Genomic DNA, 56,387 nt, shown 5'->3' with positions numbered 1-56,387 from the left:
AAATGTACCAGAAGCCTACACCATAGTTGTACCCAACTTGGTGTAGGTAGTTCACTGAAAGGGGATATGTGCCTACGATTGCCCGAAGGACAGTGTGCTCCAGGCGATCGCACCATAAAACTTTCTTTGACAATACACCAGCTCGTCATGATATTGACAAACTTCTAACCCTTGTGGAATGAAACAGCCCTGCCGCCCCGAAGGGGCTTCGGTGAAGGAAAAGCGAAAAAGTTTGTACCAGACAATATTTTTAGGAGAAACTACAATGACTCAACGAGTAAAAGAAATTCTCAGTTGGTATGGCAGCGATAATCCAGGAACGCTGACTAACTTGACCCGTTTGCTCAATCACGGCAAGTTAGCAGGCACTGGTAAGCTAGTCATCCTGCCAGTTGATCAGGGCTTTGAGCATGGTCCGGCTCGCAGTTTTGCACCCAATCCACCTGCTTATGATCCTCGCTATCATTTTGAGTTAGCGATCGAAGGCGGATACAATGCTTATGCAGCTCCACTAGGTTTTCTAGAAGCGGGGGCACGAGAATTTGCAGGCGAGATTCCCCTGATTCTTAAAGCCAATAATCACGATGTGTTGCTAGATGAGGCAGACCCTACGCAAGCACTCACAGGTAGTGTTAAGGATGCACTGAGGTTAGGCTGCGTTGGCATCGGCTTCACCATCTATCCAGGTTCAGCCCAGCGGTTTGATATGTACCAGCAGATTCGAGCGTGTGCCGAAGAAGCCAAGCGTCATGGATTGGTCGTGATGATTTGGTCTTATGCGCGTGGGGCGGGTCTAAGCAAAGCGGGTGAGACGGCAATCGACGTAATTGGCTACGCTGCTCAGATTGCGGCTCAATTAGGTGCTCACATCATTAAAGTCAAGCTGCCGACCGAGCAGATTGGGCTGGAAGTAGCCCGCAAGGTGTATGAGCAACAGGAAATCCCGATTGCGACATTAACTGAGCGAGTTCGTCACGTGGTGCAATGTGCCTTTAACGGACGGCGGATTGTCATCTTTTCGGGTGGGGTGCGCGACACTGATGATGCCGTTCTAGATGAAAATCGTGCCATTCAAGCAGGTGGCGGATTTGGTACGGTTATGGGACGCAATTCCTTTGAGCGTTCCAAGCCGGACGCAGTGCGATTAGTCAACACAATTATGGACATTTACAACACGCAACCGTCTCAAGTTCAAATTCCGGTTCTGAATTAGAGGAATTGATATTCTTCCACCGCTATACCAGGATTACCTGGTATAGCGGTGGATTCTAGAAATCACTTCTTGGACTTTCTGTTTCTACAAGTTGACTTGCTTGAAAGAGTTTCCTCACCCAAGTATTGGTCAGCCTCATCCACAGACATTGACGTTTCTATGGGGCGCACGGTACGGAGTGCAATCTCTACGTATGTTTTTAACACAATATTTACGTTGAGATAATTGATGTCATTTTAGCACAGAGAGCTAATCTGTCCCTTTCGCTGATTTCACTGAAAATGAAATATTGAAAAAGGGGCGTTTCGTTTTTAACCCACACCCGCAACTACCGCCAAATCAAAGATTATGGCGGGAGCCTTCTCTCGGAATTAAATAACTATGCAAGAATTAATCCGATCACAAGTGAAGCCTGAAATTCAAGTTTTTGCCAATCCGGAAGCTCTAACGCAGGCTGCTGCCACCAAATTTGTGCAACAAGCCCATCAAGCCATTCAAGCACGAGGACGATTTACGATCGCGCTCTCTGGTGGCTCAACTCCCAAAAGTCTTTACGCCTTGTTAGCAACTCAACCCTGGGGCAATCAAATCCCCTGGAATCAAGTCCATCTGTTTTGGGGCGATGAACGCCATGTTCCGCCGAGCGACCCCAGTAGCAACTTTCGGATGACGCAAGAGCGATTGCTGTTTCAAGTTCCAATTCCACATCAAAATGTGCATAGAATTAAAGCTGAAAATCCAGATGCTCAGGCAGTTGCTGCTGAATATGAACGAGACCTGAAACAATTTTTTCAGTTAGGTGAACATCAATTTCCTCGCTTCGATTTAGTGTTGTTGGGCATGGGAGCTAACGGACATACCGCATCTCTTTTTCCTGGCACTGCTGCTGTTGATGAGCAAACTCGTTTAGTCGTTGCACCTTGGGTGGAAGAGTTGAACACTAATAGCATTACCTTAACACCACCTGCCATTAACAATGCGCTAGAAGTCATCTTTTTTGTCACCGGAACAGAGAAAGCGGCAACCTTGAAAGCAGTTTTAGAAGGACAGTACCAGCCCGAGCGCTTGCCTGCACAAATCATTCGCCCGACTCAAGGCAAAGTGGTGTGGATGGTCGATCAAGCAGCAGCAAGTTCCTTATCCACTGCTGTTTCATCAACTCCTAGCTAAATCATGCAACATGTTCAATCCTCTAAATCAACCGTAATTGCAGCGTCTATCTTGTCTGCTGATTTCAGTCGCTTAGGAGAAGAAGTGCAAAGTGTGGATGTGGCGGGAGCGGACTGGATTCACGTCGATGTGATGGACGGTCGTTATGTTCCAAATATCACGATAGGTCCTTTGATTGTAGAAGCGATTCGACCGATGACTACAAAGCCGCTAAACGTTCATCTGATGATTGTTGAACCAGAGCGGTACATTACAGACTTTGCTAGAGCGGGTGCTGATCATATTTTGGTTCAAGCAGGATCTACTATTCATTTACACCGAACGCTAAGTACAGGATTTCACAAGTTCGTACCGTTATAGTTCGTAGTTGCGCTGTCTATGCCTGCGGCACGCAAGAGCGGCTGTACCGTGCAACCTCCGTAGGAGGCACGCGCTTAGCGCAACTACAACCCCAAGAGTGCGATATGAATTTATGAAATGCAGTACTAAGTACAGGATTTCACAAGTTCGTAACGAATTAATTTCAGAAAGGCTCTGCGTTCCTCTGCGTTCCTCTGCGTTCCTCTGCGTTCCTCTGCGTTTCAAAACGCTACGAATTAATGCAAAACTGTACTAAGTAAGTCGGCGCAAATAATCATCACTGGTTTGTAGTAGCGCTTTAGCGCTGTTCGCGCAGCGTGGCGTCAGCCATAGCGCTACTACGAGCCAAATACAGAGATTTTACTTTTCTTTACATAGTTTGGTTTTTTCTTGCCGACTTACTTATCCCAAATTAAAGAACTGGGGAAACAAGCAGGGGTTGTGCTCAATCCTGGTAATCCTTTGGAAGCGATCAAGTGGGTGCTAGATCTGTGCGATGTCGTCTTAATCATGACAGTGAATCCTGGTTTTGGGGGTCAACACTTTATTTCAACCATGCTGCCGAAAATCCGTCGTTTACGCCAGATGTGCTATGAACGTGGGCTTGACCCGTGGATTGAAGTGGATGGTGGAGTAAAGCCAGACAATGCGTGGCAGGTGTTGGAGACAGGAGCAAATGCGATCGTAGGGGGATCGACAATCTTTAATGCTAAGGATTATGCAGCGACAATTGCTGAACTGCGTTACAGCAAACGACCTGAACCAGTCACCGCTGATGCATAAAGCAAAGATATTTCACGCCTAGGGAAGTCTTTCCAGGGGAAACCCTGTGGACGAGGTGCTGCCGACTGTCTCGGATGAAGCAGGAAGTAAACGCTTTAAGCAGCTTTGTTTTGAGTAGATTTTATAGAGCAGGACATAATGAACTTACAAGGAAAAGTTGCGTTAGTCACAGGCAGCAGTCAGGGAATTGGTCAGGCGATCGCCGCTGACCTAGCGCAAGCAGGTGCAGATATTGTCATCGATTACCGCTCCCACCCGGATGGTGCGAGAGAAACGTTGGCAAAGGTAGAAGCAGCGGGACAGAAGGGGCATATTGTCCAGGCAGATTTAAGTGCGATCAGTGACGTTCGCAAACTTGTATCTGAAGGAATTCATCACTTTGGTAAGCTAGATATTTTGGTAAATAATGCTGGGGTTGATGGAAAAAATGCTGATTTTTGGAACATCACCGAAGCTGATTATGATACCGTTCTTAATCTCAACCTCAAAGGCACATTCTTCACAGCACAAGCATTTGTGCAGCACTTGATTGAAACAAAACGAACGGGTAAGATTATCAACATCAGTTCAGTTCATGAGGAAATGGCGTTTCCCCACTTCACCTCCTACTGTGCTAGCAAAGGCGGTGTGAAGATGATGATGCGGAATTTGGCAGTAGAACTGGGACCGTTGGGAATTACGATCAACAATATTGCGCCCGGAGCAATCGAAACCCCGATTAATACGAAACTTCTAAATGACCCTGTGAAGTTACATTCACTCAAACAAAACATTCCCCTTGGACGCTTGGGAAAACCAGAAGATATTGCGCCAATGGTCACATTCCTTGCGTCCTCCGCTGCTGACTATGTGACTGGAGCCACTTTTTATGTCGATGGCGGACTGATTCGGAATTACCACGAGCAATAGAACTTGCAATGACTCAAGAAGAAACAAGATTGGCAGCCGATCGCGATCGCACTGCTTACTGGAAACGCTGGGGACCCTATTTAAGTGAACGACAGTGGGGTACAGTGCGCGAAGATTACAGCCCGAACGGAACTGCTTGGGAGTACTTTCCTCATGACCACGCCCGATCGCGTGCCTATCGTTGGGGAGAAGACGGCATTGCAGGTATCTCTGATACTCATCAGCAGTTATGTTTTGCGATCGCGCTGTGGAATGGAGAAGATTCTATCCTCAAGGAGCGGATGTTTGGGTTAACGGGGAATGAGGGTAATCACGGTGAGGATGTTAAAGAGTACTACTTCTACTTAGACAATACCCCCACCCACTCCTACATGAAGTACCTTTATAAATATCCGCAGCAGGCTTTTCCTTACACTCAGTTAGTGGAGGAAAACCGTCGCAGAAGTCGGCAAGACTTTGAATTTGAACTACTAGACACAGGAATATTCAATGAAGATCGTTATTTTGATGTATTCATTGAGTATGCCAAAGCATCTCCTGAAGATATTTTGATTCAAATAAAAGTAATCAATCGGGGACCTGAACCTAAAACGCTGCACTTGTTACCAACTTTGTGGTTCCGCAACACTTGGTCTTGGAGTATTGAACAGGAGAAAGAAAAACCTTGGCTAAATGTTAGCAAAATAACGGCTAATTTCAGCGTAATTGAGGCATTCCATTCAACGCTGGGAACACGATGGCTTTACTGTGATGGCATCCCTAATTTATTGTTTACTAATAATGAAACGAATTACGAACGATTGTTCGGAGTTAGCAATTCTTCACCCTATGTTAAAGACGGTATCAATGATTATGTGGTTCAGAACCGCAAGGATGCAATTAATCCTAGTCAAACAGGAACAAAATTCTCGGCTCATTATCAGCTAGTAATCGCTCCTGGTGAAATGCAAACGGTGCGGCTACGGTTGAGAGACTCCCAATCTTCTCTCAACAACGGCAAAACAGAAATCTTGTTTGGGCAGGAATTTGAGTCAATCTTTCGCGATTGCCAAGCCCAAGCAGATGAGTTTTACCACCGGATATGTCCTTTTTCATTATCTGAGGACATGCAAAATGTCCAACGGCAAGCATTTGCAGGAATGCTGTGGAGCAAGCAATTCTATCATTACGTGGTTTATGATTGGCTAAACGGCGACCCGGTAGGTCCCACACCGCCAGCAGAGCGTAAACGAGGCAGAAATCATGAGTGGAGCCATCTATTTAACGATGATATTCTCTCAATGCCCGACAAATGGGAATATCCCTGGTTTGCGGCATGGGATTTAGCATTTCATCTCATTCCTCTAACTATGGTGGACCCAGAGTTTGCAAAACGTCAGTTAAGTGTCTTAACGCGAGAGTGGTACATGCACCCCAACGGGCAACTTCCTGCGTATGAATGGGCATTCAGCGATGTCAATCCACCCGTTCATGCCTGGGCAGCACTGCGAATTTATCAAATTGAGCAAAAAATCTATGGTCGAAGCGATCGAGCGTTTCTAGAGCGAGTTTTCCAGAAATTACTGCTCAACTTCACCTGGTGGGTGAATCGCAAGGATATTGAGGGCAAAAATGTTTTTCAGGGAGGATTTTTAGGATTAGACAACGTTGGGGTATTTGATCGCAGTGCACCGCTACCCAATGGTGGATATATCAATCAGGCAGATGGTACCAGTTGGATGGGAATGTACTGCCTGAATATGTTAACCATCGCACTAGAGCTAGCAAAAGATGATTCAACCTATGAAGATATTGCCAGCAAGTTTTTTGAACACTTTCTTTATATTGCTGATGCCATTGATGGAGTCGGTGAAGCTGAATTAGCCCTCTGGGATGAAACAGACGGATTTTATTACGATGCCTTGCATCTGCCCGATGGTCGTCACTTCTTGATGAAGGTTCGCTCAGTGGTGGGACTGGCACCGTTATTTGCCGTTGCAGCTCTAGAACCGAAGACGCTTGAACGATTTCCCAGTTTTAAACGACGTACCGAATGGTTCATTCAAAATCGCCCAGACTTGACGCAAAATGCTGTTTGTTTAGAAATAGCGGGCGTAAAAACCAGAAGACTGCTGGTGATCGCCGGGCAGAATCAGTTACGGCGCATTCTCCACAGGATGTTAGATGAAAATGAATTTCTTGGATCTTACGGCATTCGGGCACTCTCCAAATTCCATGCGAGCAACCCCTACGTTCTAGAGGTTCACGGCAACGAGTATCGAGTCGATTACGAACCTGCGGAATCCACAACAGGTGTTTTTGGTGGCAATTCTAACTGGCGTGGACCTGTGTGGTTTCCCATGAATTATTTGATCATCGAGTCTTTGCAGAAGTACCATCACTACTTAGGTGATGATTTCAAGGTGGAATGTCCAACTGGTTCAGGTCAAATGATGACGCTTTGGCAAGTGGCGAATGAGCTATCACAGCGGTTGATTCGGATATTTTTAAACGATGCAACCGGACGACGACCTATTTATGGGGGTACGGAAACGTTTCAAACCAATCCGTACTGGCATGACCTCATTCTATTCTATGAGTACTTTCATGGTGACGAGGGGGCGGGCATCGGGGCAAGCCATCAAACAGGCTGGACAGGATTAGTAGCAAAACTCATCCAGCAACATGCAGAATATGGTGGAGACAATCCCCAGTGTAAACTTTCTATGGATTCAATAGTTTCAAGAACAAGTTAGCTAGGGCATTTTACGTCGGAGTGCAGATTTTTCGCTCGTTTTTACCCAACCTGGACTAAATTTTGGCAAAAATTCAGCGTTTCCTTAACTTAGCGCTTAACTTGTCTTTCTTCACCCACAACCACTTCAAAAAAAGCGATATTTAAGTTAATCAATTTTACTTAGATAAAAGCCAAATTACCCAAAGATTTCTTCAAGGTAATCTTTCAAAGCTGTTTCCAGTAATTGAATAGATTTCAAGCAATAAGCTTGTTCGGTATAAAAGATTGCATTTTGGAGGCAGTTCGAATTCTCGCCTGTCAAGAGTTGGGAGTGTTCTGTATTGGAGAATTGCAGGCTCCTGACTCCCGAAGCTCTAGCAATGCAATGTTTTATGAACATCCGCTTATGCAAGCAGACAATAGGGAGATTAACCATGACTGCAATTCGCATTGAAACTGATAGCCTTGGCAAAGTTGAGGTTCCCAGTGACAAACTTTGGGGCGCGCAAACGCAGCGATCGCTCGAACACTTTAGCATCGGAGACGACTTAATTCCACGAGAGATGATTGTTGCCTATGCGGTACTGAAGAAAGCCGCCGCGATCGTTAATCATCAAGCAGGACGATTGGGTGACGAACAAAAGCATCTCATTTGCCAGGTTTGTGACGAGATTTTATCGGGTCAGCATCCGAACCAGTTTCCTTTGCACGTTTGGATGACAGGAAGCGGCACTCAATTCAACATGAATGTCAACGAAGTGATTTCCAATCGTTGCTGTCAATTAGCAGGAAATCCACTTGGCAGTAAGATACCTGTGCATCCGAACGATCATGTGAACATGTCGCAGTCGTCCAATGACTCATTTCCATCGGCAATGTACATTGCGGCAGCACAGAGAGTGAATGAGAAATTGATCCCTGCTGTAAAAGAATTGCGCGATTCTCTCAATGCGAAAGTAAAAGCATGGAAAGAAGTTGTTAAGATTGGTCGCACCCACCTACAGGATGCTACCCCGCTAACATTAGGTCAGGAATTTTCTGGCTATGTGGGACTGTTGGATGATAACCTGGAGCGTTTAGCCGATAGTTTGAAAGGGGTCTATCGGCTGGCGTTAGGGGGAACCGCAGTTGGGACAGGAATCAACTCAACGCCTGAATTTGCAGAAGCCGTGGCAGCGGAAATTGCCCAGCTAACCGGGCTACCTTTTATTACCGCTCCCAATAAGTTTACGGTGCAGGGCAGTCATGATGGACTAGTGATGCTTAGCGGTGCGCTCAAAACTTTAGCAACTTCCTTGTATAAAATTGCCAATGACATTCGTCTTCTCAGCTGTGGACCTCGCTGTGGTCTCCACGAACTCGATATTCCTGCTAATGAGCCAGGGTCATCGATTATGCCGGGAAAAGTCAATCCTACCCAGTGTGAAGCCCTAGCGATGATTGCAGTGCAAGTGATGGCAAATGATGTAGCAGTGACGTTTGGCGGAGGGAGTGGCTATCTGGAAATGAATGTTTATAAGCCGCTGATTATTCACAACATCATGCACTCGATTCGGATTATGACCGATGGATGCCACAACTTTAGTCGGTTTTTGGTGGCAGGAATGCAACCCAACCAGAAACAGATTAATGCCTTTGTCGAGCGATCGCTAATGTTGGTAACTGCCCTCAGTCCGATCATTGGTTACGACAAAGCTTCACAAGTAGCGCACTATGCTCTCGACCACGATCTGACACTTAAGGAAGCCGCGCTGAAGCTAGGGTATATTTCCGCCGAGGAGTTTGACCAGGTGGTTGATCCCGCGAAGATGGTTCATCCTTACGTTGCGAAGCAGTGATTGAGTCCCTGTAAGAAACTGCTTTTAGTGTTGTATTAACATTAGACTTCTTGCATTCATTCAAAAAACGCGAATGTCATTAGTCACGAAACGCAGTGTAGCGTAAGCGCAAAGCGCACACCGAAGTGTTCGCTTTGTGTGCCGTAGGCATACGCGCAGCGTGTCCGTAAGGACTCAGGGACTCAGAATCTCCACTCCTATGTTCTCACTCGGGAAACATGAAAATTCAAGCATTTTTGCAAGAGGTGTATTATTATAAATTATTTATTGACAAAAAAAATAAAAAATGCATAAGGAGTAGAAACAGTTATGACTACCAAAACCAATCTGAACGGCAAGCGCGGCATAGAACTTCTCCACGATCCATCGCTCAATAAGTCTACTGCATATACGGAAGCTGAAGGGCAGGTGTTGGGGCTAGTGGGGCTAGTGCCCGACGTGACCGAATCGGAAGATTTGCAATTGCGCCGCGTTATGCAGCAGTTGGGACACAAGAACACCGATCTCGAGCGCTACATCTACCTGATGAATTTGCTCGACCACAACGAGACCCTATTTTATCGGACGATCATGTCAGACCCAGCGCGGTTTCTGCCCATTGTCTATGACCCGACGATTGGGGAAGCTTGCCTCAAGTTTGGATATATCTTCCGGGGAGCTAGAGGCATGTATTTGTCGATTGAGCGCCGGGGACAGGTGAAGGAAATTCTCCGCAATTGGCCTGTAAAGGATGTGAGAGTTATCTGTGTCACCAATGGAGGACGCATTCTCGGATTGGGAGATCTTGGTGCCAACGGCATGGGCATTCCCATTGGCAAACTCCAACTTTATACGGCGACAGCAGGGGTTCCACCCGAAGGACTGTTGCCCATCTACCTCGATGCCGGAACTAATAACGAGCAATATCTGAACGATCCCCTGTATCTGGGTCTACGCAAAACGCGCCCATCAACGGAAGAACTTTACAGCTTTGTGGATGAATTTGTTGAGGCAGTACAGGAAGTTTTTCCCCTTTGCTGCATCCACTTTGAGGACTGGACGGGTGTCGATGCGGTGCATCTGCTGGAACGCTATCGAGATAAGGTGTCTTGCTACAACGACGATGTGCAAGGTACGGCAGGCATCACCCTAGCTGGCATGATCAACGCGACCAAACTCAAGGGAACGCAACTGAAGGACGAGAAGTATCTGTTCCTGGGGGCAGGCTCGGCTGCGATCGGTCTGGCTAATTTGCTGTGTACGGCGCTGGTGGCACAAGGCATGACGCTCAAGGAGGCGCAGTCACGGGTGTACATGTTCGATATCAATGGACTACTCGAACCGACTCGCACAGACTTGGTAGATTTCCAGAAACCTTATGCACACCCGCACCTACCGACCAAAGACTTTGTTGCGGCAATCGAGAGCATTAAGCCGACAACGATCATCGGTGTCAGTACGGTCGGCGGTGCTTTCACTCAAAAGGTTGTCGAAGCCATGTCGCAGCTGAATGAGCGCCCTGTGATCCTGGCGCTGTCGAACCCAACTGAACATGCGGAATGTACACCCGAACAGGCGTACACTTGGTCGAAGGGCAAAGCAATCTATGCTGCCGGGGTTCAGTTCCCGCCGGTTCACTTCAACGGTCAGACCTTCTTACCAGGACAAGCTAACAATTTCTACATTTTTCCGGCGATTGGATTAGCCATCTATGCTACCGAGGCTAAGCGTGTCTCCGACGAGATGTTCATCGAGGCGGCAGCAGCAGTCGCCGACCAGGTGCCAGTGGAGATGCTCAAGCAAGGACTCATTTATCCACCGCAGTCAAACATCCTTGAAACAGAGATTAAGACAGCAGCGCGGGTCGCAAAGCTAGTGTTTGACAGTGGGCTGGCACGGGTTGATCGACCTGCTGATATAGAGGCATTCATTCGTCAGCACGTCTACAAGCCGGAGTATAAAAAGCTCGTCTAAGAGAAGCGATCGCTATTGTCGGTGTTAATAGCGTATTTACGATATCGTCGGCAGCTTCATCACAAAATCTCGATAGCGGCAGCCCGAGAAGGAGCTGCATTTGTCCTAGTGTCAAGCAGTCAGGAGCATGGAGAAGCAAATGCCACATAAAAATGTTCGCAGCAGGAGAGACTTCCTTATATCAGTCAGTCGGCTTGCCGCTACAGGTTTCGTCGCGTCGGCAACCGCGACCGCAGCCGCCGCCATCGCCAAGTCTGTTCGCCAATTGGAATCCTCGGAAAAGCAGACCGAGGCTACCGCAGAAGAGGTCGCGGACGCGCTTCAAGGCGCTTACGGCTTACACCCTGGTCAACGACGAAATCACACGAAAGGTGTGGGTGCCTTAGGCACGTTCGTCGGTAATCCAGAAGTCAGAAAAATCTCGCGATCTGCGCTGTTCTCTGGAGAAAAACTCGACGTCGTCGCACGCTTCTCCATCGCTGGTGGTGATCCAATGGTGCCTGACGTAGAGAAAAGCCCGCGCGGTATGGCGCTCGAATTCAGGCTACCAGGTGGCAGCCTACATCACATGACCATGATCAATACACCAATGTTCTTTGCTGCCGTACCGCAAACGTTTCTGGACAAGTTTATTGCACTGGCGATTGATCCCGCTACAGGAAAACCGGACTTGGCGAAGTTCAAGCAGTTCGAGTCTTCTCATCCGGACAACGTGCTGCAAACAAAATTCTTGGAGGAAAACAATCCACCCACAAGCTACGCCAATTGTGCATTTTACGGCATTCACGCCTTCAAGTTCATCAATGCTGCAGGCAAGACGACGATCGCCAAATTCCGCTTTGTTCCCCAAGATGGCGAGAAGCAGCTCTCAGATGCCCAGTTGTCATCGATGCCGCGCAACTTTCTCGAGCGGGTACTAATGGAGCGCATGCGCATGGGTCCAGTGAACTGGGACATGATCGTGACGATCGGCGAGCCCGGTGACCCTGAAACCAATCCAACGCTTCTCTGGCCGAGGAACCGTCGAGAACTGAAGGCTGGCACCCTAACACTGACATCGGCAATGCCATCCAACCTAGCTGGCAGTTATAAGATCAACTACGATCCTCTTATCATGGCAGACGGGATCGCACCGACTGATGATCCTGTTCTTCTCTTCCGGTCTCCTTCCTACGCCACATCCTACACAAGGCGGATACGTAATCTGTGACGCTCGACAACAATCTGGGGATATAAAGGTCAGTTTCCCGACCCACGATCAAGACCCGTGTCCGACAGCAAACGGCTGTCTGCCAAACCAATCATCTACCAGAACCTGTAGTCGTCCACAATCACGGTATGGCGTCAAAGGCTTAGTATGATGGCAATCCAGTTAGTAGAAGCTAGATAACTGCGACCCGTGGTTGACCTTCGTCAGTTCACATTGGATAGCGCTGTAGATGCCCACAAAGCGGTGGAGAAAGGAACAGGCGTCAGCAAAATCGGGATCTATGTCAATTAAGCATCCAGAACCATCAATTTCAACAGCAATTAAGAACTTCAATTTCTGAGCACTAGTTTATGGACAATCTCGAATTCACCGCGATCATTGCCATATTTTCTATTTTGGCGGGCTTACTGGGTTCTTTGACCGGGCTAGGAGGAGGAGTTGTGGTTGTGCCACTCTTGACTCTAGGGTTTGGCGTCGATCTACGATATGCGATCGGCTCTGCTTTAGTTTCTGTGATTGCCACCTCTTCTGGAGCTGCGATCGCCTACGTCCGAGAAGGGTACAGCAATATTCGCGTAGGCATGTTTCTAGAAGTTGCTACGACGTTTGGAGCCGTGACTGGGGCGCTAATAGCAGCAAAGGCTCCTACCAGAGTGATTGCGATTATCTTTGGGTTGGTAATGTTAGCATCAACGTATTTAACCAATCGACCGCATCAAACGCAAGCTGTCAATCTTCCAGTCGATCCCTTGGCAGCACGCTTAAAGCTAGATGGCAGCTACCCGAGTTCGGAAGGCGAACAGTCCTATCACGTTCAACATGTTCCGGGTGGATTTGCTGTCATGCTGATAGCAGGAATACTCTCTGGCTTGCTCGGTATCGGTTCTGGAGCGCTCAAGGTGCTAGCAATGGATCAGGTCATGCAATTACCGTTTAAGGTTTCTACAACCACGAGCAATTTCATGATTGGGGTGACAGCCGCCGCTAGTGCTGGAATTTATTTCAGCAGGGGTTACATTGATCCTGGTCTATGTATGCCTGTGCTGCTGGGCGTACTGGTTGGAGCATGGTGCGGAGCTAAAGTGCTAGTGCGGGCTAAAGTCAAGGTGCTTCGTATCATTTTTAGCATCGCCATTCTAGCAGTTGGCATTGAGATGATTTATAACGGCATCACGGGAGGAATTTAACACATGGCAAGCACCCGCCGATGGACAGACCAACAGGTTGAAATCACAATCAGTATTCTTTTACGGATTGGAGTGACTCTAGCAGGGGCGATCGTTGTTGTCGGAGGTATCCTCTATCTGATTCATAATGGTCGTGATATTCCTAAAGATCACATCTTTCGAGGAGAACCCGCAGATCTCCGCCAAATTCCTGGAGTTCTCAACGATGTGCTGGCATTGCGAGGGCGAGGCATCATTCAACTCGGCATTCTGCTATTGATTCTAACTCCTGTTGCACGAGTTGCTTTTTCAGTGTTCGCGTTTTGGCAACAGCGCGATCAACTCTACATAATCGTCACATTAATTGTGCTGGTGGTTCTCATCCACGGTCTTCTGGCAACAGGATAATTTGTCAGTATTTCAAACGGATCAGCTAATCTCAGTAAATTGAAAACTTTTTTAGAAGTCCTGCTATGTCAACATTTCAGCAAAATGCCAGGACACTACATTTACAAAAAGACGGCGGGGAAGCTCGCTCCTTTTAGGGGCGGGAGGAACCGCCGCCCACCGTCTTGGGGCAAGGGGCATGGGGAACAATCCAATGCCCTATGCCCGCGAAATCCCACTGCCAAGAGGCGTGGGATGAGCTTGAAACCTATTAATGACCATTGAGCGTCGGTACAGCTAGCTACCTTGTTGGCAAGGGCTGAAACTCTTATCTTTACGTTTGTTTCCGAAAGTTTGTGATTTCCTGAATTTGGTTCAATATTTTTCAACGCAAAAAATTATACCAATTTGAAAAAAGAATACGACAGATACACATTGCCAAACCCTGATTATATTTATATCTAATTAGGACTTATACCAATTCTCTGTAAACTTGCACTACATAATTACCTCTCTCTTCCTTGGCGTACTTGGCGTACTTGGCGGTTCATTTTTTAATATTGAGTACATCTTCATGGAGAATTGGTATTACACACTGTACAGATTGAGCATCATGTGTATGAACGCGCATTCAGTGGGAAAGCGACCACAACTTGTAGGGTGGAGAGAAGTCCTGTAGGCTCAGATCTTGCACCTCTGGGTACAAACCCAGGGAATGTAAAAATATACGCAATAAGGCTACCTGATTTTTGTTAGCTTTTATCGCTAAATTAAGGGTTTTAATTTAATACTGAGTTATTCAATTCCATCAATTTTTCTTGGTGCAACATCTGAGATGCCGTACTCTGGCTTTAACGCATCCTAGAATTTAACATTTACTTTATAATTTATCTCTAAACCTATTACCCTTATACCAAATACACCCTTGTTCTGATTTAGCGCAGCTTCATACAGAAATGGTATAAGCAAGCCGTACTAAGGTTTGAATTTGGATTCCAACTTTAGTTGAAGCCAACGTTCAATTTTAAGATGGATTGATTTATCAATCACTCTATTGTGCCAAAGTTTCAACTCTTAGTGGACGACAACTTAAAGTTAATTACATATATTGAATTCATACAAATATTGAAAGTGAATGACGCATGCGATTGAAGATCACTAGCTTCTTGAACCAATGATGTTCGCCAAAACCTCCCTGCATTTCTTAAGCGCCGTAATGAATCCAATGAAGACTGATAGTTGGTAAGATTGTGTATTACTCAAATTCCTCAATTTTGAGTCCAGTCAAACTTTGAAATACGCGAGGTCTATATGGATAGCTATGTATATACCCCTGATGGCATAGCTTTGGGGCAACAGAAAGCCTTGGCTTCTAAACTAGACTATTTTCGCTTCAGTCTATTACTGATCCTTTTTATCGCGCTGAGCTTATTAGTGTGCTATCCATTACCTGTTTATGCAGATAATCTGTCTGTGAATGATGCGTTGAATCAGGCAATGATTTCAATGAATACTGTCATGTCTAGTACTCCTATGATTACTAATCCAGATATTGATTTTGCTGTCATGATGATTCCTCATCATCAAGGAGCAGTTGAGATGGCGAAGGTCGAGTTACGATATGGAACCGATTCTCGTTTACGCCGATTGGCTCAAGAAATTATTGTGACTCAGCAATCGGAAATTGCATTAATGTAGCTTGTTCTGGAGCATGCATTGTCCGCTTAATCTTCATCATCTACCTAAGCATAAGCCGTTCGTGCAATTATTCTTTACAACTGTAAAAGGTAGTCTTGTGGATGTTTTCTCACCGTCACTTTTTCACCTTTTCTGATAACCATACCGCTTCACTTTGATATTTAATACGGGAGGAATCTTCATGAAGCTTAGTATAATCATTGGTTTTGTCGTTGCAATTCTACTCAGCATTGTTGTCCCTACCCTGGTAAATCAAGCTCCTTTTGCAGTTTGTATACAGAACATTCGAGTGAATTTTCATGACCGCGTTTACACAGCAGACCAAACCTCCAACACTGTCTCTGTTCATAATCCACAAACCAATCAACTTTTGGGAGTCATTCGTTTGGGTGAAATAACACCAGAAAATCTCAGTTTGTAGCAAATAATTCAGCGATTCAACGACGCTATTTAGCAATCGTCCTCATTAAAAATGGCATCGCGGAACACCTATGCAGGTTCAACTTGGGCTAGAGGCAAAGTGATGTCCCCAGCCCTGGAGGGTAGACCGATTGTAGATAAATCAACAATGCATTTCGGTGTTGCCCATATCAACGAGACATTCGCAAGCATGACCGCAGCGGGGATGATGAGCGCGGATGATGTTGCACAAGTCATCTATAATCACGACCGACGGCACGGATCAGCTTCACTATTTAATTAATGATGACAAGCGGGGCTTCATTAAGGCTAAGCAAGAGATGCCCGACCAGCGCTACATCAAATTTATGAGGCTGCAGTTCTTATAAAGCGTCTGACTAAACCAGGCATAGACTTTCACTCCTTCAACAGGGCTCGACGAATGCTTAAAGGCTATGAAACGATAAACATGATTCAAAAAAGACAGATACAAGGTGTCGAATGAAAAAATGTTCAGGTACAGGCAGAATTTGTAGCTCAAATTTTTGGATTGGTTGCTTGAGCGAGTCTTAATGAAGTCAATCGCTTCTCCATAAGCAGTTTTTTCAGCACAACCTGAATTTCCTGAGCTTAAAACTGTTTTGTAGGTAGTTAAGAAAACCAAAACTAAAACGCCATCTTTACTAAATTTCCTTAGAATTTGAGGTTAAATCCATGTATCAACTTCAAACTTCCCGGACTTCCACCCTAACTCCAGTTGCTCTTCACCAACAACCAAACAAACTGCATTCCTCCCAGCATAACACATCAGTTGCTGCTCAACCTGTCAGCCTCATTACTCAAGTAATACCCAAACCACAAAATCTTTCCACAAACAAATCTCGTCGACGTGGGGTAGTCCTTACCGAGCAAGGCTGGCAGAAACTGCTGCAAGCTGAAGTTATCTACAACCACTATGGCGAACGTTACAGTTTTGAAGAACTTAGCGGACGCGCCCTACTCGACCCTCGAACCGTCTGCCGAATTATTGATCGAGAAGTTGGCGTTGACAGGCGCAGCCTAAACATTTTTTTCAACGCTTTCAACCTTAAACTTGAAACTGGCGACTATATCATTCCTGCCAGGAATAAACGGCATAAGCGCCAAAGCATACAAATCCAAGCTGAAGAGCAGTTTCTTTCTGCTTCAAGCCGTCTCAACTCTCAAGAAGAATTGACAACTCTCAAGCAGCAAATAATAGCAAATTGCCAGCTTTTAGCCAGATTACTTGGTTTAGCTGAAACAAGCCAAACAACTTTAACAGTAAACCTTTCCGCTTATGCTCAACCGCAACTAGAGATAAATCTGCGCCAGCACTATAACCTTAATTTCTAAACTGAGATCTTACATGCTTTTGCAACAGTGAGGAGGCGAAGCCTCGAAACCCTCGTTACCAGGTTCAACCTGGTAACGAGATATTAGAGTCTCTGGCTCTTGTACTTACCAAATTAACTCGGAAAAAGCAAATAATTTGACTAGAAAAAATCACTCCACGCAACGCAAGCTGAAAGTCTGAGAGTGCAAACATTACGTGTGAAATATTGGAAACAGATTCGTGATATAAAGCCCGAAGACTTGATTTTTATCGATGAAACGGGAGTTAACCTGGCAATCGTCAGAACATATGCACGGGCTGTTGAAGGACAACGTGCATATCGCGAACGTCTTTATTGGCTAAGGGTTCTAAAATGTGTTTCTTAAGAACATTCCTAGGCTCAGATCTTGCACCTAACCGTATAACCCTGGGTTTAGTCAAAAGTAGCGCAATAAAGCGGAGAGTGTTTTTCTTGTCTTTTATCCGTAAAATAAGGGCTTTAGGATTAGTACTGTGTGCCAAAAATACATCAGTTTTTATTGATATAACATCTGAGTAGATTTATTCACTTCATCCGCTTTTCTCATAAGAAAAAAATGATTAACATAACCTTAACAGGCTTATCTTGCCTGGTTATAACTGACAACTAGGTAGAAAATAAATATAGTTACAGCAGTATAAGTGAGCAAAGCTCAATCAAATAAAAAAAAATATTGAAATTGGTTGGCGTCATTATGCAAGTTACAACAAAGGCTTTAACTGGAGTTTTAAATCCCTCTTCGCAAAAAATAAATACTGACTTACAATCTTTGCCATCTTCAAAAATAGCTTCACAAATAGAAGATTTTTGTCAAGTTCAAATAGAATATTTGCTCTCTAAATTTCCTATTCACTGGTGTCGAATTATTTATTTCGACCCATTTTTAGAGGGTCATCAAACAATTACCCGTTGCGTCCAAGATGGGTTTTTTTCTAAAAAACTTTTAACTCATTTGAATTTAGAAGAATGGTTGGTAGATTTTTATCCTGCTTTTACTGTTAATGAAGTTAACTTATCCCATCTTACAACATCATTTTGTTACATCTGCCCCATAGGGTATAAAAACCAAAAACCTGAATATATTCTGATATTTGCTCACGAACCTCTCTCCCCAAGTTTGCAGCAGGACGTTAGGCAGTCTGCAATCTTACTCAGCAAGCATTTGGACATTTATTCTGAATCTCGGCAGCAAAAAGCTGAAATTCAACTTCTCGAACATATACTTCAGCGTGCTGGTCATCAGTTACGTCATCCTTTAACGATGATTAGTCTTTATGCAGAAAATCTCTACTTGGGATTACCTAGCGGTTCTTCCCAAGAACAAGCAGCAATTATTCGTGAAAGCATACAAGATTTAGATACAAATTTAACTGAGCTTATTTATTGCGGTCAGAAGGAAAGATTAAGAGTTGCTCTTCATGACTTAAGAAGTCTAGTGATTGAAACTATTCAGGGATTAAAACCTTTAATTGAGCAGAAGCAACTGCAAATCTGTTATCCTGACACTTCTACTATTCTGGCAATTGACTCTTTGCAAATGAAGCAAGTTTTTGACAACTTACTTAGCAATGCGGTTCACTTTAGCCCTGTATCAGGAATTATTAGCTGTAATTGGCAAATTTTTCAAGATGAGATACTGATTTGGATTTCTGATCAAGGAGTAGGACTATCTTCAGACGACATTCAAAAAATCTTTACTCCTTTTTATTCTCGTCGTCCAGGAGGTACTGGACTTGGTTTAACTATTGCTAAAAAAATTGTTCTTGACCATCATGGAAACCTTTGGGCGCAAAATTCACCAGTAGGGGGAGCACAGTTTTTTATAAGCTTACCTCGATCTACATCTTTTTAAGAGGGTTTTGATATGATAACTAATGAAAAACTTCCAGTTCTTCTTGTGGATGACGATCAACGCTTTCGTCAGGGGTTGCACACTCTCCTTAATTTTTATAGTAACAGCGGACAATTACCGTTAGAAGTGGTGGCAGAAGCTGCATCTACAGAACAAGCGGTAAGCCTTGCTACTGAAAAACAACCAGCCCTCATCCTTCTCGATTTAGAATTAACTGCGGGTGACGGAATTACAACTCTTCACCGCTTAAAAGAAACATCTTTTGTTGGGAAAGTTGTAGTCTTGTCAGCTCATCAAGAAGATAATTTCATCTTTCAAGCCATGCAAGCAGGGTCTGTAGGTTATGTCTTTAAAAATCGTGTGGCTACTCAATTGTGTGAGGCAATCACTACTGCACTCAAGTCAGAGATTTATTTACCTACAGAGGTTGCTAGTGGTTTTTTCCGCCGATTCCACGCCTATTCAGAGGCTTCTATTAGAACCCGTCAAAAGCTTCACCTTACAGAACGGGAACAAGAAGTTCTGTACTGGTTAGTACAAGGGGATTCTAATGAAGAAATCGCTAAACGTTTGTATGTTACGGTAGCTACGGTTAAAGCTCATTTAACAAGCATTTTTGAAAAGTTGCAGGTGACTAGCCGTACCCAAGCAGTTGTAGCTGCACTAAAACTAGGTGTAATTAGTAATAGGGAGTAGAAAGTAGGGGCGGGAGCGTATATAACGACTAAAGCGTGAAAGTTTCTCAATCCAAAATTTAACATCTAAAATCTAAAATGGTATCAATTGAGCCTCGTTATAAAGAATACTTTTGTTCGCGCAATGCACCTTTAAACTGCGATCAACTCCAGAAGACAATGCAGGAATTCCCAGAGGCTAAGTTTTGTTTGGAATGCGGTTTTCCTGCTCTATTACCACAAAAAACTGAAATTAAAGGTAGTCGAGGCACTTATCAAATAACTGGTCTTTTCGGCTCTCGGGGTATGGGTCGTTTATATTTAGGAAGACAGATGGCTGATAGCCAACCTGTAGTCATTAAAGAATATTTGTTACCTTCGCGTTCTTTTAATGCAGACGAGGCTCGTCAACGTCAAGATACATTTTTACGTGTAGCAGGGGTAAGCCCAGCAGATGGCAGAAACCAAGATTTTCGTCTGTTCAGCCCTTGGGAAGTCATTGCCGACCTGCAGCAAAAACGCTGTTATACAGTTAGTCAGGGTAATTTAGAAACCTCGCAGACTTTGAGTCAATATTTGATAGAAAAAGGCGCAATGAGAGCTTCTCAAGTGCGCGAAGTACTCAATCAAGCTTTACAAACCCTGCAATTCTTGCATACACAAAAACTTCGCTTTCCTTCAGGTCAAGTACAACAGGGCATTGTTCACGGCAATATTAACTTGAATAGTCTCTTAATTGTACAAAATGATCTGCAATATTTTGTTATATACTTTTGCGACTTAGCTATTTGGGAGCGCTTATTTGAACCAGCAACTTTTGCCCAACCTTTAACTCCCAACCCTCAGCAAGATCTAGAGGAATTGGGACGAGTCGCTTTTTATCTATGGGTGGGAAAGTCCGTAGATCCTGCCTCTAATCAACCTCTCGATCCTAGAAACGAACAGCTATGGCCCAAATCCAGCCCTGATTTAAAGCAGTTCATCTATCGCTTAATGGGCATAGAAACTCCTTTTGAGAGTGCTGAAACTGCTCGTCTAGCCTTACTGCAATTTCCTTTGGAGAATCAAATTACCAGTTTTACTAAAGTTGCACCTGAGGAAGAGAAAGAAAAACGTTTTCGGACACCACTCATTCTAGTTATCCTTTTAGGTATTATCACTTTACTATCACTTGGCGGAATCATTTGGTATTTTTTAGGGCGTGGACGAGTACAAGAAGAAGATTTTGCAGAATTTAATCAACTTGTGCCTAGTTTTACTGATGTCAATGGTGTTCCTTCAGGAGTGTTTACTTACACTGGAGAAACAGAAGGGACATGGAGTGTCGTCTTAAAAGTACGCCCAACTAGCGAACTGACTTTCGCACAACTATTAAACACGCCTAAGCCGGATGCAAACGCACAGTTTAACTATCAACCTGTGCCTTCTCCTAATATACAAATGAAGAGTGAACCTATAGAAGAAGTAAAAAAAGGTCAGGCACAGTTTGCGATGACCAGTTTAGTAGAGAATTTATCAAACGATCTAGCTGAAAAACAAATTGCTTATGATGGATTACTTGTATTTGTTGCTTTTAGTAAGAAAGATGCAAACCTTCCCAAGGTTCTTAATGGGCAAATTACTCTCGATCAGCTGCGCCAAATTTATACAGGTCAGATTACCAATTGGCAGCAGCTTGGCGGTCCAAATCTTCCTATGAAACCTTTTGCTCCAACTGAGCCTGAAGCTGTGCGAGAATTTGAAAAAATTGTGCTGCAAGACGACCCACAAAAGATTGCTCAATACAAAGCAATAGCTACAACACAAGCGACTGAACTGACTCAGCAACAGATTATCACTGCGTTTGACACAGGGCAAGCTGGCATTATCAGTTATGGCATTCTTAGTAAAACCTGGAACCAGTGCGCAGGCTATCCCTTAGCTTTAGTTAATGGTGATAAGCCTCCCAGCCAAGCCCTTTTCCGACTTAATGGTCAACCAATCACTCCATCAGATAACATATGTGACAAAGACAATCGCTTAGATATTAAAACTTTTACAACCGGGAGTTATCCGTTAAGCTATCCTCTGGCAGTGGTATACCCTCACAACAATAGTCTTCCACCTGCAGGAGCGAAATTTGCTGAGATATTAACGACCCGTCAAGGTCAATGTCTCATTAATAAAGTAGGACTTGTTCCTTTACAGCCGGTACCTGATAAATATTTAAACTCTTATGACTGCAAATAGATGTCCAAATCCTAGTTGCGAATTTTTTAACCGCATATTGCCCAACAATGCAAAAGTCTGCCCTATGTGTGGCACTCCTTTGGGCAACGTGGTTCCTCCGCCTTCTGCTGAAAATCAGACTCCTTCTGCTGAAAGGCAACTACCTGAAGCAGTCCCATCTGCAAAATCCCCAGCTTCTTCACCACCTTATCAAGCACCACCACCACAGCCTGCCCCTAGCCCACCTGCTTATCAAGCACCACCACCACCACAGCCTGCCCCTAGCCCACCTGCTTATCAAGCACCACCACCACCACAGCCTGCCCCTAGCCCACCTGCTTATCAAGCACCACCACCACCACACCCTGCCTCCAGCCCACCTGCTTATCAAGCACCACCACCACAACAACCTACCTCCAGCCCACCTGCTTATCAAGCACCACCACCACAACAACCTGCCTCCAGCCCACCTGCTTATCAAGCACCACCACCACAACAACCCGCTCCCAGCCCACCTGCTTATCAAGCACCAGCAGCATCACTTGCTCATACTCCACCTCCTCATTTAACTGCTCAACCAACCTTAAAGCTAATTCATTCCTCCGGAAAAGAATTTCGCCTACATGGAGAAGAGGGTTACATTGGTCGGCAAAGCACTGCCAATCCAGCATTACCAGAAATTGACCTCTCTGGTATTCCTAATGAAGGTATAGTTTCCCGTTCCCATGCTCGAGTTTACTGGGATAAATCTCAAAATGCATATATGTTAGTTGACAATAATAGTCGAAATGGAACTTATTTAAATGACAAGTTTCTTTCTCCCAGCATTCACTACCGTCTCAATCACAAGGATTCGTTACAACTTGGTCAAGAGAGGCTGGTATGTTTCACAGTTTCGTTGACCGATAACTAGCAATTACTTACTGGTCACTAGTCACTGGTTACTGTTCACTATTCCAACCGAATTCGACTTTTGGCTACTTCCCAATTTTGATGCAGTGCTTATAGTCTTGTAATCAAGATAGTTTTTTCTTTCTGTTTGTTTTCTTTAAATTATGAGTTTAAAACAAATGCAGCTTTCTTTAACACCAATGACTGCATTGGCTAACGAAGCAGAATACACTGCAATGCTTGCACTAGCAAAAAGTTACCTTGACGATCCGTTGCTCTTAAACCAACTTGCTGATAGGGTGTATGCAATCTTTCTGGAAGATATGCGGTGCCAGCGAGAACGAGTGAGCAACTATGGTAAAGAAAGGTGGTTGTAATGGTTACTAATTCTTCTAACGATATAAACGGCAATAGTAAATCTGAACTTAATTATGTTACAACCAATCGTTTCTATATAGAAATAGGAGGTTCCATAGCTGCATCTTTTACAGAATGTTCTGGGTTAGGCGTTCAAATTGAGAAAGAAGTTTATTTTGAAGGGGGTGTGAACGACCAACAACGCGTTTTTTTAGGTCACTCAACGTTTTCAGACATAACTTTCAAACGAGGTACTACAGACGATTTGAATTTTTGGGAATGGCTCAGTGAATTATTTGAAAACAAACCAATTAGTCGGCGTAATGCGAACATTATCACGTTCAATCAAGCAGGCGATATCATGAAAAGCTGGACGCTCATTGGTGCTATTCCCATAGCTTGGAAGTCGTCAGATTTGCAAGCAGATGGAAGTGGTGTTGTCATTGAGGAATTAACTCTGGCTTTTGAGGGCTTGAAAGCTGGCAAAAAAGGAGGAGGAGGTAATAAAACAAAACGTACCGCAACAGGAGAATTTTCTAGTTCCTGATGTATTTAACGCTTGTCCTCGTTAATCACTATGCAAATTATTTAACCGTTACTTCCAATGACAACTCCATTTATTGGAATAGGAACTTCTTTATCTCCACCCAAATTTTTATTGCAGAGAAAGTTTGCTTTTCCACCTTTACTGCCCAAATCAAGACAGGCTTTGTCTTTTATTCAAAAAGTAAGTTTATCCCGCTCCGAACCATTAAACATCTCTTTGGTAAATTTTCCTACGTCCGTCAACAATTTAGTAATGAGAGAAAGTGCGGAACTTTCATCTACTGAATTTCAAACACATCAGATGAAAGACGAAAGAAAAGATAAGACATATTATCAACAAGTAGATTTTCCCGCTCATATTGATACAAAGACAGGTAACCAATATTTTACCGAATTACCAGTTTCAAAGCCAACGCAATCTAAAGCTAATAAAAAACAAGTTAAGTCTAAAACCAGTAAAAAACAATCTAAATCTAAAAAGGCGGTAAAGGATACTACCGTTACACAAAAAGTTTATCAATCCTTTGGTCAGATAACTAGTACCAGTAATACCAATGATGATAATAGGAGCAAAGAAGCCTCAGTCTCTCTAGATACTACTGCTAATATTGAATCATTCATAGGCGATCGCACTCAAACTGCAGCCCCAAACATTAATTCAAGCAATGCCACAGTTGACTCTACTGAGATTACTAATACAGCTTCCGATACTTCAGTTGTACAAGCTGCACTGATATCACCAACGACACAACCGAAAATTTCCACACCCAGTACACCTGTTGAAAGTGGACAAGAATCGCTTGCGGCAACGACATTACAACAGCAACCAACTCTGAGTGAAATTCACACTTCATCTGCACAAGATACCAGTTCAGATAACCGGGTAATTGAACCTTCTGCGCCTACTCACTCAGCCAATCCCATAGTGGATGTGGCTAGCAATTTGGATACTCCAGTTGTACAGGCAGCGCCGATACAACCAACGACACAACCGAAAATTTCCATACCCAGTACACCTGTTGAAAGTGGACAAGAATTGCTTGCGGCAACGACATCACAACAGCAACCAACTCTGAGTGAAATTCACACTTCATCTGCACAAGATACCAGTTCAGATAACCGGGTAATTGAACCTTCTGCGCCTACTTACTCAGCCAATCCCATAGTGGATGTGGCTAGCAATTTGGATACTCCAGTTGTGCAGGCAGCAGCGATACAACCAACGACACAACCGAAAATTTCCATACCCAGTACACCCGTTGAAAGTGGACAAGAATCGCTTGCGGCAACGACATCACAAGAGCAACCAACGCTGAGTGGAATTCACACTTCATCTGCACAAGATACCAGTTCAGATGACGGGGTAATTGAACCTTCTGCGCCTACTCAGTCAGCTAATCCCATAGTCGATGTGGCAAGAAATTCCGATACTCCAGTTGTACAGGCAGCAGCGATACAACCAACGACACAACCGAAAATTTCCACACCCAGTACAGCCGTTGAGAGTGGACAAGAATCGCTTGCACCTATTATCCCTAACCTTAAGGTGTCAAATGCAAGTGGAGTCAATGCTAAAGATACTCCAAGCGTTGACGTGTCGTCTGATGATATAACTGAAGACGAGAAAAAGTTTCCTTCGACAGGAGCAAATCAAAACCCTGCTTTCGACATGCCACCACTTCAAGGTTACGCTGTTGGTGGACATGTTGCAGCGTCCAGTACCCCAAATAAACAGCAAATTGCAGCTTCAGATACTGTACCTGCAATGCTTACTCCTGGTGAATTTGTGGTTAATGCCAAAGATACACAAAAAAACCTGAGTTTGCTGAAGCACATCAACAGTGGTAATACAATACCAAACCATTTACAAACCTTTCGTTTATCGGCAACGACACGTGCGGAACAAGAAGATGTAGCCTCAGCAGATACCTCTACTAAAGTCGAATCTTCACAGGGGAATTTTATACAACAAAAAAGTTCCAAACTCGGCTTACCTAAAATGTTAGGTTCTCTAGGTTCATCTTCTTTGCAATCGAAGACTGAAAAACAAAGCCTTTCAATGCTCAGTTCTGTTCAGTCAAATTCAATTGAAACCAAAATGCCAGAGGTGAACAAAAGTACAATTCATTATTCTTTAACTCCTCTAATTTTTAAAAAGCAAATTCCTAGTCCTAGTACTGATTCATCTTCCAATGATTTTAATCCGCCTTCCCAATGGTCGAACATTGAAGAATTATTGAATGGAAATAATAGTACTGCCAACTCTATTGGATTTACTTCCTCCAAACCTAATAATGGGGAATCTCATCCCCAGAAATTAGCAAATTCTATAAAGTCAAAATCGTTAAGAGCTTTTACAAATAAACAGGCTCAAATTAAGGGCTTTGCTAAAGGTGGGCAAGTTACAGCTAATGACACGCCAACTATAATACAGCCTTTTACAGAAACCTTAGAAAGGCCTTCCTCGCCAACGAGCAAAATTGATGATAAATCTTCTAAACTTGTTGAAACACTAGCTCATGAAGTCTATTACTGGCTGCGGCAGAGATTAGAGATTGAGCAAGAGCGTTATGGCTTTTACTCTGGTCGTGGTCGTATACCTTGGTAAATTGCAATCACTCTACTATAGGAGAAGTATTCAAATGCCACTTGAAAAAGCAATACTAAAGGTAGTTTCTGGTGACCCATTGTCAGATCCATCTGCCAAAGATATTAAATTTATGTTTAATCCCACAGAAATGAGTTTCACAAGGTCATCTAGTTGGGATTATGACAGCGGTGCTAGGGGACATGGTCTGCTACCTAAAGTAAATTTTTCTGGAATCAATCCTTATAGTTTATCCCTTAACAAGCTTGTGTTTGATACTTATGAAACTAAAGGCCAAGATCCTACTGGGAAAAATTTGAGCGATATTATCGAAAATATTAAAAAAGGTGTAAGTGGCCCAGATGGTGACAACAAACGCCCGCCTATTTATATATTGTCCTGGGGGGGTATAGAGTATTTTTACTGTGTAATGACTAAGTTAACTTACACCTTCACCATGTTTTTACCTAATGGCACACCTGTGCGGGCTTTAGTAGACATAGATTTACAAGAAGTTGATGCAACAAATTTACCAGGTATAAAGGGCAAGGGCACAAGCAGTACCAAATCTCGCCAAGGAGGACTCTCTCCACTGAAGAAACCAAATGCCTCTACAAGTGGAAGCAGATCTAAAAGAGGAAGCACACCTAAAAGTGGAAGTAAAGGTGTAATAAATAAGAATAATGCTGGACTTAAAAAGAAAAAATAATTGAGTTAATGATTGAGTTGGAAAAGAGTAACCTGTCTTCAAGTGAATAGGTTAGTACGGAAAAATATCATCTTATAAATAAATATTAATATGCTGTTTTTTCTAATAAATAGTAACTCTAACCACCAATCACACAAAATTATGTTTCTTTGCTTCAAATAACTTAGTTTTTCATTGTTGTCATTCACAATTGCTAGTTATGTCTAATCAAAGTCTTTATTTGTCTCGTCCATTGCTAAAAATTAATGGTAAACCTGCTCCTCCTGAATTAGTTGAGGACATAATAGAGATATCTGTAGAAGAAAGTTTGCATTTACCATCAATGTTTACGTTAGTAGTACATAATGTTTATGATTCGGCAGATCAGGAGGACAAACAACCTTGGAAAAATGAGAAGTATTTTAAAATTGGTGATTCCTTAGATATTGGTTTTGCTACTAGTACAACCAAGTCTTCGGAATTTAGTAAGGAAGAACAAAATTACTTAATTCAGAAGGGTGAAATTGTAGCGATCGAAGTATCTTTTACAGATAAATCCGATGCTCCCATTATTATTCGCGGTTATGATACTGCTCATCGCTTGCATCACGGTCGTCACAATCGCTCATTTTTAAACCAGACTGCTGGGGAAATTGTTAAAAAAATTGCACAAGAAGTGGGGATAAAAGTTGATCAGGTGGATAACAAGGGTGTGCCGTATGATTATCTGTTTCAAGAAAATCAAACGAATTGGGAGTTTTTACACGAACTGGCTGCCCTTAATGGCATGGAACTCTTTGTTCAAGACAATAAGTTAAACTTTCGCACACCCTCTAGTAAACCTTCTCTAAAGCTAAAATGGTTAATCGATATTACTCATTTTCACCCTCGCGCCACAAGTGCTCAGCAGGTAAAGAGTGTAGAAGTACGCAGCTGGGACTACACGAAAAAGCAACCCATAATCTCAACAGCTAGCTCAGAAAAAGTTGTTACTAAGACTAGTATTGGTCAAGGGAGTAGCACTAGTAGTGATTTTCATCTTAAGCAACCTCCCGAAATGATTGTTGTAGATAAACCTGTGTCCACTCAACAGCAAGCAGATGTGATCGCTCAAGCTTTGTGTAATGAGCTGGGAGGGGACTTTATTAGTGCAGATGGAAGAGCTGAAGGGAATCCTCAAATCCGTCCAGCACAAATTATAAGTTTGGAGGGAATTGGTGACTTGTTCAGTGGCGATTATTATGTCACTGAAACACGCCACCTCTATAGGGAAAGAGTTTATAAAACTGAATTTAGCGTGAGGGGGCTACGCAGCAACAGTTTGCTAACAACTATAGCCCCACCAGTACGTCTACGACCAGCACAGACTTTCTTAACTGGTATTGTCACTGATAATCATGACAAGCAGAACATGGGTAGGGTTAAGGTAAAGTTTCCTACGTTGTCTAACGAGAAAGACAGCAGTAATTGGGCTAGGGTGGTAGGTCTTGGTGCTGGGCAAAACCGAGGATTTTACTGTTTGCCTGAAATAGGGGACGAAGTTCTAGTTGGTTTTGAACACGGTAATATCACGCGACCCTATATTATTGGTGCGGTTTGGAATGGTCCGGATACTCCACCTGAAGCAGTAAAGGACACGATTCACAACGGCAAAGTGCGGCTACGAACCATTAAAACTCGTAGAGGTCATACTATTGAATTTGTAGAAGAGGATTTAGGGAGTGGGACTGAAGACAAGAACTGTGCTGGGGTCTATATCCGTACCTTTGGTAGGCATCATGTAAGCATGAAAGACTCGCCTTCTGCAAAAGGGGTCACTATTCAAACTTCTGGGGGACACCAGATTAACTTAAATGATACTCCTCAAAAGTCAATTGAAATACGAACTAGTAGAGGTCAACACCTAACTTTTGATGATGAGGCAATGACAGTGACCTTGCAAGCAGGGGGTATCATCAATATCCAAGCAGCAGCGGAAGTCAGTATAAACGCGGAAGGTACTGTTGCTATTAATGCAGAAGCTGCTGTTGCTATTACTGCCGCATTTGAGATGAACTTGAAAGCTGCATCAATTACTATGGAAGCTGAATCAATTGCTATGGTAGCTCCTATTGTGATAGTTAATGGCGTACCACTCGGGTAAAAAAAGTGGTCTTCACTCTTTAAAAGGTATAAATCAAGGAGAATATATATGTCTTTTTTTACTAAACGGGTTCGGACACAACGTTTAATAAGTCTGGGATTTTTTAGTGCAATCTTGGCTGTATCTATCACTACTATTAATAGTACGAGGATATTAGCTTTTGATAGTCCTAATTCTCAAGTTACAACTAAGTATGGTCAACATATAACACAGCCGAATTTGTATGCGATTAACTCATTTGACAAACAGTTTGTAACCGCAGCAGCCCAAGGAAATTTAGCAGAAGTAGAAGTTGGAAAACTGGCATTGAAGCAAGCAAGTAAAACAGAGGTAAAACAGTTTGCTGAGCGTATGGTTCAAGACCATACGCAGGCATATAACGAACTCAAAGTATTAGCTAGGCAACAGAATATTACTTTTCCAGCAGGTATAGGGAAGCAAAATCAAGCAACGTTAACAAATCTGTCAAAACTTTCAGGTTCTGCCTTTGACCAAACATACATGAATAATATGGTGGAAGCTCATATAAAGACTCTGTCCTTATTTGAGCAAGAAGCTCAGCAGGGTGAAGACCCAGCTTTAAAGGCTTGGGCTGCAAAGATTGTGCCAACAGTTGAAGAGCATTTACAAATGGCACGCTCTATTGTAGGGAATGATAACGGAATGAATAAGTAGCCCTATTTCATTCAAGCTTTAATAAGAAAGAACTCAGGAGTCAGAACCATCGTTCTGTACGACTGGGTGGTGAGGCGCGTAGCAAATGGTGGAGTTTTACTTACAGCGCTTTTCAAGTAAATAAACCACCGGGTAGAGGCACAGAATTGCCGTCCGTGCCCGTACGAAAATCTCTGGTTCAATGAACTGAAAATAGCTGTAAGCGGCTGCAAAGAAGTAGTACTACACAGCAAAGTGACCAGGAGCATCATCCCCTTTAGAAGGTTCTCCAACTGATGTTTGAACAAGTTCTCAAGACATGAGAATCATACAAATTACCAACCACAAAATGTTGACGACCATTTTTTATAGATGACCGGGCAACTGTAAACTTAATAGTCAAGAGTTGAAGTTTTTGTACAGCAAAGCGTTTAGGGACATCTAAACAAAAATTTCATCTATAAATCTCTTGCAAAAATGCTTGAGATGCCATGTTGAGGAAAGCGAAATATCTCGCGAGATTCTTCGCTACACTGCGTTTCGCTCAGAATGACATCCACAACTTTTCGGCTTTTGCAAGAGGTCTTATCTCAGTTCAAGCTTTAGTTATTTAGTACAAGGTTTTAGATTACTCACAATGAACTTAAATTCTTTTAAGAAACTTCTACTATTGCAGGTAACTATCATTACTTTTGGGCTGCTCTTGACGGATAAGCCAAGTTTTGGACAGCCCAAAGAAAACTCTCAGGGAATGCAATTAGTAGATTTCCAAGCCTCTAGGGTAGAAAGCTACCAGCAACAGGTAGATAAATTACTGAACCTGATACGCCAGCGATTGTTGATCCAGAATGATGTTGCCCGATGGAAATGGAATAACAACAGTGCCATTGAAGCTCCTGAGCGCGAACAGGAGTTACTGGCACAGCTTCGGAATCAGGCATCGGCTTATGGTCTTGATCCTGATGCAGTCGCAGTCTTTTTTCAATGGCAGATATTTGCTGGAAAGCTACTCCAAGTAGATGATTTTCAAACCTGGCAAAGGGAAGGTATCCAATTTTTTAATAACGTGCCTGACTTGAACCAGACATTGAGACCATCACTGGATAAGTTAAGCCCAGAAATTCTCTCAGCATTAGCACCGCTTTCTCCAGCCCTCAGTTGTCCGACATTACAGCAATTAATTCAGTCACGTGCCCAGATTATTCTTCGTGGAGATGGGATTGATAACACAGTGCGCCGTATTGCTATTGCACCCTTGATAGAACTCAAAGGTAGTTCATGCCAAGATATTTCCAGATTTGATGGGTAAAGAACTCAGACCTTGCAAGATAGCGGTTCTCGGTTGAGTCTAATACAAAAAATGGTAAATTACAGCTATTTTCAGTTAATTGAACCACAGATTTTCGTAAGAGCTGTTCTATACCCATAGGTGTTAACTTAAGGTGAAAGCGCTCGTTCGCAATGCTTTGAGAGATTGCCTTGTTCCCAGTCAGAGGCTAGGAATACCATTGGGAGGCACAGCCTCCCTTACTTGGGTTACTAGCCGCTTAAACCGCATTTCCTGCTTAGTACAGCTTTGCATAAATTCATATCGCAATAAGGGGTTGTAGTTGCGCTTTAGCGCTAAAGCGCAACTACGAACTATAACGCTATGAACTTGTGCAATCTTGTACTTAGACCACCGCGTCCAAGATTTTAGAAGAATTTTGGCTTAAGTTGACACCAATGGGCAATGCCGTGCCCCTACCCAGTGGTTTATTTACTTGAAAAGCGCTGTAAACAGTTTACTGCCTGCCTTGGCAGTTAACTGCCTCCTTTAACGGATGCTGCACCGTTGGATCTGGTGTGGTAGCAACCAGAATGATTTCTCCACTGGGAGTTCTCTGCCATCCGGTTGCTTCGATGATTGGGGTATAGGATTTGGGAAAAGCCGTGAGATCTGCCGAACGATTTGGGGTGTCAATGTTTCGGCTGTGGGGTGTGGGCTGCTGTGGGGAATGCTTCCCAACTGTTAGTCTACGTCGGTCTTCCCACTCAGCATCATCGTCTAATTCCTGCTCAGGAGTAGGAGGTAAACCACCCCGACCAGTGATAATGAATGAGTTGCCTTCGTTAGCGGGACAGCCAGTAGCAATCAACCGCGACGGGTCTACAAATTCAGTCGGTAATTCAACTAAACCAGAAGTCGGGTCAATTCCTGCTGTGGTGACATTGATTGTACCATTTAAAGCTGAGTTCGCTCCCGTGGCGGTGATGTCGCTTAAGGGGGTGGGTTGAAGACGCGGTTGAATGCCAAAAATAGAATAGGCATTGATGCTGACATTGCCGCCGCGAAAATCCTGTGAATTGGCGCTGATATTGCTATCTTCATTCCTGCCAGCCACGATAAACCGGGTATCAATCTTAATATTGCCACCGGGAATGTTGTTTCCTGTGGCGTTGGTGCTGATGTTACTGCCGTTTCGTAACAGAATTAGGGGAGCGAGCAAATTAATATTCCCGCCACCGCCCGAAGTATCTGCCCGAATTCTGCCCTGGTTGTTAAGAAAGATGCGATTGGCATCGACAAACAAGTTGCCTGCACTGCCAGTACCCGAACTGCTAACCGTCACTTCTGCTTGGTTTTGAATGCCGAGGGTGCCTGTGCGTAAAGTTAAGTTACCACCTGCACCACCGCCATCGGTACCTGCAGCAATAATCGAACCATTCCCGGTAAGAGTAATCGACTCTGGGGCTGCGATCGCCAACGTTCCACCTCGACCACTGCTAGAGGTCGAAGCAGAGATTTGTGCGCCCTCTTGCAGGTTCACCCGCACACTTTGCCCGTTCTCCCGTGGTTGAATGGTCAAGTTACCTGCATCTCCGACACCAGTGGTTCCAGCCAATAGACCACTGGTTGCCCCAAATAGTTGCAAATCCGGAGTATTCACGGTGATGTCACCCGCACGACCGTTACTCGAAGTTGTGGTCAGCACTCGTCCGCCACCGCTCAAGCCAACCGTGTCGGCACTAAGGGTGATATTACCAGCGCTTCCACCTCCAGCGGTGGAAGCGGAAAGTTGAGCGCCATTGAACAACCAGAGCGATCGCGCTGTAATATCAATATCGCCGCCCCTACCCACTCCCCCAGAGTCAAGCGTGCTGATGGCATCTGCCCCATCAAACGAGACGGCATCTTTCGCCTGAATCTGGATATTTCCTGCTTTGCCTTGCCCCTGTGCATTCGTGTTGATTGTGCCAGAGTCAGAAACAGACAGTGAGCCTGTGCTGATGATGACATCTCCTCCGCTTCCCACCACTCCTGACTCCGCTGAGGTCGTCACCCCACTAGGGAAGTTAAGAATAGGGGCTGTGCCACTAATCTGTACAGAGTCACGAGCATTAATGATGACGCGACCGGCACTTCCCAATCCCTGCGTAGAGGTATTCACACCACCCCCGTTGGTCAGAAACAGCGAGCCAGTTGTGATCCTCACATCTCCGCCTTGACCCATGCCATGACGCAAAAAATTGTCTGAAACCACTTGTGTGGAGATACCGCTGGTGTTTCGAGCAATGCCGTATATCAGGTCGCCCTCACCATCTATGGTGACGCGATCGCGAGCATTAATATTCACACTGCCTGCATTTCCCTGTCCTAACGTGTCGGAATTCAGGTAACTGCCATTAGTGAGAGAAAGCGACCCTGTGGTGATGTTGATATCGCCAGCATGACCGATATCAGTTTCTTCCGGAGTCAGGGATGGATTCCAGCCCAGTCGTGTCTGGATGTTGGAATCGCCATCAATAGAGACGCTATCGCCAGCATTAATGTTCACGCTACCTGAATCTTTCGGTGCAACCGAGATGGAAGACAAGGAAGCATTCTGCGTGAGAGAAACGGTATCGCGGGCATTGATATTTATATTGGCTGAATTTCCCAGTTGCGCCAAGGAAAATATCTGACCACCCGTGGTGAGAGAAAATGATCCCGTAGTGATGTTGATCTCGCCAGCATTACCGACATTAGTTAATGCCACAGCAGTAGATACAGAAGCGTTATCAAAAAAAGAGACAGTATCGCGGGCATTAATATTCACACGGCTTGCATTTCCCTGTCCATGCGTGTAGGAAGTCAGTTTAGCACCAGCACCCCTGACAAAAAGAGAACCCGTAGTAATGTTGATCTCGCCTGCATTACCGACACCAGTTGATTGCACTACATTGTATATCTTACTGCTATCAAAAGAAACGGTATCGCGGGCATTAATATTCACATTGCCTGCATTTCCCTGTCCAGCCGTCCCGGAAAGCAGCACAGCGTCGGTGAGAGAAAGAGAACCCGTAGTGATGTTGATATCGCCAGCGTTACCCACGCCAGTTGGTTGCACCCTATTGTATACAGCAGCCTCATCCAAAGAGACGCGATTGCCCGCACTTAGATTGACGCTACCAAGAGTTCCCACTCCAAGTAACCTGTTTTCCAAGACGCTGTGATCCAAAGAGATGCGATCGCCCGCACTTAGATTGACGCTACCAAGAGTTCCCACTCCAAGTAACCTGTTTTCCAAGACGCTGTGATCCAAAGAGATGCGATCGCCCGCACTTAGATTGACGCTACCAAGAGTTCCCACTCCAAGTAACCTGTTTTCCAAGAGGCTCCGGCTGAGTGTGATAGAGCCAGTTGCATTCAACTCCATCTCTTCGGTTGAGCTATCAGGTAACCTCGAATCGTTGGGAATCCCCATCCTAAGTAAACTTTTGGAAATATTAATGTTTTGGGCAAGCATTCTAATACTGCCACTGGCTCCCCTAACGTCAATGCCACTACCATTCCTTAACGAGACATCGGCTCGCGCTACATCATTGGGAAAACTCAAGTTTATGTTGTTGCCCTTAACATTCAGCCCCACCATTCCTTCCCCAGCTACTCCTCCCAACTCGATTCGACCACCCAAAGCCTGCAAAGAAGACCTCTCGATTGTGACATTGCCGCCCACAAGTGCTAAGGTTTTGCCCGGTTGAACCTGAAGAGAGGGTTGTGGGGTGAGAGTAATCGTATAAGTACCGCTGCCAGAGCCGTTAGGATTGGCATCCCAGCCACTCAAGGGTAACCCGGAGCCGGGACCGTTAGGCTCACCCGATGCGCCAAAGATGTAGCCCTGTGGACTGAGGGGGTTATTAGGGAAGAGGGAAATGCCCAGGTAATAGATGCCAGAGGCAGCAGACGTGAAGGGTTTGTTCAAGGGTACAGTAGATTGCTGGACGTTTCCGTCAATTATGTCATCGTTACTGGACAAGCCCACGCCCCTGCCATCGAACAAAAACAACTGGGTATTCAGGTTCGTACTACCCACCGTACTCGCTTGGAAGGGCACTCCTTGTTTCAGGTACACTTGGTACAGGTCAACATCGTTGGCATTGTCAATATTGCCAGAAATTGCGTTAAAGCTTGTGCCATCCGGCGCGTTGCCAACTGTCTGGGCTGTATCTAAAAGTTGACCCGCATCGCCCACTTCATTCAATGGCTTTTCAGGAGCACCCTGCACAATGTCTCCTTGCCGACCATTGAACTGCAAGCCAATGGGCACACTAATGGTCAGCAAGGGAGAAGCGGAGGGGTTGACAGCACTGAACTCGGTGCCATCCGCGAACTTGATGCTGCTGGCTGTACTCGCCACAAATGAGCCACCGATATTTAAGCTGGCATTGGCTCCAAAGATAATTCCGTTCGGGTTAATCAAAAACAGGTTTGCCGTGCCATTTGCCCGAATCAAGCCGTTAATATTTGAAATTGACCCACCTGTGACGCGGGTCAGAATGTTTTGCACATCTGCTGCATTGTTGAAGAAGGCAGAACCTCCGGTGGGTACGGAAAACTGCTGAAAGCTGTGGAACAGATTGCCCCCCCGCCTTGCTCCACCGTCAATTTGGAAGTTGGGGTTGCCTGTGACTTGCGTTTGCTCTGCTTTTGGCAGTGTGTTATCGGGAACGACTTGAGCTGCGATTGGTAATGCACACATCACCACACTCAAGGCGCTGCCAATTAAAAACCATGATTTTAGATGCCACCCGTTCATCAAAGCTGTTTTGCCCTCCGCATCCCTAACCACAACTCAGGCGCTGCTTAACATAGCTTAAACAATAGTAGCGATGCCCTTAGTGTTTGTTACAAACACTTCAACTTTATTAACACCAGCTTGAGCGTTCCTTAGCTCGACTTTATCCATTTTCCAGCAACGCGCTTGCATACGCTAAAACCCTTATGGAATTTAGACTTTGACTTTTTCAATCTCGGCAAAATTAGTGATGTAAGAAAAAGTTTTTGGCACAAAGCTACAACTTTTGCCAAATAACAAGGTTTACGCTGCTTAATTGGATAAAGTCGAACTTAGAGGATATCTCAGAAGTCTTATTTTTTACAAATTAATATTGTATGTTTTTTGTCAATCAAGCAATTTATATCAAGTTCGGATGATTAGTTATCATTGCAGTTCTCGCGTTACCCCTCCCCAACCCTCCCCTTGCTAAGGGGAGGGTGCGCGATAGCGCGGGTGGGGTATTTCGGGATTTATAAGTAATTAAGCGAACTTGATATTACTTAATTTTTTGGCTCTAGACAATCATAATTAAAATAGAAAAGAATCGAGCGAAAGGCTACCGGGACGAACAAATAAGAACAGAACGGCGATCGCTAAGTACAGTTTTGCATTAATTCGTAGCGTTTTGAAACGCAGAGGAACGCGGAGGAAAGCGCAAAGTAACGCAGAGCCTTTCTGAAATTAATTCGTTACGAACTTGTGAAATCCTGTACTAAGTAAATCAGAGTCCAGAAACCCGCTATCTTTGAGATAGTGGGTTTCCTACTTCTTACAAATGATTTAGGAGTGCTATAGAAAATTTCCCAACGGTATGTTTGCTACTTTTCCTTATTTAATAACTCCATCCGCTATCTCGAGTTTTATGGATCTCATGAGAAATCTTGTTCAATTTGTGATTGAGATGTTGATTCTCGTATGGAGTTAAAAATCCTCCATTTTTTCTTAAGTCTTCAACACGCTGAGCGTTGACAGATGCTTCGCGCTTTTCTAGATGATGAAACTCATCTGGTGTGATTTGACCTTCTCGCACACCATCAAAAATACGTTGTTCTTGAGCAGACTGCTGGTGATAAAGTTCACTTGCAGAAGCAATCTTGGGGATAAAGAGAATAGGAGCGAGGGCTATGGGTAGAATATAGCGCATCTTCATAATCATGGTTTTTTGCCTAATAGTGAATGAGTGGTTACTGTTTCAATACTTTTCGGATAGTACTTGATCCCCCCTAGCCCCCCTTAAAAAGGGGGGAACTATCTGCCCCTTTTTTAAGTATTGTGGATGCTACCTCAGCACCGCTAACTATCAACCTTAAAAAGGGGGGAACTATCTGCCCCCTTTTTAAGGGGGTTGGGGGATCTCATAAAGTGGAAACATCACTAACCGAAATATATTGGTTACTGTTTAGTTAAGTCACTTATACTTGACTCATCTCTAAACTGTTAATTTCATAGTGAGTCACAAAAGTCAAGAACCTAGAAAGATTGATTCTCGACTTTTGGCGAATAGGCTGAGATTCTCAAACTCGTTAGTCTTAAGGGTGTACAGACTTATTATGAGGGCTGCCTAAATGCCAGAGGCGGTTAATGACCAGGAACAAAAGTATCTAGGAAGAGGTTGGGCTTTCCCATTGCAGTTAAATGTACAGGGAGGAATACAACTTCGCTCTGAAGCACAAAAGGTTAGAGAATCTATTTGGCTTATTCTGCGTACTGAACTAGGTGAGCGGGTCTATCGTCCTGATTTTGGATCGCGCTTGTCGGAGTTGATGTTTGCACCCATGAGTACTGACACTTTGTTAGAGATTCGCCTTTATGTTCGAGAGGCTTTGGAAAAATGGGAACCACGCATTTTGCTGGATCGGGTCATAACAGAAGCTGATCCTGTGCGGGGCAGAGTAGACATAATTATCACTTATCGTTTGAAAAATTATCAAGATATTCACAACTTTGTTTATCCTTTTTATCTACTCACAGAGGAGGAAGAGTAACTGTGGAATTTGATTTTTTACCTAAGTTGCCTTCTTCTAACTTAGACGATCGCACTTTTGATGAGTTGGTAGAAGAGTGCATTCTGCGAATCCCGCGCTACTGTCCGGAGTGGACAGACCACAACTTGAGCGATCCTGGGATTACACTGATTGAACTATTTGCTTGGATAAGTGACCAATTATTGCTCAGGTTTAACCAAGTCCCTCGTAAAAATTATGTAGCTTTTCTAGAATTATTAGGTATTCGCCTTCAGCCACCAGTCCCAGCCCAAACAGAGTTAACCTTCTATTTAAGCACTGCTTTAGAAAGAGCTTACACAATTCCCTCTGGGATAGAAGTTGCAACAGACCGCACAGAAGAGAATGAAGCGATTGTCTTCACCACCGATCGCCCTTTGGTCATTGGTAGACCGATTCTAAAACACTTTTTGACTGCGCAGACAGTTGATGAGATTCCTGCAAGTCTGCGCGATCGCGTCACCAACCAGTGGACTCGCCAGGCAAATGGAGAATGGGGAGGTCGCGAACAACCTCTGTTTGAGGAGCAACCAAAACCAGGTAACTGTTTTTATCTAGTACTGGATTCAGAAGATCCTTTAGACGGCAACGTCATGCAAATTAGGTTTAAAGGGGCTGCTGCTACATCCACTGGTATCAACCCTAATCAACCGCCGCGTCGATGGGAGGCATGGGATGGTCAACAGTGGGAACCAGTATTGTTAAGAGAAGATGATGATGCAACTCGGGGCTTCAGTTTTTATGAGCAACACAATCCTGCTCAAGGCGCAGATGTTGTTGTTCATGTACCTCAAAAGTGGCCCGTGACGAGCTTTACGACTTATCGAGGCCGCTGGCTCCGCTGTATTTTGACAACTCCAAATACTAATCAACCGGGTTATACTAATTCTCCACGGATCATAGGCTTAAGTGTGCAAGCTGTTGGTGGCACTGCGGGTGCAAGTCAAAGTATTCTTATTTTGGATGAAGTCTTGGGGATAAGTGATGGTACGCCAGGTCAAGCTTTTGAATTACAAAGCTCTCCAATTTTAGACCGTCGAGAAGATGAGTTCATAGTCGTGACGCCTCCTGGTGGTTTGCCGCAAAAGTGGCACGAAGTTACAGATTTTGCAGATTCGGCTCCCGGATCTCTTCACTACACAATTGATTCTCTTACTGGTGAAGTGCAATTTGGTCCTTTAATTCGCGAACCTAATTCTCTGAGCCACCAAACGCAAGTTCGCTCAAGAATACAGCAGTCAAAGCGAGCACATTCTAAATTATCAAACAATAATATTGATATTGATCCGCAAATGCTGGACTACCAGTACGGGGCAATTCCTCCTCGCGGATCGGAGATTAGAATGATTGCTTATCGCATCGGTGGTGGTCGCAAGGGCAATGTTCAAAGTGGTACACTCCAGTTTTTAAGAACTGCTATTCCTTATGTTGCTAGGGTGGACAATCATAACCCTGCACGTAATGGTGCTGATGGTGAGACACTGGATCGGGCTGTCTTGAGGGCTCCACAAATACTGCGGACTCGCGATCGCGTTGTCACTGCTGAAGACTTTGAAGTTATGGCTCAACGGGCTGTTCCAGGGGCGATCACAAGAGTTCACTGTATAACACCGACTTCTTCGCGTGATGCAGGTAACATACGTTTGCTGATTGTCCCACAAGCAAATTTGGATGGAATTGCTCAAGGAGAAGGGATACCCCCAGAACAGTTTGTTATAGAAGAAGCAGTGCGACAGAAAGTTTTGCACTACTTAGATGAAAGGCGGTTGTTGGGTGTACAGGTGCAACTTCAGGAACCAAAGTATGTGGGCGTTTCTATACGAGTACAAGTTGCTCTCGAACCAGCCTACCAACATTCTTCTGCTCAGCAGGAGATTCTGTTGAAACTGCGTGTCCTTCTGTATAAATATTTAAATCCCTTAACTGGAGGGCCAGAAGGCAAAGGTTGGCCTTTTGGACGACCCGTTTATCCTTCAGATATTGTAGCATTACTGCAACAAATCCCTGGTGTTCGTTACTTAGGCGCAGTTTTGTTATTTTCAATACGCAAGCAAGGCTCAACTTGGATTCGTGAAAAAGATCCAGAACCTTTTATTAACTTGGGACCGCAAGATTTAGTATGTTCCTGGGCTGATAAAAATCTGCGTTCGGGTCATGATATCACTCTGATTACTACCTGAAGGATGATAATATGCTCAAAACTCGCTCTAACCCTCCTGTAAGTATTCAAATAACCCCAATGCGAGTTCCTGAAGCTGTGCCTTTTGTAGACCCAGCCTTGGTTCCAGATGGCATAGGTATAGAATCAGTAGCTCAAAAGAGTTTACTTGTATACCCTGGAGAGCCGAGTGAGATGATTGTGCAGGTGAAGAATTTGGAACAACGCACCTTGCAGTTGAGCTTGAAAGTTGAGGGAAACTTTCCTCTTGAGTGGTGCCAAGTTGTTACAGAGGACAGCCAGATTGCTCCTGGAGCACAGATGGAAGCTGTGCTTTATTTTTTTGTTCCTGCGACATTTTTCGAGGATCAGGAAGCAATCAATGCAGAGACACAAGATCGATTGCTCCTTAATTATCGCTGCCTAATTGATGTATACATTGAGGAAGATACCGAGCAAGAACAAGTTCAGCAAGAAGAGTTTGCTTTATACATACGTCCTTACACTGCCTACATGAGTTTTTTGCCGGCTGTTTATCGGGAAGTTGACTTTATGAGTCGCTTCATGCAGATATTTGAACAAGCTATTGAGCCGGTGATTCAAAACTTTAAGATCATGTGGGCAAACCTAGATCCCTTGACAGCACCAACGGCTTTGTTGCCCTTTTTGGCTTACTGGGTAGCTTGGCCACTCGATCCAATCTGGGGTATACCCCAGCAGCGTCGTTTGATTCGGCGTGCTATTGAACTTTATAGCTGGCGGGGAACTCGCAAAGGGTTGCGTCTTTATTTACATCTTTATACTGGTTTACCTTTAGATGAAGATATATTGCAAGAAGCTGATAAACATATCAGTATTACAGAACCCTTTAGCCAAGGTTTTATATTATCGTCAGCAAACTTAGGAGAAAATACTGTCTTAGGAGGTGGACAACCTTACCACTTTATTGTACGTTTACGTACTGATGGCAAGACCATAGACGAAACACTTATTAGACGCATCATAGATCAAGAAAAACCTGCTTTTTGCACCTACGAATTATTTATTGAACGTCCTTCGCAGGAATAGACTTTTAAATTACATAACATGGGCGGGCAGGATGCCATTGGTGTCAACTTAAGCTAAGTAAGTCGGCAAGAAAAAACCAAACTATGTAAAGAAAAGTAAAATCTCTGTATTTGGCTCGTAGTAGCGCTATGGCTGACGCCACGCTGCGCGAACAGCGCTAAAGCGCTACTACAAACCAGTGATGATTATTTGCGCCGACTTACTTAAAACCCTTGTAAAATGTCGGGCGCGGTAAGACAGAGAAAGCAGGCGGAGAGAAGTTGCAAGGAGGAGCGCTAGCCATGCAGGCGGGTTTCCCGCCGTAGGTGACTGGCGTTGGTTTGGCTCCGGGCAAACTTCGGGGTTTCCTAACAAGCGGGGACTGCGTAAGCGCAAAGCGCAGGCTCCGCCAACGCGCAGCGTTCCGAAGGAAAGGCATACCCGAAGGGTGGTTTCACCTGGAAAGGCAATTGAAGCGGCTAGTAACGCTCTTAAGGCAGGCAGAGCCTCCCAATAGGCATTCCCAGCCTGAGGCTGGGAACGAGGCAATCTCTTAAAGCTTTTTCTATACTGGTTTTCACCTTAATTTGACACATATAGCAGGATGCCCACCCCACAAAAGTTACATCTTTATGCAATGTGCAAGTTATATCAAGTTCGCTTAATTACTTATAAATCCCGAAATACCCCACCCGCGCTATCGCGCACCCTCCCCTTAGCAAGGGGAGGGTTGGGGAGGGGTAACGCGAGAACTGCAATGATAACTAATCATCCGAACTTGATATTACAGCCGTTTTCACCTATTTGAACCACACTGTAAGGGCACAGCAATGCTGTGCCCCTACGCCAAATGTGGTCTATTTACCTGAAAATAGCTGTAAATGTCCGACAGCTTATTATCTTCACTTTCTACTTTCTACTATCATGACTCATCCTTTTCCACCCCCACCTATCAAACCTTTAACACGCCTTCAAGCTTTAGATGGTTTATTAATTAATGCTGAACGCTGGCGCAAGGCACATGAATACCATCGTTTGCGGCAAAATGTTCATTATCAGTCACTGCATCAACCAGGTATTGTCTGCGGCTTGGGTGTTCGAGTTATTGCTCCCCCATCTTCGTATAAAGCAGAATATCGAGACAATCGTTGGGTAGAAATCCAACCTGGTGTTGCAATTGATGTTGCTGGTAATGTGATTGTTGTACCAAACGCGCTTGAATTTCGGGTTGCGACAGAAGTTCCTGATGCTGAACCTGTTATGGTTTATTTAGTGGTAAGCTATGTAGACCCGGATCAACTGCAGCGTGAAGACCAAAGCGAATATCTTCAAGAAACTTTTCGTTTAGACGAAAAACGTCAACGACCAGAACCTACAGAGATAGAACTTTGTCGGATTTTCTTGCAACCAGGTCCAGTTTCGATTACTCAGCCTGCAGACGCTTTTTACCCAGGATATAACAATGTAGACTTGCGTTACCGCATTCATGCTCAGATACGTCCTCAGGCGATCGTGCGTATGGCTCTAGTCAGTCATAGCGACCCTGAGTATAGCCGTAACTTTTTTAACCTCTCATACTTGCAACAGTCTGTAGAAGTTCTTTACCCTTCTTTAAAAGGCTCTGATGATATTGGTCAAGTTTCTCTAGAAGAATACCTCCTGGATTATGATTTGCTTTACCTAACCGGTAAACAAGCACTAGCTTTGAATAGTCGTGAATTTGACAATTTAAAAGCATACTTAGATAAAGGTGGAACCCTTTTAGTTGATGCATCATTAGATGCTTCAGCTTTAATTGAGAGTACTCAAACCTTGGCTCAACAATTAGATTATCCTTTAAAGGCTTTGGAAGAATTGCGTCGAAGTCATCCTTTACGGACAAAACCTTTCTTGTTTGCTGGTTTGCCAATAGTCAATCAACAACCGATTCAGATGTTTTCAGGAGGAGGAATTATTTTAGTTATTGGAGATTTAGCAATGTCTTGGGGACTCGATCAAGACTTGACTCTATCTCGATTTGACATTCGCACCGCTCAAGAGTTAGGGATTAATATTCTTCAATATGCTTGGAGACGGCGACAGTTAATTGGTTTGCAACAAGAGGATTATTCAGGTTTGTGGTAAAATGAATATCTTCAGTTTCAGTTTTTGTTTTACAGCAATTTTCAGCTAATTGAACCACAGATTTTTGTAGGGGCTGGGAAATGCTCATATGTGTCAACTTACAGCTAAAACCCTTCTAATATTAGGTTCGGTTGATTACTTATCATTCCTGAAGAACCCCACCCCCGTAAAGCTACGCTCCACGTCCCCTCCCCGCAAGCGGGGAGGGGATAAAGGGGTGGGGTGCAGTCAACGTGGGAATCATAACTAATTAGCCGAACATGATATAAAATCTCGTTTCCAGGTTCCACCTGGAAAGGCAATTGAAGCGGCTAGTAACGCTCTTAAGGCAGGCAGAGCCTGCCAAGGCTGTATTCCCCAATACCGTTCAGATAAGACCAAAACTGTTACCAGGATGGCAATGTAAAGACGCGCCATGGCGCGTCTCTACACATTAGCCAATCTCACAAAAATCCTTAACTGAACCGTATTGCTGCATTCCCAGCCTCAGGCTGGGAACGAGGCAATCTCTTAAAGCTTGTTGTATACTTACTGGTTTTCACCTTACAGCAGTTTTCACGTATTTGAACCACACTGTAAGGGCACAGCAATGCTGTGCCCCTACGCCAAATGTGGTCTATTTACCTGAAAATAGCTGTAAGTTGATACCAAAAACCCTATCAAAAAGCGATGGCACAGAGTGCCCGCAATCATGCGATCGCCCAAGGGGCAAGCAAGAGAGCGCAATCGCACATCTCCCCATCCCAATCCTTGGGAATCGTGCAATCTATCGTTCGTTGGGTTGAGGGATTATGAGCAAAACGCTAAATTAGAGAAAAGCATTTTTATAAAAACTCGCTCCGTGGCAAAAATTACCCTTGAAGTACCAGACGAACTAACAGACCAATTAGCACAGATAGGCGATCGCTTGCCAGAACTCCTTGCACTTAGTCTCCAGCAACCGCCACTCCCAGCTCGTATTTATCAATATATCCTCGGTTTTGTTGCAAGCCTTCCCACACCAGAACAAATTCTCGCCTTCCGTCCCACGCCGGAAATGCAAACAAGATTACAAACCCTGTTGGTACGCAGCAAAGCTGGAGAAATCACTCCCTCAGAACAACGAGAACTCGATGAATACGAGCGCATCGAACATTTGATTGTGATGCTCAAAGCAGGTAGTCTACCTCATGTAACCCGTACAGCATGAGTAGTACCTATATTCCGGCTGCACTGCGTCGCCTGCGGAGGGAAACCCTCCTGCAGCGCTGCTTCACCATTACAAACCAGCAAAAGAGTTACGGTATAAGTCTTTTGACTTTTGACTTTTGACTTTTGACTTTTGACTTCCGCCCTGCGGTACTAGCCTTTACCTGTTGGCGTTGTAATCGTCATAAAGGAACTGATCTCGGTTCATTTGACCCTCAAACTGGAGAATTTAGTTTTCTCTTCCACCCCCGTAAACAGCAATGGTCGGAACATTTTGTTTGTGAGAATGCCTCAATTTTAGGGTTAACACCTGAAGGACGAACGACTATCATCTTGCTCCAATTTAATAGCGATGAGCGGTTAGCAGAACGTCAGCGATTAGGCGATCGCTAGTCTCTCAGGAACGCTTGTAAACTTAAACACTCCCTTTTTTTCTGGGATCTGTTTCGGAGGTTTTAGAAGTAATGCCCACCTTGCAAGATGAGGCGATCGCTCTGTTCATTACCAAAGCAATTGACAAGCGATAACTACGCTCACGCTGCGCGCGCTAACGCACTTCTGAAACTCAAAGCGATCGCACTGTCGCAATAATATCAAGCGATCGCCTTGACAAATCTCCACAAACAAAGCGATCGCTTGACATCCAAGACAGTCGCTACAAAATCAGGCGATCGCATAACCAGAAAGCGAGCGCTCCTATTTTCCAATACCCCATCAAAAAGCGATCGCTCTGTTCATCACCTAACCCATTTACGCCCGATCACACTTCTGGAATTCGAGGCGATCGCTGTCTTCATCACGAAACCAATACACGCTAGCGCTCCTGTGTTTCCCAAACCCAATTAAACAGCGATCGCACTAATAAGCCCCTTGCGATGGTCCTACGTGCCACACTCTTCTTTTCTTAACCGCTTCCTTTGTTCTGTCATTGTATTCGATCGCTCCGGCTATCGAGTTATTACCTTCTAGAGGTATACTGAACTTGTCCTCCGTCTGTTTGTCTGAATCCGTAATTCGCACTTGAGTTTGATATCTAGCTATCAAATCTTCGATATCTGCATCCTTTTTTGCCACAGCGTTATTGTCATAGTAATGACGTCTAGCGCCACCTCCTATTTCTAACGTTCCTTGAATTATGAAGTTATTCTGCCGAACTCGATCAGTTCTTGCCTGATTTTTACGGGCTCTTTCGCCTCCTACGTCAGTTGCCTCTGGGCGATCGCCAACCTGAGTAAGTTCCGCTTTTGTCACATACGCGTTGATTATTCGTATTTTGTATCGAATTGGCGTACCTACTGCAATCGCCTTGTCTATCTCATTCTTTATGAGTAGTTCACCTTCATTTGGATCTCGGACTACTAATCTGTCTGCCTTGTCCATAGCAACCACTCCTTTTTTGTCTTCCTCCGTCTGATTTTGCTCAGTACGTTGGAGAACTGCTTTTTCCGATGGCTCTATTATCCTTGCTTGCTTTTTTGACTCACGCTGCACCGCACCACCACTCTGCTGCACCACATGGGTTAACTCATGAGCAATCAACTCTTGCCCGCCTCGGCTCCCAGGATTATATTCCCCCTGCCGAAAAAACACATCCTGCCCAGTGGTAAACGCCTTTGCCTGAATTGACTGATTCAACTGGTGAGACTGAGCATCTGTGTGAACTTTCACTCCACTAAAATCAGCGCCAAACGCCTGCTCCATTGGTTGCCGAATATTATCTGCTAGCGATTGCCCACTACCCTTTGCTTGTTGAATTGAAGTTTCTAAATCAGGTGTAGCAGTCATACCAGCCTGACTTCGTTGAAGCTGTGTTACTGCTTTCATCTGCAATTCATCTTCTGAGGGCATTGCTTCACGCTGAATACTCTGGCTTTGCTCTGGCTGCGATGACATAGGAGCATTGATCTGATGGACAACTTGTGCTGCTACCCGATCTGCTTCTTGCTCGTACTTATCTCCAGGCTCTCCAATCGTCAGCTTAGTTTGAATTTGTTCTCCTTGTATGCCAAACAAGCTTTTTCTAATAGCATCTCTTTGTGCTCGGCTGGGAATACTAAATGTTGTTGCTAATGGTGGTTGTGAATTGGTTTGTACATCGTTATCATCAATTGCACGTGAAGCCATTTGGCTTTGTTTTTTCTGAAGCAACGAATGCCCAACAGATTTTTTTACTTGTTGGTAAGCCATAAAGAAAATTTTCCGGTGGATAATCTATTTATTTTTTCATCTGCTATGACTGCTAATGATTAGACTAAAGTCTAATTTTTCGATTGAAGCGCGAGCCTCAACCTTTACTCGAATGGAGAAGTGGCGTATGGTTCAAGCTCGATAGAGCTTGTGGTACTCCCCATATTATTCAAATTTCGTCCCGATGTGCTTTCACGCGTCTTGTAAAAAACCGGATTGTTTTTGCCTCAATCCTCAAATTTTTGATTAGCTTCCTCGGCAGACTTTGCTGCGGCTAAAAAACCTGTCGCCGTGAAAAAGACTGACAACAAGCTTACCTTTACCGCCAGGAAGAACTCTAGTTGCTAAGCGGGCAAATTGTGATAATTTGACAATTCTATCAGGAATCATGTGCGTTGCCCACCCTACAAAATCAGGTGATCGCACTGCTTTATGAGCAAGGTGCGCGGGAGAACCGCATTGAGGAATACGTTCGGCGTTGGTGGCGGTGGGTGAAAAGTGGGGTTGGTTTGCTGTTGGGGGTTGCTTGTTGTCGGTTGGGATCGGGGGCGATGCGGATGAATATTCAACCATCTGGCTCGGTTGAGCGCTCTTTTTCCGCCGGGGTGGGTGCGTTGACAAAGTAACGCACCCTACAAGTACTACAAGATCAGGCGATCGCACTCCAAAGTTATATATTTATAGAGAAGCCCGGACGGGTATTGTAGAAGAGCGATTGCGCTGTGCGTTGTGCGATGCGGCGCCGACCGCAACAATCAATCCTGTTATTTTACAAAGACCAGATTTGTCTGAACATTATGACAAAACACGTCAGGACATCGAGATTGGTGTTATACACAATGGTCGGGTGGTCTTCCCAGCGGCATCGTATTCATACTCCCCTAAGCCATTTTCCAGCGTTCCTGTATCATGTACCAAAACGCTTAAACTTCGCCCACGCACTTACGACTTTCCCTGTTTCAGTTTTAGTAAGTAGCTCAACCTAATTAAAGATAAAACGTTCGCTCTGGTAATTTCCGTTTGCGGCTCTAGTTTCAACTCCCTCAATAATAGCGATCGCTAATTCATACTCGTCCTCAAAAACCCGACCTGCAAGCTCGTCGCGTTTGAGATGCAACCATTCATCCTCAATGCGGTTCATTTGAGGACTGTAAGGCGGTAAGAAAAAAACATACAAACCTTGCTGCTGCCAACGTTGATGGTGCTGCCGTGCCAAATGACTTTTGTGGACAGAAGCATTATCGTGGATAATAACGGTGATAAGTCCTGTTTGACGCAAGCGGTGTTGAGCAATTGCTGCCTGCCAGTCCATTAGTTGGACGTAGGTTGATGTTTTGAGTGTCCCAAGCATTAAAGCATAATCAAAACGAACCTTCGGCTCCCAAACACCGAAGATGTTGACACGCCTACCCCGTCGACGCGGTTGCTGGATACGTTTTTGTTCTCCCCTTCGTCCGTAGCTGTAATTTGTGGGACTTTGACAATAGCAACCAGATTCATCCAGGTATTTCAAGCACACAACGCCTAGTTGTGCCCAAAGTTTGAGTAATTCCCAATCCAAGCGCTTGGCTAGATACTCTGGGTTTCGGGCTACAGCCGGACTGTAACGGAGCCGTTTCCAGTACCAGCCTTTTTTTTTAGTAGCCGTCTGACTTGTTCAGCACCCAGTTCCACTTGTCTTTCGCCCGCTAGCTTCTGGCTCAACTGCCGCGCACTATATCGCCGTGGTTCTGCAAGCCACTGCTCTAGCGTCTGCCAATCTGCCTCGTTCCAACGTCGTGTTCTCCCACGTCCGGGCGCTTCCCACAGTCCTCCCAAACCATCTTTGTGCCAGCGACGGATCGTTTCCCGCACAGTTTGCTCTGCCCAATCTAGGTACTGTGCAATCTTTGGAACATTCCACCCATAGGCGTTTAGTCTTAAGGCGATCGCTCTTTGCTTAGTTCTTGCAGGCACCCGTTCTGCACAACTCAGTTCTTTGAGGGTACGGTCTTCTTCTGACGTCAGCGTTATTCTTAGTGGGGCAGGCATCGGTCATCACTTCATTGCTGTCTTGTTTCTATCTTACGTTTTTTTAGGTTGACCTACTTAGCTCCCCCATCTTCTTCATTAACTCTTCTCTCAAACTCTTAACCGTAGACGTTATCATCGATTCTATGCTAGTGACACTGATTTCTGACCCAGTCATTGATTTTACATTGCTTACCACCACCTTTGAATTGAAGTAACTCTGATCCATCTGCTTTAACATTTTTGGCAACTCGTTTTTAAAATTTTTTGACAACGTGGTTAACTCGGCCTTACTATTTTGACTCTGATAGGCTTCTAGCAGCGAGGACATCACCGACTCCAAATAGGTCCCCAAGCCGTCATTCCGTTTCCCTGCTGCTGTGTCCAACCGAGGCTCCGCCTTAAAGTACTGATCTATCCCACCCTTTTGCTTCTCGTTCGCCGCTTGATATAACTTCAACCCTTCCTTCGACTGACCCCCGTCGTCAGTCTCGTAGTTTGACCAATTTTTATACACCGCTTCTTCATATTTCGGGTCCAGCATGTAAAATGTGGTCGGTTCGATTGGATACACCCCTGCTTTCACCTCATTGGCTATCGGGTGAGCCGCGATTTGCTCACGCAATTTCATCTCGTGCTGATACACCAACTCGAGTAACGGCTTTACCCTCTCGCTGACACCTTCGCTCGTCAGGTTGTAACCAAAAGTGACCATCTTATGAGACCGCACTCCTAAATCGTCATCCTCCACTTGCGTCAATGCTTTATTGATTTCATGATTATTATCGTTGGGATCGGTAAACGACATATCATCGTCTCCCAGCCTTCTCCAGGTTTTCTTGTGAGACAAACGCAATCGCTCTTGAATCTTCTTTGCTCCTTCGTTTGTAGCCGCTAGTTGCCTTAACCGGAGATACGGTATTTGGTTCTCTTTCCCTTTTTGGTTCTCTTTCCCTTTTTGGTTCTCTTTCCCTTTTTGCTTCTCTTCCACATGCCACACTGCAGGTACGATCGCTAACGCGGAACCTTTCGAGGTTTTGGTAAATGTTTTTGCCAGGTCCTTCAACGATTTCACACTTTCCTTTGCATTGTTTGCATCACCATCTGCCCTCTTGTTCATCACTACTGATAGACCGACATCCTTCGGCGCTTTACTAGATACCTTCTGATACTCATTTATCAGAGCAGGTACTTTCTCTGGCGTTGATATCGCTTCAAACAAGAATGCTCGTGGGCGCTCGTGACCACTTGATGAGTCTGTTCCTTGCTCATCCAGGCCCGACAACGACATTTCCGGCGGTAGTGAGTATAGCTTCCCAGTGTCACTACCATTCTTGTATTCTGCTACTTCCTTGTGCTCCCCTTTGTTGTCTTTTAGATCGTTGATTTCTACTTTTTCGGCGGCTTTTCCTTTTCCCTTTGGCGGTTTTACCTTGGGCTTGATGCCAGCTGTGTGGGGAGCTCTTTGTAGCAGCTTACTATCATGTTGCTGCACCACATGGGTTAACTCATGAGCAATCAACTCTTGCCCGCCTCGGCTCCCAGGATTATATTCCCCCTGTCGAAAAAACACATCCTGCCCAGTGGTAAACGCCTTTGCCTGAATTGACTGATTCAACTGGTGAGACTGAGCATCTGTGTGAACTTTCACTCCACTAAAATCAGCGCCAAACGCCTGCTCCATTGGTTGCCGAATATTATCTGCTAGCGATTGCCCACTACCCTTTGCTTGTTGAATTGAAGTTTCTAAATCAGGTGTAGCTGTCATACCAGCCTCACTTCGTTGAAGCTGTGTTATTGCTTTCATCTGCAATTCATCTTCTGAGGGCATTGCTTCACGCTGAATACTCTGGCTTTGCTCTGGCTGCGATGACATAGGAGCATTGATCTGATGGACAACTTGTGCTGCTACCCGATCTGCTTGTTGTTCGTACTTGTTTCCTGGCGCACCAATCGTCAGCTTAGTTTGAATTTGTTCTCCTTGTATGCCAAACAAACTTTTTCTAATAGCATCTCTTTCTGCTCGGCTGGGAATACTAAATGTTGTTGCTAATGGTGGTTGTGAATTGGTTTGTACATCGTGATCATCAATTGCACGTGGAGCCATTTGGCTTTGTTTTTTCTGAAGCAACGAATGCCCAACAGATTTTTTTACTTGTTGGTAAGCCATAAAGAAAATTTTCCGATGGATAATCTATTTATTTTTTCATCTGTTATGACTGCTAATGATTAGACTAAAGTCTAATTTTTAAATCAGGTGCGAGCTTCAACGGGAGCATCCCAAATGTGTAAATTTATTTTGTAGTGCGGGCATCTTGCCCGCTTTCAATTGAAGTAGGGAGCTTTCCGGCTCCCACTACCATTGTTTTTGCACGCATTGGGATGCTCCCGCCTCAACCTTTACGCAAGTCAACTCGTAGAAACAGAAAACCCAAGAAGTGATTCTTGGAATCCCCCGCTATACCCGTAAGGGTTAGCGGTGGGAGGATGTCAATCGAATGGAGAAGTGGCGTATGGTTCAAGCTCCATACAGCTTGGGTTGCTCCCCATATTATTCAATTTTTTGTCCCGATATACTTTCACGCTTCTTGTAAAACACCCGATTGTTTTTGCCTAAATTCTCAGCTAGTCTTCTTCTTCATCTTTCTGTCGCTTTTGAAGCTGTTTGTTAATAGAATCTCTGGCTTTCTGTTCGGCAGTGTACATTACACTATTTATCAAGCCAGAGATTAGACTGGTGATGTGATATATAACACTATTAAGCAAATTTTCAAAAAATCTTAAAATACCTTCCATGATTTCTAACCTCGTAAGCTCAAAATAAAATTGGGCATATACGCCATATTTTGGGTTTTGCGATCGCTACACTAGTTCCCGACAAGCATAGATTCCTTTTTCAAGCTAGCGAAGTTCTTCTTTAAGCAGCTATTAGCCAAAGGTCTTATTATTAGATTTATTTTGAAAAAAACTTAATTTCATTAAAAAAGTATATATAGCAATTCGATTTGATTATTGAAAAAATCTAAGTATGTGTAGGGTGCGTTATCACGAAGTGTAACGCACCTTATTCTAGGCTTTGGTGCGTTGCGCTGCGCGACAACACACCCTACGTGTATTTCAGAAATCAAATATGAATTCTATAAACTGATATTAAACTTATGTCTAATTACAAACAGTAACTTTTAGTGACACAATTAATAGTAGTTTTCTGGTTGTGTACCAAAAACTAACATCCATAATTTATATTTGGTGTCCCTGCAATTTAAAGTTCTCCGGGTGGAGTGTGGTGTGAGATAAGAGGATGTTTGAGAAGCCTTATTTTTGACTCTACGAGGCGACTACAAGCGACTAGAAGTCGCGGCTAGACAATCAAAACCCGCATAACAAGGGTTTAAAATTCCTTGTTTTCATTAGTCTGCGTAGGCAGACTTTGCCTGTGTAGTAGCGTTCGCGTAGCGTGCGCCTTAGTGCACATTATATTCGCCCACAACTTTTCAGGTTAACACAAGCTAATAAAGAAAAACCTATGAAAGTCAAAGTTTTTAACTCACAAACAAAAATCCGAGGAATTGAACTCGACTTCAATGAAATCTTCACTGATGAAGATGTATGCTTTATCGGTCGTTCTCCTGATTCTGGCTTAGTTCTGGATAGTTCTGATATCAGTCGAGTACATGGTAAATTTTTTCGTCAAAATGAAGAGATTTATTATGTTGACTTAGGTAGCACCAATGGCTCAAAGGTTAATGATGAAATTGTTACACCCAATCAGAATTATCTCCTTAAATCTGGTGATGTCATTCAAGCTGGTGAATTTGTTCTCTTTATTCAGGAAAGCAGCGATGCTTCTGAAGATGCAACAGTTATCAGAGATTTGGATGCAACTGTATTTTCATCTTGGCGTCCTAATAGCGAAGCTCAATCTGCTGACAGCCCTGGCGCTTTAGTGAGAGTGAGTGCCACTCTCGAAAGTGACGAACCAGACGATCCAAAGTTACACACTCAGGCTTTACTTGCAGCAATTAATCAACGCATCTTGACAGATATAAAGACAACAAAAAACTGGACGCGGGATTCGTATATTAAGGCAGTCCGTAAAGCTCGTGAAACAATTGAACATAGCAAAATAATCGACCCAGAGGCACTTGAAAAAGAAGCAGATAAGTACTGGCAGTCAGTGACAAAAGGGACTTCAACCTTCGGTAGCCGTTTGGGTTCTGCTACTATCAAGGGAGCTTCAGAAATAGGAAGTCGTTTGGGTTCTGCTACTGCTAAAGGAGCTTCAGAAATAGGAAATCGTTTGGGTTCTGCTGTTAAAGCTGCTTGGAAAGAAGTGATAACTCCCAAATCTAGTTCTGAAACAGAACTCAATCAAGCTGCTTCTCAAGCACAGAGTGATACTCCTGATAAGGTTATCTCTGAAGAAAACCATGTTGACACCATTGAAGTTGCCGTGAGTGATTCTACTCCAGAAAGTAACTTACCGAAGAAGGAGTAGAAATTAGGGAAAGCTCATTTGTATCAATCTTAAACTGAAATGGTATAAGTCATTATTCTTTGTTTCCCCTCTACTTCCCTACCCCTTATCTGTAGTAACCGTAAAGTGAAATGGAATAAGGGGTGGGGTTTTTATACTCAAAATGAACTGATGGTTGTCTTGCAAAACTGATGAACCGCACCCCTATAACCCCCCGTTCTCAAGCCAAAATTCATTATTTACATCTGGATAAAGCTTTGTTGGAGATTGAGCAAGCTGTTGAGGATTATAGCGATCGCCTGGAACAATCTACAGAATCTACGCCTGATATAGAATCTGCCCTCGCTGATGTCGCTACCACAATGAATCACTTTTCAGCAATAGGGCATCTCTGTAGCGCCTTCCACCTATCCCTCTTCGAGTCTCAGATTCTGCTGTTATGTGTTGCTCAAGCAACTCTCCCTTACTTTCCACAACTTTGTATTAAGGCTCAAGGGAATGAGCAATTAGCGTATCCAACCTTTGGTTTAGCTATGCGCCTTTTCCCAAACGCCCATTGGAATGCCGTTCTACCAGAGTCTCCTTTACAATATTGGCAATTGGTAAAAGTTGGGATAAATTCGGATCTGCCTCAGTCTCGCTTGCAAATAGACAATAGCATCCTGCTTTATCTGTTGGGTGAGCCGTATCAAGACGATCGCCTGATGCATTTGATTCAGCCTATGCCAGTCAAGGCTAATCTTAATATACCTCTACAACCATCACACCAGGAATTGGCAGAACGCTTAGCATCTGTTTGGCGACAAACCCACACAACATCACTCACTTTACCCATTGTGCAATTATGTGGTGTAGAAGTGACCGACAAGTGGGCGATCGCTGCGACTGCTTGTGCTCTTGATAGGCGATCGCTCAAAGTGATGTCTGTTTCCAACTTACCAACGGACTTAACCGAACTCAACCATATAGTACGAAGGTGGGAACGGGAAGCGACTTTAACCAATAGCGCTCTTTTGCTAGATTGCGAGCAGTTGAATTTAGCGGAGCCAGCACTCAATACAGCTATTTTACAGTTGATTCAGAATACTCGAACCCCTCTAATTATCTCCTCAAAAGACCGGATACTATCACCGCACCGTCCTTTGATGACGTTTGATGTACCCAAGCTTACGCCTGATGAACAGCGAAACGTTTGGTATTCTTGTCTTGGAAGCACTGCAATCAAACTGAGCGGGCATATAGAGGCGTTAGTATCTCAGTTCAACCTCAACAGTCTTGCTATCGAATCTGCTTGCTTGCAAATTAAAAATCAAAACGAGGATTCCCTACTCCTTCCTTCCTCCTCCCTCCTCCCGACTCTCGACTCCCCACTGTCTCATCAATTGTGGGATATTTGTCGGACAATGGCACGACCGAGGTTAGATGATTTAGCGCAACGCCTTGACTCAAAAGCGACTTGGGATGACCTCATATTACCAGAAATCCAAAAAAATATTCTGCGCGATTTGGTGACTCAAGTTCAGCAACGAGCTAAAGTCTACTGGGATTGGGGATTTGCTGGTAAGGCAAATCGTGGTTTTGGTATAAGTGCTTTATTTGCAGGAGCTTCCGGTACTGGTAAAACAATGGCAGCAGAGGTTTTAGCCAAAGAATTAAGATTGGATCTTTACCGCATTGATCTTAGTGCCGTAGTAAGTAAATATATTGGTGAAACCGAGAAAAATCTGGGGCGGATTTTTGATGCAGCTGAAGCAGGTGGTGCAATTCTCCTATTTGATGAAGCTGATGCTTTGTTTGGTAAACGCTCTGAAGTTAAAGATAGCCATGACCGACATGCCAACGTCGAAGTCGGCTATCTACTCCAACAAATGGAAGCTTATCAAGGTTTGGCAATTTTGACTACGAACTTAAAAAGTTCTTTAGATCAAGCTTTTTTACGCCGCCTGCGATTTGTTTTTTCTTTCCCCTTCCCAGATTCTAAATCCCGAGCAGAAATTTGGCGGCGTGTTTTCCCCCAAAAAACACCAACTCAAGGATTAAACTTTGAAAAACTTGCTCAGCTTAATCTAGCAGGTGGAAATATCCGCAATATTGCTTTGAATGCTGCCTTTATTGCTGCACAAGCAGAAGAACCAGTTATGATGAAACACATATTAAGTGCAGCGTATAGTGAGTGTATGAAGTTAGAAAGAGCCTTAACAGATACTGAGATTCAAGGTTGGCTCTGATTGACGAAGGAGTGTAAAGTATGGAAACAGCAGATGTCATTATCATCGGTAGTGGTCAGGGGGGCGTTCCCTTAGCGACAGATTTTGCAAAAGAAGGTCGCAACGTTGTTCTATTTGAACGAGACGCACTGGGTGGCAGTTGTATCAACTATGGCTGCACTCCCTCTAAAGCGTTTTTGGCAGCAGCTCATGCTGCAGGTCGTGCCCGTCAAGCTCAGGAGTTAGGGGTTCATGCTCAAGTTGAGGTTGATTTTCCGGCTGTGATGGAGCGAGTACGCTCAATTCGCGATCGCTTCAATCAAGGAGTTCACACACGTTTGCATGATGTAGGGGTAAGGGTGGTGTGTGCAGAAGAACAAACGAAACGTCGTGGTCGTAGATTAAGCATTATCGGGTTTCTTCAACCAATAATTACGCTTTATTTATAGTTTGGTTATTGGAGGTGTCAATCGCAAATCCTACATTCAGATGATGGAGCAAGAAGCTCAAGAAGCCGAAAAGACTGGAGGCACTAGAGTCATCGTTCAAGATAATGGCCCAATACATCGATGCAAGGAAGTTCAGCAGTTATGGCCAAAGTGGGAAAAACAGGGTTTGTACATCTTCTTCTTGCCCAAATATTGCTCTGAAATGAACCCAATTGAATTGGAGTGGCAACACCTCAACAAAAATGAGTTAGCGGGACAAATGTTTGATGACGAGTTACAACTTGCCTACGCCGTAATTGATGGTGTTCAAGCCAGAGGAGAGAGAGGAAACTACAGTACGCAACGTGTTAAATTTCACTCTAATTCCACTCGTTAATATTTCGTTACATACATAGAAATTTTCCCGCCGACTTACTTACTCGTTCATTCGTTGCAACTAAAGTACCAACACCGATTTCCACTCCTCCTAATTCCCACAGCATTTCTTGCTGTTTTTCATAGGGTAAATGTCCATAGTTATTTATCCATCCCAGAAATGCTTGCAGCCTTACTCGTATGTCTTGCCCTGGAACCATATCACCAGCCCAATCCGCTGTTTGTAAATTTCCACAATGTGAACATTTACATGTATGGCGATGATATTCAACGATTTCTATTGGGC

The 56,387-nt window shown here is 44.2% G+C and carries 47 protein-coding genes and 4 pseudogenes; 40 read left to right on the top strand and 11 right to left on the bottom strand.

The genetic code is table 11. From position 1 onward, the window contains the following. Positions 1-265 precede the first annotated feature (265 nt). The 10 genes and pseudogenes from AACT52_RS31710 to AACT52_RS41590 all read left to right on the top strand — a co-directional run bounded on the left by AACT52_RS31710 (position 266) and on the right by AACT52_RS41590 (position 12,298). Complete coding sequence (locus tag AACT52_RS31710) at positions 266-1,213, top strand: class I fructose-bisphosphate aldolase (RefSeq protein ID WP_073634609.1); 948 nt, start codon at positions 266-268, stop codon at positions 1,211-1,213. Positions 1,214-1,594: 381 nt separating this feature from the next. Then, a complete protein-coding gene (gene pgl, locus AACT52_RS31705) occupies positions 1,595-2,383 on the top strand; it encodes a 6-phosphogluconolactonase (RefSeq protein ID WP_073634608.1) in 789 nt (262 codons plus the stop codon). Positions 2,384-2,386: 3 nt separating this feature from the next. Then, a pseudogene (locus AACT52_RS31700) lies at positions 2,387-2,710 on the top strand (ribulose-phosphate 3-epimerase); the annotation flags it as partial. A gap of 435 nt (positions 2,711-3,145) precedes the next feature. Further along, positions 3,146-3,526 (top strand): annotated as a pseudogene (locus tag AACT52_RS31695) (ribulose-phosphate 3-epimerase); the annotation flags it as partial. Positions 3,527-3,664: 138 nt separating this feature from the next. Then, on the top strand, positions 3,665-4,435 hold the full coding sequence (locus AACT52_RS31690) for a glucose 1-dehydrogenase (RefSeq protein WP_073634607.1): 771 nt from the start codon (positions 3,665-3,667) through the stop codon (positions 4,433-4,435). Positions 4,436-4,443: 8 nt separating this feature from the next. Then, positions 4,444-7,170: an MGH1-like glycoside hydrolase domain-containing protein gene (locus AACT52_RS31685; RefSeq protein WP_073634606.1), complete on the top strand. Its 2,727-nt coding sequence runs from the start codon at positions 4,444-4,446 to the stop codon at positions 7,168-7,170. A 415-nt stretch (positions 7,171-7,585) separates the two neighbouring features. Beyond that, entirely contained in the window at positions 7,586-8,989 is a 1,404-nt protein-coding gene (gene fumC, locus AACT52_RS31680) for a class II fumarate hydratase (protein WP_073634604.1), read from the top strand. A gap of 309 nt (positions 8,990-9,298) precedes the next feature. Continuing rightward, positions 9,299-10,942, top strand: a complete 1,644-nt coding sequence (locus tag AACT52_RS31675; RefSeq protein WP_073634603.1) for an NAD-dependent malic enzyme — start codon at positions 9,299-9,301, stop codon at positions 10,940-10,942. A gap of 127 nt (positions 10,943-11,069) precedes the next feature. Continuing rightward, positions 11,070-12,152 (top strand): catalase family peroxidase, encoded by a 1,083-nt coding sequence (locus AACT52_RS31670; protein ID WP_198941024.1) that lies wholly within the window; start codon positions 11,070-11,072, stop codon positions 12,150-12,152. A 47-nt stretch (positions 12,153-12,199) separates the two neighbouring features. Further along, positions 12,200-12,298 carry a hypothetical protein gene (locus AACT52_RS41590; protein ID WP_143172926.1) on the top strand — a complete coding sequence of 33 codons (99 nt, stop codon included), beginning with the start codon at positions 12,200-12,202 and terminating at the stop codon, positions 12,296-12,298. Positions 12,299-12,314: 16 nt separating this feature from the next. Here AACT52_RS41590 and AACT52_RS31665 read toward each other — a convergent pair whose 3' ends face one another. Then, positions 12,315-12,485, bottom strand: a complete 171-nt coding sequence (locus tag AACT52_RS31665) for a hypothetical protein (protein WP_158054829.1) — start codon at positions 12,483-12,485, stop codon at positions 12,315-12,317. A 17-nt stretch (positions 12,486-12,502) separates the two neighbouring features. On the opposite strand from AACT52_RS31665, the gene AACT52_RS31660 reads away from it, so the two are divergent. The 18 genes and pseudogenes from AACT52_RS31660 to aroQ all read left to right on the top strand — a co-directional run bounded on the left by AACT52_RS31660 (position 12,503) and on the right by aroQ (position 31,105). After that, entirely contained in the window at positions 12,503-13,339 is an 837-nt protein-coding gene (locus AACT52_RS31660) for a sulfite exporter TauE/SafE family protein (protein ID WP_073634602.1), read from the top strand. 3 nt (positions 13,340-13,342) lie between these two features. Then, a complete protein-coding gene (locus AACT52_RS31655) occupies positions 13,343-13,726 on the top strand; it encodes a DUF1634 domain-containing protein (protein WP_073634601.1) in 384 nt (127 codons plus the stop codon). 1,290 nt (positions 13,727-15,016) lie between these two features. Next, the gene (locus AACT52_RS31650; RefSeq protein ID WP_083630648.1) at positions 15,017-15,403 is read left to right on the top strand and encodes a DUF305 domain-containing protein; all 387 of its coding nucleotides are present in this window, start codon (positions 15,017-15,019) and stop codon (positions 15,401-15,403) included. Between the two features lie 181 nt (positions 15,404-15,584). Further along, a complete protein-coding gene (locus tag AACT52_RS31645) occupies positions 15,585-15,824 on the top strand; it encodes a hypothetical protein (RefSeq protein WP_073634600.1) in 240 nt (79 codons plus the stop codon). 51 nt (positions 15,825-15,875) lie between these two features. After that, positions 15,876-16,106, top strand: a complete 231-nt coding sequence (locus AACT52_RS31640) for a hypothetical protein (RefSeq protein ID WP_073634599.1) — start codon at positions 15,876-15,878, stop codon at positions 16,104-16,106. Between the two features lie 410 nt (positions 16,107-16,516). After that, complete coding sequence (locus tag AACT52_RS31635) at positions 16,517-17,176, top strand: hypothetical protein (RefSeq protein ID WP_073634598.1); 660 nt, start codon at positions 16,517-16,519, stop codon at positions 17,174-17,176. A 144-nt stretch (positions 17,177-17,320) separates the two neighbouring features. Beyond that, positions 17,321-17,494, top strand: a pseudogene (locus tag AACT52_RS31630) (IS630-like element ISMae26 family transposase); the annotation flags it as partial. 396 nt (positions 17,495-17,890) lie between these two features. Beyond that, positions 17,891-19,048: a sensor histidine kinase gene (locus AACT52_RS31625; RefSeq protein ID WP_083630645.1), complete on the top strand. Its 1,158-nt coding sequence runs from the start codon at positions 17,891-17,893 to the stop codon at positions 19,046-19,048. 12 nt (positions 19,049-19,060) lie between these two features. Then, positions 19,061-19,744 carry a response regulator gene (locus AACT52_RS31620; RefSeq protein ID WP_073634597.1) on the top strand — a complete coding sequence of 228 codons (684 nt, stop codon included), beginning with the start codon at positions 19,061-19,063 and terminating at the stop codon, positions 19,742-19,744. A 77-nt stretch (positions 19,745-19,821) separates the two neighbouring features. Further along, entirely contained in the window at positions 19,822-21,951 is a 2,130-nt protein-coding gene (locus tag AACT52_RS31615) for a substrate-binding domain-containing protein (RefSeq protein WP_073634596.1), read from the top strand. After that, positions 21,938-22,843 (top strand): FHA domain-containing protein, encoded by a 906-nt coding sequence (locus AACT52_RS31610; protein WP_233154124.1) that lies wholly within the window; start codon positions 21,938-21,940, stop codon positions 22,841-22,843. The genes AACT52_RS31615 and AACT52_RS31610 overlap by 14 nt, the downstream gene beginning before the upstream one ends. Positions 22,844-22,985: 142 nt before the next feature. Next, positions 22,986-23,198 carry a hypothetical protein gene (locus AACT52_RS31605; RefSeq protein WP_073634594.1) on the top strand — a complete coding sequence of 71 codons (213 nt, stop codon included), beginning with the start codon at positions 22,986-22,988 and terminating at the stop codon, positions 23,196-23,198. Next, complete coding sequence (locus tag AACT52_RS31600) at positions 23,198-23,725, top strand: phage tail protein (protein ID WP_073634593.1); 528 nt, start codon at positions 23,198-23,200, stop codon at positions 23,723-23,725. Before AACT52_RS31605 ends, AACT52_RS31600 begins: the two co-directional genes overlap by 1 nt. 300 nt (positions 23,726-24,025) lie before the next feature. Next, on the top strand, positions 24,026-26,332 hold the full coding sequence (locus tag AACT52_RS31595) for a hypothetical protein (protein ID WP_143172924.1): 2,307 nt from the start codon (positions 24,026-24,028) through the stop codon (positions 26,330-26,332). A 34-nt stretch (positions 26,333-26,366) separates the two neighbouring features. Beyond that, positions 26,367-27,020 (top strand): CIS tube protein, encoded by a 654-nt coding sequence (locus AACT52_RS31590; RefSeq protein ID WP_073634591.1) that lies wholly within the window; start codon positions 26,367-26,369, stop codon positions 27,018-27,020. A gap of 199 nt (positions 27,021-27,219) precedes the next feature. After that, entirely contained in the window at positions 27,220-29,142 is a 1,923-nt protein-coding gene (locus AACT52_RS31585) for a VgrG-related protein (RefSeq protein WP_073634590.1), read from the top strand. A gap of 48 nt (positions 29,143-29,190) precedes the next feature. Further along, entirely contained in the window at positions 29,191-29,817 is a 627-nt protein-coding gene (locus AACT52_RS31580; protein ID WP_073634589.1) for a DUF4142 domain-containing protein, read from the top strand. A gap of 616 nt (positions 29,818-30,433) precedes the next feature. Then, positions 30,434-31,105, top strand: coding sequence for a gamma subclass chorismate mutase AroQ (gene aroQ / locus AACT52_RS31575; RefSeq protein WP_073634588.1), 672 nt, complete (start codon positions 30,434-30,436; stop codon positions 31,103-31,105). A 475-nt stretch (positions 31,106-31,580) separates the two neighbouring features. Here aroQ and AACT52_RS31570 read toward each other — a convergent pair whose 3' ends face one another. Together AACT52_RS31570 and AACT52_RS31565 are read right to left on the bottom strand one after the other, a co-directional pair. Continuing rightward, the gene (locus AACT52_RS31570; protein WP_073634587.1) at positions 31,581-35,888 is read right to left on the bottom strand and encodes a two-partner secretion domain-containing protein; all 4,308 of its coding nucleotides are present in this window, start codon (positions 35,886-35,888) and stop codon (positions 31,581-31,583) included. An 820-nt stretch (positions 35,889-36,708) separates the two neighbouring features. Beyond that, a complete protein-coding gene (locus AACT52_RS31565) occupies positions 36,709-37,032 on the bottom strand; it encodes a hypothetical protein (RefSeq protein ID WP_073634586.1) in 324 nt (107 codons plus the stop codon). Positions 37,033-37,441: 409 nt separating this feature from the next. Between AACT52_RS31565 and AACT52_RS31560 the strand changes: the two genes are divergently transcribed. The 3 genes from AACT52_RS31560 to AACT52_RS31550 are packed head-to-tail and all read left to right on the top strand — an operon-like array spanning position 37,442 to position 41,105. After that, complete coding sequence (locus AACT52_RS31560; protein ID WP_073634585.1) at positions 37,442-37,861, top strand: GPW/gp25 family protein; 420 nt, start codon at positions 37,442-37,444, stop codon at positions 37,859-37,861. Positions 37,862-37,863: 2 nt separating this feature from the next. After that, the gene (locus tag AACT52_RS31555) at positions 37,864-40,059 is read left to right on the top strand and encodes a putative baseplate assembly protein (protein ID WP_073634584.1); all 2,196 of its coding nucleotides are present in this window, start codon (positions 37,864-37,866) and stop codon (positions 40,057-40,059) included. A gap of 11 nt (positions 40,060-40,070) precedes the next feature. Continuing rightward, the gene (locus AACT52_RS31550; RefSeq protein ID WP_073634583.1) at positions 40,071-41,105 is read left to right on the top strand and encodes a phage tail protein; all 1,035 of its coding nucleotides are present in this window, start codon (positions 40,071-40,073) and stop codon (positions 41,103-41,105) included. Positions 41,106-41,273: 168 nt separating this feature from the next. Here AACT52_RS31550 and AACT52_RS31545 read toward each other — a convergent pair whose 3' ends face one another. After that, positions 41,274-41,633, bottom strand: a complete 360-nt coding sequence (locus tag AACT52_RS31545; RefSeq protein ID WP_073634582.1) for a hypothetical protein — start codon at positions 41,631-41,633, stop codon at positions 41,274-41,276. Between the two features lie 375 nt (positions 41,634-42,008). Between AACT52_RS31545 and AACT52_RS31540 the strand changes: the two genes are divergently transcribed. Beyond that, complete coding sequence (locus AACT52_RS31540; protein WP_073634581.1) at positions 42,009-43,208, top strand: DUF4159 domain-containing protein; 1,200 nt, start codon at positions 42,009-42,011, stop codon at positions 43,206-43,208. A gap of 246 nt (positions 43,209-43,454) precedes the next feature. Here the strand turns inward: AACT52_RS31540 and AACT52_RS31535 are convergent, their stop codons facing one another. Continuing rightward, a complete protein-coding gene (locus AACT52_RS31535; protein WP_158054827.1) occupies positions 43,455-43,625 on the bottom strand; it encodes a hypothetical protein in 171 nt (56 codons plus the stop codon). 274 nt (positions 43,626-43,899) lie between these two features. Between AACT52_RS31535 and AACT52_RS31530 the strand changes: the two genes are divergently transcribed. The 3 genes from AACT52_RS31530 to AACT52_RS31520 all read left to right on the top strand — a co-directional run bounded on the left by AACT52_RS31530 (position 43,900) and on the right by AACT52_RS31520 (position 45,242). Next, a complete protein-coding gene (locus AACT52_RS31530) occupies positions 43,900-44,397 on the top strand; it encodes a hypothetical protein (protein WP_233154123.1) in 498 nt (165 codons plus the stop codon). 125 nt (positions 44,398-44,522) lie between these two features. After that, positions 44,523-44,789, top strand: coding sequence for a hypothetical protein (locus tag AACT52_RS31525; RefSeq protein ID WP_233154122.1), 267 nt, complete (start codon positions 44,523-44,525; stop codon positions 44,787-44,789). A 213-nt stretch (positions 44,790-45,002) separates the two neighbouring features. Then, positions 45,003-45,242 (top strand): hypothetical protein, encoded by a 240-nt coding sequence (locus tag AACT52_RS31520; RefSeq protein WP_143172922.1) that lies wholly within the window; start codon positions 45,003-45,005, stop codon positions 45,240-45,242. A gap of 12 nt (positions 45,243-45,254) precedes the next feature. Here AACT52_RS31520 and AACT52_RS31515 read toward each other — a convergent pair whose 3' ends face one another. After that, complete coding sequence (locus AACT52_RS31515) at positions 45,255-46,583, bottom strand: eCIS core domain-containing protein (RefSeq protein WP_073634580.1); 1,329 nt, start codon at positions 46,581-46,583, stop codon at positions 45,255-45,257. A gap of 395 nt (positions 46,584-46,978) precedes the next feature. Here AACT52_RS31515 and AACT52_RS31510 point away from each other — a divergent pair, with 395 nt between their 5' ends. Then, positions 46,979-47,209: a hypothetical protein gene (locus tag AACT52_RS31510; RefSeq protein WP_073634579.1), complete on the top strand. Its 231-nt coding sequence runs from the start codon at positions 46,979-46,981 to the stop codon at positions 47,207-47,209. A gap of 356 nt (positions 47,210-47,565) precedes the next feature. Here the strand turns inward: AACT52_RS31510 and AACT52_RS31505 are convergent, their stop codons facing one another. The 4 genes from AACT52_RS31505 to AACT52_RS31490 form a co-directional block, all read right to left on the bottom strand. Beyond that, positions 47,566-48,144 carry a transposase gene (locus AACT52_RS31505; protein ID WP_073634578.1) on the bottom strand — a complete coding sequence of 193 codons (579 nt, stop codon included), beginning with the start codon at positions 48,142-48,144 and terminating at the stop codon, positions 47,566-47,568. A gap of 29 nt (positions 48,145-48,173) precedes the next feature. Continuing rightward, entirely contained in the window at positions 48,174-48,614 is a 441-nt protein-coding gene (locus AACT52_RS31500; protein WP_073634577.1) for a helix-turn-helix domain-containing protein, read from the bottom strand. A gap of 43 nt (positions 48,615-48,657) precedes the next feature. Then, positions 48,658-50,763 carry an eCIS core domain-containing protein gene (locus AACT52_RS31495; RefSeq protein WP_073634576.1) on the bottom strand — a complete coding sequence of 702 codons (2,106 nt, stop codon included), beginning with the start codon at positions 50,761-50,763 and terminating at the stop codon, positions 48,658-48,660. Positions 50,764-51,218: 455 nt separating this feature from the next. After that, positions 51,219-51,389, bottom strand: coding sequence for a hypothetical protein (locus AACT52_RS31490; RefSeq protein ID WP_158054825.1), 171 nt, complete (start codon positions 51,387-51,389; stop codon positions 51,219-51,221). Positions 51,390-52,119: 730 nt separating this feature from the next. Here AACT52_RS31490 and AACT52_RS31485 point away from each other — a divergent pair. From AACT52_RS31485 to AACT52_RS31470, 4 genes are all read left to right on the top strand, one after another. Then, positions 52,120-53,091 (top strand): FHA domain-containing protein, encoded by a 972-nt coding sequence (locus tag AACT52_RS31485; RefSeq protein ID WP_073634575.1) that lies wholly within the window; start codon positions 52,120-52,122, stop codon positions 53,089-53,091. Positions 53,092-53,261: 170 nt separating this feature from the next. After that, positions 53,262-55,298, top strand: coding sequence for an ATP-binding protein (locus AACT52_RS31480; protein ID WP_073634574.1), 2,037 nt, complete (start codon positions 53,262-53,264; stop codon positions 55,296-55,298). Positions 55,299-55,318: 20 nt separating this feature from the next. Beyond that, positions 55,319-55,726 (top strand): FAD-dependent oxidoreductase, encoded by a 408-nt coding sequence (locus AACT52_RS31475; RefSeq protein WP_233154121.1) that lies wholly within the window; start codon positions 55,319-55,321, stop codon positions 55,724-55,726. A gap of 1 nt (position 55,727) precedes the next feature. Then, entirely contained in the window at positions 55,728-56,102 is a 375-nt protein-coding gene (locus AACT52_RS31470) for a transposase (RefSeq protein WP_233154120.1), read from the top strand. A 40-nt stretch (positions 56,103-56,142) separates the two neighbouring features. Here AACT52_RS31470 and AACT52_RS31465 read toward each other — a convergent pair. Further along, positions 56,143-56,387, bottom strand: a pseudogene (locus AACT52_RS31465) (IS66 family transposase); the annotation flags it as partial.

It is taken from the genome of Scytonema sp. HK-05 (assembly GCF_963872035.1).
Classification (GTDB): Bacteria; Cyanobacteriota; Cyanobacteriia; order Cyanobacteriales; family Nostocaceae; genus Kalymmatonema.
Note: the sequence above shows the minus strand (reverse complement) of the source record. Positions and strands in the feature narration are given on the sequence as shown.

Excerpts from the sequence above, each read along its gene's own strand:
- AACT52_RS31540 (WP_073634581.1), top strand. The coding sequence starts at position 42,009 with ATGACTCATCCTTTTCCACCCCCACCTATCAAACCTTTAACACGCCTT.
- AACT52_RS31660 (WP_073634602.1), top strand. The coding sequence starts at position 12,503 with ATGGACAATCTCGAATTCACCGCGATCATTGCCATATTTTCTATTTTG.
- AACT52_RS31515 (WP_073634580.1), bottom strand. The coding sequence starts at position 46,583 with ATGGCTTACCAACAAGTAAAAAAATCTGTTGGGCATTCGTTGCTTCAG.
- AACT52_RS31475 (WP_233154121.1), top strand. The coding sequence starts at position 55,319 with ATGGAAACAGCAGATGTCATTATCATCGGTAGTGGTCAGGGGGGCGTT.
- AACT52_RS31595 (WP_143172924.1), top strand. The coding sequence starts at position 24,026 with ATGAAAGACGAAAGAAAAGATAAGACATATTATCAACAAGTAGATTTT.
- AACT52_RS31560 (WP_073634585.1), top strand. The coding sequence starts at position 37,442 with ATGCCAGAGGCGGTTAATGACCAGGAACAAAAGTATCTAGGAAGAGGT.
- AACT52_RS31640 (WP_073634599.1), top strand. The coding sequence starts at position 15,876 with ATGGCATCGCGGAACACCTATGCAGGTTCAACTTGGGCTAGAGGCAAA.
- AACT52_RS31600 (WP_073634593.1), top strand. The coding sequence starts at position 23,198 with ATGGTTACTAATTCTTCTAACGATATAAACGGCAATAGTAAATCTGAA.
- AACT52_RS31615 (WP_073634596.1), top strand. The coding sequence starts at position 19,822 with ATGGTATCAATTGAGCCTCGTTATAAAGAATACTTTTGTTCGCGCAAT.
- AACT52_RS31585 (WP_073634590.1), top strand. The coding sequence starts at position 27,220 with ATGTCTAATCAAAGTCTTTATTTGTCTCGTCCATTGCTAAAAATTAAT.
- AACT52_RS31590 (WP_073634591.1), top strand. The coding sequence starts at position 26,367 with ATGCCACTTGAAAAAGCAATACTAAAGGTAGTTTCTGGTGACCCATTG.
- AACT52_RS31550 (WP_073634583.1), top strand. The coding sequence starts at position 40,071 with ATGCTCAAAACTCGCTCTAACCCTCCTGTAAGTATTCAAATAACCCCA.
- AACT52_RS31645 (WP_073634600.1), top strand. The coding sequence starts at position 15,585 with ATGAAGCTTAGTATAATCATTGGTTTTGTCGTTGCAATTCTACTCAGC.
- aroQ (WP_073634588.1), top strand. The coding sequence starts at position 30,434 with ATGAACTTAAATTCTTTTAAGAAACTTCTACTATTGCAGGTAACTATC.
- pgl (WP_073634608.1), top strand. The coding sequence starts at position 1,595 with ATGCAAGAATTAATCCGATCACAAGTGAAGCCTGAAATTCAAGTTTTT.
- AACT52_RS31490 (WP_158054825.1), bottom strand. The coding sequence starts at position 51,389 with ATGGAAGGTATTTTAAGATTTTTTGAAAATTTGCTTAATAGTGTTATA.
- AACT52_RS31650 (WP_083630648.1), top strand. The coding sequence starts at position 15,017 with ATGGATAGCTATGTATATACCCCTGATGGCATAGCTTTGGGGCAACAG.
- AACT52_RS31690 (WP_073634607.1), top strand. The coding sequence starts at position 3,665 with ATGAACTTACAAGGAAAAGTTGCGTTAGTCACAGGCAGCAGTCAGGGA.
- AACT52_RS31565 (WP_073634586.1), bottom strand. The coding sequence starts at position 37,032 with ATGATTATGAAGATGCGCTATATTCTACCCATAGCCCTCGCTCCTATT.
- AACT52_RS31620 (WP_073634597.1), top strand. The coding sequence starts at position 19,061 with ATGATAACTAATGAAAAACTTCCAGTTCTTCTTGTGGATGACGATCAA.
- AACT52_RS31485 (WP_073634575.1), top strand. The coding sequence starts at position 52,120 with ATGAAAGTCAAAGTTTTTAACTCACAAACAAAAATCCGAGGAATTGAA.
- AACT52_RS31625 (WP_083630645.1), top strand. The coding sequence starts at position 17,891 with ATGCAAGTTACAACAAAGGCTTTAACTGGAGTTTTAAATCCCTCTTCG.
- AACT52_RS31530 (WP_233154123.1), top strand. The coding sequence starts at position 43,900 with ATGCGATCGCCCAAGGGGCAAGCAAGAGAGCGCAATCGCACATCTCCC.
- AACT52_RS31670 (WP_198941024.1), top strand. The coding sequence starts at position 11,070 with ATGGAGAAGCAAATGCCACATAAAAATGTTCGCAGCAGGAGAGACTTC.
- AACT52_RS31610 (WP_233154124.1), top strand. The coding sequence starts at position 21,938 with ATGACTGCAAATAGATGTCCAAATCCTAGTTGCGAATTTTTTAACCGC.
- AACT52_RS31635 (WP_073634598.1), top strand. The coding sequence starts at position 16,517 with ATGTATCAACTTCAAACTTCCCGGACTTCCACCCTAACTCCAGTTGCT.
- AACT52_RS31675 (WP_073634603.1), top strand. The coding sequence starts at position 9,299 with ATGACTACCAAAACCAATCTGAACGGCAAGCGCGGCATAGAACTTCTC.
- AACT52_RS31710 (WP_073634609.1), top strand. The coding sequence starts at position 266 with ATGACTCAACGAGTAAAAGAAATTCTCAGTTGGTATGGCAGCGATAAT.
- AACT52_RS31500 (WP_073634577.1), bottom strand. The coding sequence starts at position 48,614 with ATGCCTGCCCCACTAAGAATAACGCTGACGTCAGAAGAAGACCGTACC.
- AACT52_RS31580 (WP_073634589.1), top strand. The coding sequence starts at position 29,191 with ATGTCTTTTTTTACTAAACGGGTTCGGACACAACGTTTAATAAGTCTG.
- AACT52_RS31685 (WP_073634606.1), top strand. The coding sequence starts at position 4,444 with ATGACTCAAGAAGAAACAAGATTGGCAGCCGATCGCGATCGCACTGCT.
- AACT52_RS31655 (WP_073634601.1), top strand. The coding sequence starts at position 13,343 with ATGGCAAGCACCCGCCGATGGACAGACCAACAGGTTGAAATCACAATC.
- AACT52_RS31495 (WP_073634576.1), bottom strand. The coding sequence starts at position 50,763 with ATGGCTTACCAACAAGTAAAAAAATCTGTTGGGCATTCGTTGCTTCAG.
- fumC (WP_073634604.1), top strand. The coding sequence starts at position 7,586 with ATGACTGCAATTCGCATTGAAACTGATAGCCTTGGCAAAGTTGAGGTT.
- AACT52_RS31535 (WP_158054827.1), bottom strand. The coding sequence starts at position 43,625 with ATGGCGCGTCTTTACATTGCCATCCTGGTAACAGTTTTGGTCTTATCT.
- AACT52_RS31480 (WP_073634574.1), top strand. The coding sequence starts at position 53,262 with ATGAACCGCACCCCTATAACCCCCCGTTCTCAAGCCAAAATTCATTAT.
- AACT52_RS31605 (WP_073634594.1), top strand. The coding sequence starts at position 22,986 with ATGAGTTTAAAACAAATGCAGCTTTCTTTAACACCAATGACTGCATTG.